The organism is Bradyrhizobium sp. 23 (assembly GCF_023073295.1).
Lineage (GTDB): Bacteria > Pseudomonadota > Alphaproteobacteria > Rhizobiales > Xanthobacteraceae > Bradyrhizobium > Bradyrhizobium canariense_D.
The window spans coordinates 259,805-316,511 of the sequence record NZ_JADPJF010000151.1 but is presented as its reverse complement, the minus strand read 5'-3'; the positions used below and the strand labels follow the sequence as shown (position 1 = coordinate 316,511).

Genomic DNA, 56,707 nt, shown 5'->3' with positions numbered 1-56,707 from the left:
GTCCAGCATTGGATGCGTCTTCGCCACCACGGCGGCCTCGCGCACGCCGGGGACCAGTGCGACCACCTGCTCGATCTCCGACGCGGCGACGTTCTCGCCGCCGACCTTCAGCATGTCCTTGCTGCGGTCTGCGAAGCGAATGTAGCCGTTCTCCAGCCGCCCCACGCGGTCACCGGTGAGAAAGAAGCCGTGCTCGTCGAAGCTCTCGCGCGTCGCCTTTTCGTTGTGCAGATATGCGGCGAACAGCGACAGGCCGACAATGCCCTTGATCGAGAGATTTCCGGTGCCGTCGATTTCGGTCGGCCGCCCGTCGTCGTCGGTGATGCGGATTTCATATTCCGGCGCGGCGCGGCCGATCGACATCGGGATGTTGGGCTGGTCGATCTCGCCGACGATGCCGTGGGTGATGGTCTCGGTCATGCCCCACCAGCCGATGATCTTGACGCCGAAGGCGGCGAAGGCCGGCGGCTCGTTGATCGCGGTGCCCCACAGACGGAATTTGTGATCGCTCGGGATCTCCTGCTCGAGCAGCGCCTTCATGCAGAACGGGATCGTCGAGGTCCAGGTCGAGCCGTGCTCGCGCGCAGCGCCCCAGAACCGGCTGGCGGAAAAGCGCGGCTGGATCACGCAGGTGGCGCCGACCCATAGCGTCGCCAGCATCGAATAGGCCAGCGCGTTGGTGTGGAACAGCGGCAGATAGGCCTGATGCACGTCGCTTGCGTGCAGGTCTTCGTGCGCGGCGTTGATCTTGGCGCCCCACAGCGCGTTGGCGTGGGTCCACAGCACCGCCTTGGGGCGCGATGTCGTGCCCGAGGTGTATTGCACGCTGCACGGCGCGAGCGGATCGATCGCGCGCCTGGGACGGTCGGCGCTATCGGCGAACAGCTCCTCAAAGCTGTCGCCGCGTGAGACCGGGTTCCCGGGCGGCGCGCCCGCATCGTGCGAAGTCACCGCCATCCAGCGGATGTTGCGGCAATTCTGCGCGACGATCTCGGCATAGGCCGGCTGTGTGATCGCGGCGACCGCGCCGCAATGATCGGCAAAATAGTCGAGTTCGGCCGGCGCCGAGCGCGTGTTGGTGGTCACCGCGATGGCGCCGAGTTCGACACAGGCGAACCAGGCCAGCAGCGCCTCGATGCAATTGTCGAGGTGAATGAGCACATATTCGCCCGGCTTCACGCCGCGCTTCGTCAGTCCCGCCGCGAGCGCGCCGACCCGCTCGTGAAACTCGCCATAGCTCCAGCGCCGCGCAGGCGCGTCGAACGGCGCCCAGATCAGGAACGGATGTGAGCTGCGCACGTCAGCCCGCATCTTCAGCAGCCAAGGCACATCGAGCCCGTCGAATGGGCCGACGATTCCGGCGGCGGCTTGCGAAGTCGGCATATGTCCTCCCGTGCAGCCTGCATCTTGCCGGCGGCCGCGTTTTGATGATTGCGTCTTCCTGCTCTCTCAGCCCTCATGCGACGGTGCGTGGGGCAGGCGGCTTGGCCTTACCGGCCGCCGTCCTCGTATGACGAAATCTCGATCAGGCTGCCATCCGGATCCCTGCAATAGACCGAGCGCAGCGTGCCGCGGGCGCCCTGCTTGGGAACCGGGCCCTCTTCGATCGCAACGCCATGTGCCTTCAAATGCGCCACCACCTCGTCGGGGCTGGCGGAGGTGAGGAAGCACAGATCCTCGCTGCCGGCGGTCTGGTGGTCCGCGGTGAACCACTCCACCTTGTCGGCATCGCGCGGCCGGACGTTGATCTTCTGGTTACCGAATTGTAGCGACGTCCGCGGCGCTTTGCCGCCGCCGGGGTCGAATACCTTGACTTCCATGCCGAGAATCTTGCCGTACCACTCGGCGGTCACTGCGACGTTCGCGACGTTGATCACGAGATGATCGAGGGCTTCGACCTTGACCGCCATGCCTTATCCTTTCGTCGTGATGCACCCCGTGTACTTTGCGCCTGCGGCAAGCTTTGTTACAACCGCGCCGACGCCATTTTCAAGCTATCTGGCTTCAAGAACAACACGTTGGGAGAACCCTTGAGATGATCACACGCCGTACCGCGCTGAGCCTGCTCGCCGCCAGTCCGCTTGCAGCCAGCCCGCTGTCGAAGGCCCTTGCCGCCGATTACCCGACCCATCCGGTGAAATGGGTGGTCGGCTATCCGCCGGGCGGAGCCACCGACATCCTGGCGCGCCTGATCGGCCAGCGGTTGTCGGAGAAGTTCGGCCAGCAATTCGTGATCGAAAACAAGCCGGGTGCCGGCAACAATATCGCCACCGAATCGGTCGTCAACGCCGAACCCGACGGCTACACGCTGCAACTGGTCAATCCGGCCAACTTCATCAACGCCTCGCTCTACACCAACCTGAAATTCAACTTCGTGCGCGATATCGCGCCGGTCGCCTCGTTCCAGCGCGTGCCGAACGTGATGACCGTCAACAAGGACGTGCCGGCCAAGACCGTCGCCGAGTTCATCGAATACGTGAAGGCCAACCCCGGCAAGGTCAACATGGCCTCCTCGGGCAACGGCACCTCGGTGCATCTGTCCGGCGAGATGTTCATGGCGCTGACGGGCTGCAAGATGCAGCACGTGCCCTATCGCGGCGCCGCACCCGCGATCACCGACATGCTCGGCGGCCAGGTGCAGGTGATCTTCGACAACATGCCCTCGATCATCCAGCACATCCGCTCCGGCTCGCTCCGCGCCATCGGCGTCACCACGGCGGAGCGCTCGCCGCAGCTGCCCGACGTGCCGGCGATCGGCGAGACCGTGAAGGGCTACGAGGCGAGCGCGCTGTTCGGCATGGGGGCGCCGAAGAACACGCCCAAGGAGATCATCGCCAAGCTCAACAGCGAGATCAACACGCTGATAAAGGAGCCGGACATGGCCAAGCGCCTGGTCGAACTCGGCGGCGAGCCGCGGGCGCAGACGCCCGAGGCGTTCGGCGACGAGATCAAGGCCGAGACCGAGAAATGGAAGAAGGTGGTCGAGTTCGCCGGCCTGAAGGTCGAGTAGCGATCTTGTGATGTCCGGGAATGGAGCCCTGCCGTTCGGCAGGGCTTTTTTCTTGGATGCCGTGCCATTGAGCTGGAATAAAGCGGCTTCGTGAAACCTGATGGGTATATGGCGCGTATGATGCGCTGTGAGGAGAGGAGTAGATCATGCGTAAGACGCAATTGGTGCTGGTGGCACTCGGCGTGACAGCCCTTGCCGGCTTCGCGACGGTTACGCCGGCAGCGGCGCGCGACTATCCTTGGTGTGCCCAGGGCGGTGAGTATGATTATCCGGGGGAATGCTCCTACAGCAGCTATGAACAATGCCAAGCCAGCGTGTCCGGCCGGCTGCTGTACTGCGATCGCAATCCCCGCTTTGCCTACAGCCAGGTTTCTCCGGCGCAACCGCGATCGCACCGGCGGCCGCGCCCCGTCGCGCCGTACTAGCGAGCTGGCTGACTTCAGCCCGGTTGGAGCGCCTCGTATAGGCTCGACGCCTCCAGCCGGCCCGCGTTGCCGCTACCGCTTCGCGTCGGCCTGCTCGATTCCGTTGCACGAGATCAGCATCGTGTAGGGCCGCGCATTGCCCGCGATGTCTGTGGTCTTGATCTCGCCTTTCGGTTCGGCAGTCTGGTAAGGCACCACGGAGTTTGTCGAGGAAGTCGCGCAACGCGCCGGTCTTGATCGCGAAGTTGATGTTTTCGGGGATGTTGCCGGTCGCAGCGGCCATCCGTAATCCGTCCAGCTTTCCCGTAACGACGCCAACGATCTGCCCGGTGGTGTCGAACAGCGGGCCGCCGCTATTGCCGGGCTGCACCGGCGCACTGATTTGCAGGAAACGCGAATCGTTGCGCATGCCGCTGAGCGAGCTGACGATGCCGGTCGTGACGGTGAAGTCCGAAGTCAGCAGCCCATGGAAGGGAAAGCCGATCGCGACGACGGAATCGCCGGAGCGGATCGAGCGGTCGCGGATCCGGGCGAACTCCTTGAACATGGTCGTCGACGGCGCCTGCAGCAAGGCGAGGTCGTTGTTGGCGTCGCTCGACACCACGCGCAAAACCATTCCGGCTTCGCCCGTGAGATTGCCCTTGATGTCGCCGACGCAGCCATTGATCACATGGTTATTGGTGACGACGTGTCCGCTGGCACTCACGACGAACCCGGTGCCGCTCTTGGCTCTGGCAGGTTTGCTGCCGTTGGCTGGCGGTCCCTGCTTGTCCGGCGCTGGCTGCGGCTTGGCGGCGATCTTGGTGAAGTCGCCGGCCTTGTCGAGCCCGTCGGCTTTCACCTTGGTGACGCAATTGGCCAGTGCCGCAATCACGGGCCCGGCCGAGGTCAGGTCGAAATTCAGCACGGTGCGGCCGCTCGTCGCGACCATCAGGCTTGCCTTCTGAAACGTTCGTACCACGTTGGCAGGCATGACGGAGCTGAGCATGTTCGTCTGGTTGGCCGTGGCGAACAATCTGGCTTGCTCCTGTCCGTCAAAGATGACGTCGATCGCGGCATTCTCGCCCTGCTTGAAGCGGTAGCTGGGACTGGCAAAGCTCAAGATCCACGAGCCCCCAGCATTCTGGCCGACGACGAGAATGACGCCGTTGGCATAAGGCGCCGTCGCGGCACAATGCGAGAAGGCTCCCGTTTCGTCATTGCTGAACGCGCCGCCGACCCAGTTGCCGATTTTGACGCTGCCGAATGGGCCGGCTGCCTGTGCTGCGGTGACGACGCTCACCTGCAATAATGACGCAACGATGAATGGCTTAAGCCACATACTCTCCCCCCAGCGCGTTCGCGCGCATCTTATCCGCGGGAGGACGTCTCGCGCAACCGGCAGTTGTCTGTTGAGGACGGATCCTCTCGGGCGACCTTCGGGACTTGCCTTTACTTTGCAATCCGATATACTTTGCGGTACAAAGTAACAGACGGATAGACCCGGCAGGGATAGGCGGAGCGAGGTTTTGGCGTTGCCAATGCGCGATCTCGACAAGGCACTGGCCGACATCGTGGCGATCCGCAGCCAGATTGCGGCAGGCACGGCATTTCGCGGTTACGGCCCGGCGACGATGGCCGCGACCGGCGCGGTCGCGCTTCTCACCGCGATCCTGGAATTCTGGCTGCTTGGTGATGCCACCAGCGAACCGCTCGGCTTCTTCTTCGGCTGGTTCATTGCCGCCGCGCTCTCCGGCCTGATCATCGGCATCGAGATGCGCGCGCGTTCGCGCCGCCATCATTCGGGCCTCGCTGATGCCATGATCCACCAGGCCGTCGAGCAATTCCTGCCCGCTGGCGTTGCCGGTGTGCTGCTTGCGGTGGTGATGTGGAAGTTCGCGGGCGAAACGCTGTGGCTGCTGCCGGGCCTGTGGCAGATCCTGGTGTCGCTCGGCATTTTTGCCTCCGTCCGTTCGCTGCCGCGCACCGTGGCGCTCGCCGGCGCCTGGTATTTCATATCCGGCTTTGCGGTGGTGGTGCTCGCGAGCCAGACCCATACGCTGTCGCCATGGACCATGGGCCTGCCCTTCGTGATCGGGCAATCGGTGATGGCGGGCATTCTGTATTTCGCATCGGGAGACCATGATGTCGAAGATTGACAGCGCACCCTTCTCTTATGAAGGACTGGACCGCGTGATCCACGAGAAGGCGAGGCTCGGACTTCTGACCTCGCTGATGGCGCATCCGAAAGGTCTGGCGTTCGCCGATCTCAAGCAGCTCTGCGGCCTCACCGACGGCAATCTCAGCCGGCATCTCGCCGTGCTCCAGGAAGCCGGCCTCGTCGAGGTGACCAAGGGCTATGAGGGCAATCGCCCGCACACGACCTGCCGCCTGACCAAGGCCGGCCGCCGCCGCTTCCTCGACTATCTCGCCGTGCTCGAACGCCTGGTGCGCGACGCAGCCAAGGCTGCCGGCCGCGAGGCGGCGCCGCTCGGCCGTCTCGGTATCGTCTCGACCTGATCCTCCCCCTTTTTTGACCGGAGACTTTGCAATGCAAAGTGACCTTGTGTCCCGCAACGACAAGCTTCACGTCGGCATCATCATGGATGGCAACGGCAGATGGGCGACGCGGCGCGGCCTGTCGCGCGTGCGCGGCCATGAGGCCGGCGTCGAGGCGATCCGCCGCATCGTCGAGGCCGCGCCCAAGCAGGGCATCGGCACGCTGACGCTCTACGCCTTCTCGACCGACAATTGGCGAAGGCCGAAGGCCGAGGTCGCCGCGCTGATGACGCTTCTGAGATTCTACCTCGGCAACGAGGTGCAGAGCCTGGTCAAGAACGGCGTGCGCCTCACCGTGATCGGCCGGCGAGACCGCCTGCCCGACGGTATCGCCAATGCGATCGCGCGCGCGGAAGACGCCACCGCGCACGGTGGCACGCTTCATCTGCGCATCGCCGTCGACTATTCCGCCCGCGACGCCATCCTCAACGCGGCGGCGAAGGCGGCGGCGCTGACGAGTCTCACCCGCGAGGCGTTCTCGCAGCTCGTCACCGGCGAGGCCGGTTTGCGCGACGTCGACCTCATCATCCGCACCTCGGGTGAGAAACGGCTGTCGGACTTCCTGCTCTGGGAAGGTGCCTATGCCGAGCTGCACTTCACCGAGCGGATGTGGCCCGAATTCGACGCAGGCGATCTCGCTGCGGCCCTGGCCTCCTTCCACGGCCGCGAGCGTCGCTTCGGCGGCCTCCAGGCGATCGTGCCGGAGGAGGTGCCTTCACTCTCTCGCGTGTGACGCCCGGCACCGAGCAACGAACTGTTCGTTTTCGGCCGCAAGATTGGCAGCACCGTCCAAGCGGTAAGCGCGCGGTCTCGGCTAGGTGTGCATTCGATGCAACCTGCCGAGAGCCGCGCGCATGTCACAGCCGTTGCTGGATGCCATTGTCGAGTCAGCCGAAGGCAACGCCACGCTTCGTATCAGGCCGGCCAGCGCGTCCGATGTCGAGATCCTCTCGATCTATTTCACGAGCCTCTCCACGACATCGCGCAACAAGCGCTTCATGGGCGCGCGGGCGGACTTTGCAATGATCGCGGCCGAATGCGTCGCCAAGACCAGCAATCCCGGTCATTTCACCCTGCTCGCCGAGATCAGGCACGAAGGGCAGGGCACGATCATCGGCGAAACCAGATACGCCTACGATGCGGCTGCACGGCATGGTGATTTCGCCATCTCTGTTGCCGATGGCTTTCAGCGCCAGGGCGTCGGCCTCCAGATGATGACGGCGATGGAGAGGCACGCGAGCGATCTCGGTCACGAGATGATTGCAGCCGAGACCGCGCGCGTGAACGCCGAGATGCGCGGTCTTGCGAAGAAAGCGGGGTTCGAGGACACCGGTCTCGGAGACTGGCAGTCGGTCCATCTCGCGAAGCGTCTGTCGCGATAACCGGGCTTGCCGCGAACCGAGCAAGCGCGACCGAAGTCGGCGGACGTGGCGGAGCTGGACCCGAGCGTCGAATTCTGGTGTCGTGGCACACCCTCAATCGCGTGTCTCCCAATGACCTCCTTCAAGACCATTCGTGCGCGCGCCGAAAAACGCAAGGGCGGGCCCAAGGCGCTCGAAAAGCTGATGCCGGAAAAGCCCGACCTGAAGGGCCTCGCCAAACGCGGCGACGACCGCATCCTCGCAGAGATGACGAAGCGTGTGTTTTGCGCGGGCTTTGCCTGGAGCGTGATCGAGACGAAATGGGACGGGTTTGAAGACGCCTTCCTGCGTTTCCAACCGGCCAAGCTCACCTTCCAGCCGGAGGATTATTGGGAGGACCTGCTGCGCGACGCGCGCATCGTGCGCAACGGTGCCAAGATCATGTCGGTGCGCGACAACGCGGCCTTCGTCCAGGAGATCGCAAGAGAGCACGGCAGCTTCGGCAGGTTTCTGACGAAGTGGCCGCCGTCCGACCAGATCGGCCTGCTCGAGCTTCTAAGCAAGCGCGGCAGCCGTTTGGGTGGCAATACCGGCCAGATGCTGCTGCGGTTCGTCGGCTGGGACGGCTTTGTGACGTCCAGGGACGTCGTGGCCTGCCTGCGCGATGCCGGTCTCGACATTGCCGAAGAGGTCAAGTCGAAGGGCGATCTCGCCAAGGTGCAGGCGCAGTTCAACGCCTGGGCCGAGGAGACCGGGTTGTCCTACACATATCTGTCACGCATCTGCGCGCTCTCTGTTGGCGAGAACAGAAGCGAGTAACGAATTCGGCTCTTGAAATCAGCTCTTAGAATTTGGCTCTTGGGATGTTGAATCATGTGCATCCTGTGGCGATCTGGTGCCGCAAGCGCGGCAGACGCGACGCGCGATCACGAAATGCATTTCTCCGGAACATTTGTGCGTAGCACCTGTTCGGAAGATTGGGCCAGGCGAACATCAGCGCAGGGAACGCCCGCTCTGGCTCAGCTCAGTGAAACCGACGTGACAGAAACGGAGCAGCTCATGAAGCTCACATCCGAACAGGTGAAGCAGACCGTCAACCAGCTCGGCGCTCAAGTGCTGCCCGACGAGCATCCCGCGATGCCGCAGCTCAACAGCATGTTCGGCGAGCACACTTTCTTCGTCGATGAGACGGGGCTGAAGGTCGTCGAGCCCACGGCGCCGCCCGGCACCGAGCGTCAGAGCGGCGAAGTCGTCAGCCTCGCCGATTGGGGCGATTCCGAGCTGACCCGCCTGATGGCACACGAGCCCGAACCGACGGGCGTGATCGTCGTGTTCGAGCACGTGAGGCATTGATCGGGCCCAGCGGATCGTCCTTCGGCGGCGAGTCTGAAAACCCGCCACCGTAGATTCGCGTTGCGAGCGCGCTCGACGTGGCTCTCTGCGTCCGCCGAAAGCCCGTCGGTTTGGTTCAGATGCCGAGAGTCAGCTGCGGCGGCTCCGCATCGTCCCCGGCCTGGAGGGAAGACAGCGAGACCCCCAGCAGCCTGACGCTCTTGGGCAGCGGAATCTCGACTTCGAGCAGGCCGCAAGCCAGCCGCTCAAGATCGTCCCGGCCTGCAACCGGCGAAAGAGCGGACCTGCTGCGCGTGATGATCTCGAAGTCGGCAAACTTGATCTTCAAGGTGACGGTGCGGCCACGGCTGCCCGTCGCCTCGCAATGGCGCCACACCTTGTCGACGAGCGGCTTGAGCTCGGCGACCAGCGCGTCGAATTCGGTGAGATCGCTTGAGAACGTGGTCTCCGCGCCGATGGACTTGCGGACCCGGTTGGCCCGGACCGGCCGTTCGTCGACACCGCGCGAAATCCAGTAGTAATAGGCGCCCGACTTGCCGAAATTCGCATTCATGAACTCCAGCGTCTGACGACGAATATCGAGACCGGTGAACATGCCGAGCGCGTTCATCTTCGCACCCGTGGCCGGGCCTATCCCATGGAACTTTCCGACCGGCAGGGTCTCGACGAAGGCGGGTCCCATCTCCGGTGAAATCACGAACTGACCGTTGGGCTTGCGATGATCGGAGGCGAGCTTGGCCAGGAACTTGTTGTAGGAGATGCCGGCCGAAGCGTTGAGGCCCGTCTCGGCCTTGATCCTCTCGCGGATCCTGAGCGCAACATCACGCGCCAGCGGGATGCCCTGCAGGTTTTCCGTCACGTCGAGATAGGCCTCGTCGAGCGACAACGGCTCGATGATGGGGGTATGCTCCGCGAAGATGTCGCGGATCTGCCTAGAGATCGCCTTGTAGACCTCGAAGCGCGGCTTGACGAAGATCAGATCGGGACATTGTCGCTTCGCCGTCACGGATGGCATGGCAGAGCGAACGCCGAACTCGCGGGCCTCATAACTGGCGGCCGCGACGACGCCACGTTCCGCGGAGCCTCCGACGGCGACTGGCTTTCCGCGCAGCTCCGGATGATCGCGTTGTTCCACGGACGCGTAGAAGGCATCCATGTCGATATGGATGATCTTGCGGACGGGCGAAGCTTCGCCGGTCGCCGTGTCGGATTCGCTCATGGCAAGATGATACAATCGAGCGATGAGAAGCGCGAGGTGGGTGTGGTTCAGCGCTCGAGACAGGCTGGCCGCCGCTCCGGGATGTCCCACTTCATCAAAAAACAATCTCAGGCTTGTGAGTGGCCAGCATGGCCACGCGCTCTAATATGAGGCTGCGGAGGACAGCCCATGCAATACAGCTCCGAACTCATTCGAACGATGCGTCAGGCGCTGGAGGCCGTGATGGCCAGCGTGCCGCCCGATCAGTCGGTGTTCGGCCTGAAGGCGGCGGTCGCCGAATGCATCCTGAAGGCGGCCGCACACGGTCAGACGTCCTACGACGGACTGGTCACGTCGGCTTCCGACCAGGTTCAGGCGATCATCTCGATGCTGAATTGAGGTGGGCTTGCGCCGAGCAGGCGATGACCTGAGCGGGCGGGGTAACAACGCAAATCGGGTGAGGGTGCCTCCAGCGCGCACTGGAGGAGACTGGCGCACCCGACACGATTCGAACGTGTGACCTTTGCCTTCGGAGGGCAACGCTCTATCCAGCTGAGCTACGGGTGCTAGTCGAGGTTCATTTAGCCGATTGGCGGAGGGTGGGCAACCGCTTCCGCCGGCTTCGTCCAGGCTGATTTGGGCTAGGCTGATTTACGAGTCGCGCGGTCAGGAACCGGCACGCCGTCCCGCCCGAGCTTGGCGAACTCGGCGAGCAGCCGTTCGGAGCACATGACGCGGTTGCGGCCGAGCCGTTTGGCCGCATAGAGCGCCTGGTCGGCCGCGCCCAGCAGCCGTTGGGGGCTGTCGTCGGTTTCGTCCGGAATGTGGCTGGCGACGCCGACACTCAGGGTGACGTGCTCGCCGGCACCGATGGCGCCGTGGGTGACCCGCAAGGCCATCACCGCGCAGCGGATTTCGTCGGCGATGGCGCAGGCGGCATCGCAACCCATGTCCGGCAGGATCAGCGCGAATTCCTCGCCGCCATAACGGCTGGCGAGATCGAGCGGGCGCACGGCATACCGGCTGACGACGGACGCGACCGCGCGCAGGCATTCGTCGCCGCTCTGGTGGCCGTGGCGGTCGTTGAACAGCTTGAAATGATCGACATCGACGAACAGCAGCGCCATGGGCTTCTGCGTCCGCTGGGCGCGGGCCCATTCACTCATCAGCATCTGGTCGAACGCGCGGCGGTTCGACAGGCCGGTCAGCCCGTCCTTGGTGGCAAGCTCCTTCAGGGCCATCTCGGCGCGCTTCTGGTCGGCAAGGTCGCGCAAAGTCTCCACCACCGCGATCAGATGGCCGGCCTCGTCGTGAATGGGGCCGGCGTCGATGGCGAGATAGAGCTGGCTGCCGAGCTTCGGCATCACGCACCAGTTTTCGGCGCTGAAGCCGAGCCCGTTATGACCGCGCGCGGCATATTCCGAATAGAACGCCGGCAGCTGTTCCGGGCGGTCGAGCGCGACGAGGTCAGCGAGGCAAGGGCGCCTGGTCTCGTAGAAGGCCTGCCAGTGCTTATTGGTGCCGATCACCTCGGAGGCGGCGACACCGGTCAGCCGCTCGCAGGCCCTGTTCCAGATCACGACGCGGCGCTTGGGGTCGATCACGAAGGTCGGCACCACCAGATGCTGCATCAGCCGCACGGCATAGGAATCCGCAACGTCGACCGTCTTGGCTGGCGTTTTCCCCGGCTTCGCCATCTCAGGCCACCGCCGCCACCGGCAAGGCATGGCTCGAACCGAACAGCTTTCGCACTTCGCTGGCCGGCTTCGGTCTGCTGAAGAGATAACCCTGCATCTCCGTGCAGCCGAGCGCACGCAGCATCTCGCGCTGCGCCTCGGTCTCGACGCCCTCCGCGACCGTGGTCATGTCGCTGGCGGCGGCGATGTTCACCACCGCCTGCACGATCACGGGCGCGCCGCTCGTCTCGGCGATATCAGCGACGAAACAGCGGTCGATCTTGATCTTGTCGAACGGAAAGCGCTTCAGATAGCTGAGCGAGGAGTAGCCGGTGCCGAAATCGTCGAGCGCGATGCGCACGCCGATGGCGCGGAGCTGGTGCAGGATCGAGAGCGCCGCCTCGTCGTCGCGGATCAGCACGGCCTCGGTGATCTCGAGCTCGAGCCGGGAGGGGGCAAGTCCGGAAGCGACGAGCGCGCCGGCGATCCGCAGTGCCAGCGTGTCGCATTTGAGCTGCACCGGCGAGACGTTGACCGCGACACGCACATGCGCCGGCCAGGTCGCGGCCTCGTTGCAGGCCATGCGCAGCACCCAGTCGCCGAGCTCGTTGATCAGGCCGGTGTCCTCGGCAATCGGAATGAACTCCGCCGGCGACACCATGCCGCGCTCGGGATGCCGCCAGCGCAGCAGCGCCTCGCAGCCTGTGACCTCATTGGTGCGCAAGTCGACCAGCGGCTGATAGTGGATCTCGAAACCGCCGTTCACCAGGGCCTGCCGCAGATCCTGCTCCAGGCTCAGGCGCGCCTTGGCGCTCGCATCCATCTCCGGCTCGAAGAAGCGGTGAGCGCGGCGTCCTCCGGCCTTGGCGCCGTACATCGCGAGATCGGCATTCTTGATGAGCTGGTCGAGATCGGTGCCGTCCTGCGGCGCCATCGCGATGCCGATGCTGGCGTCGGTGGAGAGCTGATGGCCGAAGCAGTGATAGGGCCGGCGGATCGCCTCGAAGATCCGCGTCACGAATGACACCACGTCGGCGGACGACTTGATGCCGGTCTGGATCACCGCGAATTCGTCGCCGCCGAGCCGCGCGATCAGGTCGTCCTGTCCGAGGCAGCCGCGGATGCGGGCGGCGATTCCCTTCAACAGCTCGTCGCCGACGTGATGGCCGAGCGAATCGTTGATGCCCTTGAACTCGTCGACGTCGATATAGAGCAGCGCGAACTGACTGCCGCCGCCGACCTTCTCAAGTTCGCGCTCGATCTGCTCGCGGAATAGCGTCCGGTTGGGCAGGTCGGTGAGCGCATCGTAATGCGCCATATGCGCGATCTTCTCGTCGGCGCGCCGTCGTTCGGTGACGTCCTCGACCACGTTGATGAGGTAACGCGGCTCGCCGGAATTGTCGCGGATCCCGATCCGGGTCGAGGTGATGTAGCGCATTCCCTTGGCCTGGCTCTGCCAGGCATGTTCGTCTTTGAACAATCCCTCGGTCATCTGCAGCGCCTTGCTGTCGTCGTCGGTGACGACTCTGGCGGAGGCATCCGGGTAAATGTCGAAGGGAGTCTTGCCAACGATGTTTTCACTCGATTGGCCGAATTGCTCTTCCGCGGTCCGGTTGACCAGCAGATATTGCCGCGTTTGAGCATCCTTCACCGTGATCTGCGATGGGATGTGGTCGATGATCTCGCGCAGGAACATGTAGTTGCGGTCGCGTTCCTGCTCCAGATTGCGGCGTTCGGTGATGTCTTCGATCGTGGCCACCCATCCGCCCTGCGCGAGTGGGGTGTTGATGACCTGGAAAGCGCGGCCGCTCGGCAAGTGATGGCTTCTGGTGGAGACCGTGCCCTCCGCGACGATCCTCATGACGTCGGCGCAAAATGCCTCGACATCGCCTTCGAACGCGCCGCGCTCCTTGCGATGATACATCGCCTCGCGGATGTGACAGCCGGGCTTGATGACGTCGTGGGAGAGGCCGAACATGTCGGCGTAGCGGCGGTTGCAGGTGACGATGTATCCGGCTGCATCGTACAGGATCAACCCTTGCGACATGTTGTTCAAGGCGGTGTCGAGCCGCCCTCGCTCCGCTTCCAGCCGCTGCTGCGCCTCCCGATTCTGACGGCTGATCTGGCGAACGATCAGGAACAGGATCAGCGCAATCACGGTCGCCGAAAGCGCGGCGGTGGTGACCATGAAACCGGTCTGCTGCCGCCAGTCGGCCAGCGCCGCGCTCGTGGTGTTGGTCGCGACGATGACCAGCGGGAAATGCGAAAGCGAGGCGCCGGAGCCGAGGCGCTCGTCGCCGTCGATCGGGCCCCTGACGCGCAGGGTGTGCCGGCCACCTTCGGCCAGCATCTTGCGCATCAGCGGCGCGTCCTTGAAGTCCCTGCCGATCAGCTCTTCGACATGCGGGTAGCGCGACAGCATCTTGCCATTGCGGTCGAACAGCGAGATCGCCGTGCCCTCCGCAAGCGCAACGGATGCGAAATAGTTCTGGTAGCTGTCCGGATCGATCCGGCGGACCATCGTGCCGAGGAAGCTGCCGTCCACGCCGCTCAGCCGACGTGCGACAATCGTGGTCCATTTGCCGATGATGAAACTGCGGACCGACTCCAGAATCACCGGTTCGGCCATCGGATCGGATTTGAAGGTCTGGAAGTAGGCGCGCGAGGAGATGTTGATCTTGGGCAGCGGCTGGGCTCGCGACCAGTTGATCAGCTCGCCGTCGGCATCGTAGATCGCGATGTCGCCGAGATAAGACACCGAGCTGATCTTGCTCCGCAGCATCTGGTTCGTCGCGGGTCCGGACATGCGCTCGCGGAAAGCCGTGGCGGAACTGATCTCCGGCAGATTCATCTGCCCGATCACATCGGCGGCGACGACGTCCGCATCTTCGAATTGTTGATCGAAGTGCCGCGCGATCAGCTGCACCGTGTTTTCCAGCTCGCGCTCGCGGTTGGTCAGGGTACGTTCGCGAAATTCGCCGACGGCCATGGCGGTCACCGCGAAGATCCCGGCGACCAGCAACACGCCGCACAAAGTAAGCCACAGCACCGGTCCGCGCCGGATGGCTGCCTCCCAGCCGTGCTTCGCGGCTAGGAACATTCGTGACGCAATCTCTGCAAAGACCTGGCGCATTCCCTCCCCCTGGAAGGACAGGAATACACCGCACAAATGGCGTAAAGCTTAGGAAAGCCAGTTACCTGGGGGTTAATCTCGTTGCACGAATACGGTTGCGCCGAGCGAGCCGCCGCGCTGCATCATGAATCACGCGTTAATGCGATCCGCTCGCGCTCTTGTCGCCGCCGAGATTGCGCAGCCGTCCGACCACGCCGGTCGGAAAGAAGTAGACGCTGGCGATGAAAAGCAGCCCGAGCCACAGCAGCCAGCGGTCTGGATGCAACAGCCCCGGCAGCAGTGGCAGGCCGGCTTCCGAGGCCGCCTTGGAGGCGACGCCCATCAGCGCCTGCAGATAGTTCTGGGCGAGGATGAAGATGGTGGCGCCGATGATCGCGCCGTAGATCGTGCCCATGCCGCCGATCACGACCATCAGCAGGATGTCCAGCATGATCGAGAAGCTGAGCGAGGTATCGGGACCGGCATAGCGCAGCCACAGTGCATTGAGAATGCCGGCGCCGGCGGCGACCAGTGCGGCGATGCAGTTGGCGTAGCTCAGGTGGAAAACGGTGCGGAAGCCGAGCGCCTCGGCGCGGAAGCGGTTTTCGCGGATCGCCTGCAGCACGCGCCCGAACGGCGAGTTCACCACCCGCAGCAAAGCGAGGATCATCAGGGCCGAGACGGCGAACACCAGATAGTAGGTCAGGAGGCGGCCGTTGACCTCGAATCCCAGCACGTTCTTCGAGATCAGCACCGTGCCGGGCCTGAGCAGCTCGGGCAGCTGAAAGCTGCGCCCGTCTTCGCCGCCGGTCAGCCAGGACAGCTGCGAGGCCAGCACCTGGAAGGCGGATGCGACCGCGAGCGTGATCATGGCAAAGAAGATCGCGGCAACCCGCAGCGAGAACAGTCCGATCGCAAGCGCAAGCAGCGCGGCAAGCGGCAGGCCGACCACGATGCCGGTTGCGACCGCGCCCCAATTCGGGCCCATCCCGTACAGCGCGATCGCGATCGCGTAGCTGCCGATCCCGTAGAACATGGTGTGTGCGAATGACACCGAGCCGGTATAGCCGAGCAGGAGGTCGTAGGAGGCGACCAGCGCGGCGAAGACGCAGATCTTGGCCGCGACGTTCAGCGCCTTCGCCCCGGGAGACAGGAACGGCGTCGCCACCAGCGCCAGGATGATGAGGACGAGAACGAGCGTGAGCACGCGGCTGCGCGGCGGATCGCCTGACAGGATCATCATCGGCTGGTCACCGCATAGAGGCCGCGCGGCCGCCACATCAGAATGGCGACCATCAGCAGGATATTGGAGACGAGGGCGAGCTTAGGCACCAGGAAGCCGCCGTAATTGGCAATCATCGCCACCAGGATCGCGCCGATGAAGCAGCCGCCGATCGAGCCGAGGCCGCCGATGATGACGACGATGAAGATCAGGACGGTGAGGTCGTCGCTCATGGAGGCGTGGACTTGCTCGCGATACAGCGCCCACATCACGCCGCCGAGGCCGGCGAGCGCCGATCCCGTCATGAACACGCCGAGGAACAGACGGCGAATGCGATAGCCGAGCGCCTCGACCATCTCGCGGTTCTCGACGCCGGCGCGGATCAGAAGGCCAAGCTTGGTTCGGTTGAGCACGAGCTGGATCGCGATGAAGACGGCGAGGCCGATCAGCGTCGCCAGCACGCGGTATTTCGCGATCGCGACGTCGCCGAGGATGAAGGAGCCGCGCAGCGACGTCGGCAGCGGCGTCGGGATGATCTGCGGCCCCCACACCGCATAGAGCGTCTGCTCGGCGACGATCAGGCCGCCCGTCGTCATCAGGATCTGCTTCAGATGCTGACCGTAGACGGGCAGGATCAGCACCCGCTCGACAACCAGCCCGAGCGCGCCGGATACCGCCATCGACAGCAGTGCCGCCGGCGCCAGCACCGCGAGGTTAGTCCACAGCGAATCCGCCTGGAGGGAAGCGGCGAACGGCGCCAGCACCAGGGTCGCGACATAGGCCCCGACCGCGATGAAGGCGCCATGGCCGAAATTGAGCACGTCCATCAGGCCGAACACGAGCGTCAGGCCGGAGGCCATGATGAAGATCATCATGCCCATCGCGAGGCTCGCGGCCGTCAGCGTCAGCCAGGTGCTGGGCGAGCCGATCAGCGGGATCATCACCAGGGCGACCGCGATCGGCAGCAGGATCGGCGCGATGTCGCGCTTCGGCTTCGGCAGCGGATCGGTTGCGGCGAGCTCGGTCATTGATGCGTCTCCAGGCTCAGGCCGAGCAGCCGCTCCTGCAGCGGCACGTCTGAGGCCAAGGCCGCCATCTCGCCGCGATGAACGATGGTGCCGTTGTCCATCACCAGCACGTTGTCGCCGAGCTCGCGGGCGGCAAAGAAATTCTGCTCGACCATCAGGATCGTGGCGCCCTTGCGCTTGATCTCCTTCAGGCACTCGATCAGCGCCATCACGATCGCCGGCGCCAACCCCTTGGTCGGCTCGTCGATCAGCAGGAGCTTGCGGGGTTCGATGATGGCGCGGGCAATCGACAGCATCTGCTTCTGTCCGCCCGAGAGACTTCCCGCGCGCGACAGCCAGAACCGGCGCAGCGCGGGGAAGAAGCCAAAAATCCAGTCCAGCTGGGCGTCGTCGAGTGGTCCGTCGCGCGCCGCCAGCACCAGATTTTCCTTCACCGTGAGGTCGGAGAACACCGCCATGCTCTCCGGCACGTAGCCGACGCCGAGCCGCGCGATGTCGGGCGTCGCACGGCTCTCGATGCGCTCGCCGGCGAGGCTGATCTCGCCGGAGGAGGCCTGCCAGAGGCCCATGATGGTGCGCAACGTCGTGGTCTTGCCGGCGCCGTTGCGGCCGAGCAGCATCGTGGTCTGCCCCTGCGCGACAGCGAGATCGATGCCCTGGAGGATGTGATAGCGGCCGATATGAGTGTGAACACCGGAGAGCCTCAACAGATCGGTCATGCTGCGCTCCCTGCAACTTTATTGGGCGCGACGCCGAGATAGGCTTCCTGCACGATCGGTGACGCAATCACCTCGGCAGGCCTGCCGTCCGCAACAAGCTGCCCGTTATGCAACACGATGATGCGGTCGGCGAGCGATCGCACCACGTCCATCTTGTGCTCGACCAGGAGAATGATCCTGCTTTTGTCCTGCTTGAGCTGCGCGATCAGGTTCAGCACGACCGGCACCTCGTCGATGCTCATGCCCGCGGTCGGCTCGTCGAACATGAACACCTTTGGCTCGAGCGCCATCATCAGCGCGACCTCGAGCTTGCGCTGATCGCCATGCGACAGTGCGGTCGCGGCGACGCCACGGCGGCCGCCGAGCGCGACCTGATCCAGGATAGCATCGGCGCGGGCGATCAGATCGCGGCGGACCATCCAGGGCCGCAACATGTCGTAGTGAGTGCCGTTGGCGGCCTGCACCGCGAGGCGGACGTTTTCCTCCACCGACAGATTCGGAAAGAGGTTGGTGAGCTGGAAGGCGCGCCCCAGGCCTGCGCGCGTCCGCATCGGCGCGGAATGCTGGGTGATGTCGGTGCCGTCGAACAGAATGCTGCCGCTCGATGCGCGGAGCTGGCCGGAGATCAGGTTGAAATAAGTGGTCTTGCCGGCGCCGTTCGGGCCGACGATCGCGGTGAGTTCGCCCGGGCGGAAGCTGCAAGTGACGCTGTTGACCGCGACAGGGCCGCCGAAGCGGATGGTGAGGTCGCGGGTTTCGAGGGTCAGCGTCATGGCGGATCTGGCAAATGATGAGAGGAGAATTTGTCCGCGATCAGGCTGCGCTCCCTCTCCCGCTTGCGGGAGAGGGTGGGAGAGGGTGTCTCCTCAGGCGAGAACCCCAAGAGGACAGAGCCTTCTCCCGGCCTCTCCCGCAAGCGGGAGAGGTGAAGGAAGAAAGATCAGCGCTTGTTCTTGACCGGAACGTCCATGTCCTCGATCTTCAGCTCGCGCACCGGCTCGAGCACGGCCCAGGCGACATTCGGATCGACCTTGACCTTGAAGTGATACATGCTCTGCAGCGCCTGATGGTCTTCCTTGCGGAACATCATCTTGCCCTTGGGCGTATCGAACTCCAGGCCTTCCATGACCGTGATCAGCTTCTCGGTGTCGGTCGACTTCGCCTTGGTGACGGCGGCGACGACGGACATCGCCGCGGCGAATCCGCCCGCGGTGAAGAAGTCCGGCGGCGCGTTGAAGCGCTTCTGGTGCTCGGCGACAAGCCAGTCATTTACCGGGTTCTTCGGGATCGCGTAGAAATAATAGGTCGCGCCTTCCATGCCGGGCAGGCCCTTGTAGGCGGCGAGCGCCGGCAGGATGTTGCCGCCGGTGGACAGTTCGATGCCGTAGCGCTTCGGATCCATGTCCTGGAGTTTCGCCAGCGGATTGCCGGCGCCGGCCCAGATCACCCAGATCACCTTGCGGCCCGGCTTGTCCTTCAGCGCGTCGAACAGGCGCTGGCCGACCGCGGTGAAGTCGGTGGTCGAGGTCGGGGCATATTCTTCGGCGGCGAGCGTCGCCCCGGTCTTGCCGAGCGCCTCCTTGAAGGCGGCGACGCCGTCGCGGCCGAAGGCGTAGTCCTGCGCCAGCGTCGCGACGGTGACGCCCTGCTTGCCGATCGCGACCGCGTTCGAGATCGCGTCCTGCGACGAGTTGCGCGCGGTGCGGAAGATGTAGCGATTCCACTTCTCGCCGGTAATCTGATCCGCGACCGCGGGCTCGACGATCAGGATCTTCTTGTTTTCCTCGGCGACAGGCAGGATCGCGAGTGCCGCGGCCGACGAGGTCGTGCCGATCGCGATGTCAACCTTGTCGTCCTGATAGGCTTCCGCGAGCGCGGCCTTGGAGAGATCCGGCTTGCCCTGGTCGTCCTTGGTGATGACGACGATCTTGCGCCCGTCGAGCGTCATGGTGCCCTTGGTGGCGTATTCGAACCCCATCTGCAGGCCGGTCTCGGTCTGCTTGGCATAGGCCTCGAGCGGGCCGGTCTTGCCATAGATCAGCGCGATCTTGAGATCGTCGGCCTGTGCGGAGGTGCCCGCGGCGAGGGCGAGGATGGTTGTTGTTAAGATGAGCGATCGGCGCACGATGGTCCCTCCTGATGAGTTCTTTGGCCATAGCGATTTGCACAACCGTGCGGACATTGCAATTCCACCTTCCGGCGGACCACGCGACGGGCATGTGTGATATTGTCCGGCCCGGCCGAGCCGGATCGCTTCTGCCGAAGAAATCGGCAGATGCAATTGTTGACCTCACCCGTGGAACGGGTTGCTCAGGCTTTGCAAAGTAACGACTCAGGCCCGGGGTTACCGCCGGTATCCGTTCGCGCGGGAATAGCCCTGCCGGTTCTGCTGCGTCGAGCGGTTTGTGACGCTGGCGCGTGCTTCGCTGGAAATGGGCGTTGCGAGCTTCAGCTCCTCCAGGAAGATCGGCCGGGAGAAGTAATAGCCCTGCGCGTAACGGATCTTGGTCGCAGCCTGGAGGTAGGCGAGCTCCTCGTAGGATTCGATGCCTTCGGCAATCACGGTCATGCCGAGCGCTTCGCTCAGGGATTCGATCGCGCGCAGGATGCCCTGGTTGCGTGGACGCTTATGGATATCGGTGATGAAGGAGCGGTCGATCTTGATCTCGTCCGCGGTGATGTCGGCCAGCGCCGAGAGCGAGGAATAGCCGGTGCCGAAATCGTCGATCGAGATGGCGACGCCGAGCTTGCGGAACATCGGCAGGATCTCGGCCTGGAAATGATTCTTGGCGACGAAGGCGTCTTCCGTCACCTCGATCATGAAGCGCTGCGGAAAGCCGGTGTCGTCGAGCGCCTGGGCAAAGCTGCGCATGAATTCCGGGTTGCCGGCCTGCTTGGCCGCGACGTTGATGCTGATGGTCGCTTCCGCACCGAACGTCTCGTTGATCAGGTCGATCGACTTGACGATCTCGGCGAGCACGAGATGGGTCAGCTCGTCGATCAGCCCGAGTTCGGTGGCAAGATTGATGAACGAGCCGGGCGCCTGGATCACGCCCTCGTCGTCGCGCAGCCGCACCAGGGCCTCGATGCCCTTCACGTCCTGCGTGCGGATGTCGACCTTGGACTGGAAGGCGCAGCAGAAGCGCTTCTCCAGGATGGCCTGCCGCAGCGACTGCTCGATCTTCATCCGCGCCAGCGCCTCGCGTTCCATGCTGGAATCGAAGAAGGCCGCCGATCCCTTGCCGTCATTCTTGATGCGGTACATCGCGATGTCGGCGTTCTGGCGCAGTGTCTCGAAGCTGCTTCCGTGATCGGGGTAGAGGCTGATGCCGACGGAGGTTGAGGCGAACACTTCCGAATTGTCGATGAAGAACGGCGCGGTCAGCCGCTCCAGCGTCGACTGCATGAATTCGGCGACTTCCTCCTGGTTCTGGATCGGCGATAGCAGCAGCAGGAATTCGTCGCCGGAGATGCGCGACAGCATGTCCGAGTCGCGCAAGCCGCGTCCAAGCCGCTTCGACAGTTCGACCAGCAGGGCGTCGCCCACGGCGTGCCCGTAATAGTCGTTGATGTGCTTGAAATTGTCGACGTCGAGAAAGGCGAGCGCAAAGCGATCGCCCGTGCGACCCTGCGCGAGCAGGCTGGTGGCGCGATGCTCGATCACGCGCCGCGAGGGCAGGCCGGTCAGATCGTCGAAATAGGCCGAGCGGAACAGCTGGTCTTCGAAATTCTTCTGCTCGGTGATGTCAGAGGAGGCCGAGATCAGCAGCTCGCGTCCGTCGAGGCGGACCGGACGATGGGTGGTCAGCAGCACCTGGCGTGCGGCTCCGTCGTGGAGCGCTTCCTCGGCGACGACCGCCTGGCCGGAGCTCAGGGCCTGCCGGCAGGCTTCGAGGCGCGACGCTAGATCGCGCGAGGGGCGGCTGCCGTCCATGCCGAGCTGGGCAGCCGCGACATCGTTGACCAGGAGAAGTTCGCCTTGCGCGTCCTGCACGGTCAGGCCGGCAGGCAGCATTCTAACGATTTCCTTGAGAAATCCGAGTTCGGCTTCGCTCGCGCCGGAATATTTGTTGTCGTTCATAGAAGTCATGAATCTTGTTGTTTCAGCGCGCCTTTGCAATGGCCGCGATCTTGCGCGGTTCCCTCTTAAGTTTGGTTAAGGGGCCCGGAGAATTACGGTGGTGTTTTGCGGCGATGCGACGCGCGCAGCCTATCGTCATTAACAGGGCGTCAACGCGTCCGGTGAAACCGCGAACGACGCGCGCGAACGGGTTTCGTTGGCGCCGCGTCTAACCGTCCTTGGGGATACGGCATTGCATGGTGCAATGAAGTCCGGTCCTGAGATAGGAAACCTCAGTCTTGCCGTCGAAGGCCGACAGCGCCGACTTCAACAGCTTGGTGCCGAAACCCGGCTCGGAGATCTTGTCGACGCTCGGACCCTCAGTTTCATCCCAGGTCACGGTCAGGCGATCGTCGCTGACGGTCCATGACACCTGCAACAACCCGCGCGGCGCGGAGAACGCGCCATATTTCCCCGCGTTGGTGGCGAGTTCGTGAAACATCAGGGACAGCGTGACCGCAAGTTTCGGCGGCAGGAACAGCCGGTCGCCGTTGAGCGTGAAGCGGACATGGCCGTAAGGGCCGAGCTCGGAGATCAGGAGGTCGCGAATGTCGCAGCCGGCCTTGTCGATCCGTGAGATCAAATCGTCGGTCGCGGCAAGCGACCGCAGCCGCGGATCGATCCGGGCCCAGATTTGCGGCTGATCGTGCAGCACCTGATGCAGCACGGCATGCACCGTCGACAGCTTGTTCTTCAGCCGGTGCTGGAGCTCGTCGACCAGCAGCTTGCGGTAGTCTTCTTCCTCGATCAGGCGTCTGGAAATCCGCCGCTGCTCGACGAGGAGCGAGCGATAGTGCTCGACGCCCCAGATGGTGAGCGCGCAGACCGCCCAATACAGCGCCAGCAGGGCGAATCGCGCGTTATCAAAGGCATCGCCGAAATTCACGACGACGCCGAGCACGCCGCCCACCAGCGCCGTGATGATGCCGATGCGGAAGCCGCCGAACGCGGCTGCAAAGAACACGGCCGGGAAATACGGCGTGAAATAGACGTCGGGCCGCACATGGGCGAGGGCCCAGCGCGCCAGCGTCGCAACCAGCAGGCAGGCGACCGCAAACGCAAGGCTCAGGCCGAGCGACGGCGGTGCCACGCCCTGCCAGCCCTTGCGGAATTCGTCGATCAGCTTCCCCATGCGCAGTCCGGTCGCGATATGCGTTCGACAATCGAGCGATCGCCAGGAATGTTACGCATGTCGCCGGCCCCAAGCAAAGCTTGCCTTGTCGGAAGCCGGCAGGAATAGTGCCTGCCGCGGCGCCGACCGTCGCGGCGCCGTCGTCGATCGGTGTCCGCCATTTGGCGTCAAGGGGTTCGAAAACAGGGACATTCCATGGGCAGGCTGGATGGCAAGGTCGCGGTGATCACGGGCGCGACGAGCGGGATCGGGTTGCGGACTGCAGAAGTCTTCGTTGCCGAAGGTGCCAAAATTGTGATCGCGGGCCGGCGCATACCGGAAGGCGAGGCGCTGGCGAAGCAGCTCGGGGCGAATTGCGTCTTCCGCCAGACGGATGTGACGGTCGAAGCGCAGATGCAGGCGGTGATCGCGCTCGCGGTGGACAAATTCGGCCGCATCGACTGCCTGTTCAACAATGCCGGCGGTCCGGCGCAGACCGGCGGCATCGAAGGCCTCGAGGTCGAGCGCTTTGACGCGGCGATGGCGACCCTGCTGCGCAGCGTCATGCTCGGCATGAAGCACGCCGCGCCGCACATGAAGAAGCAGGGATCTGGCAGCATCATCAACAATGGCAGCATCGCCGGCCGTCTTGCCGGCTTCTCGTCATCGATGGTCTATGGTGCAGCCAAAGCGGCGGTGATCCATCTCACCAAATGCGTGGCGATGGAGCTCGGCGAATCCAACGTCCGCGTCAACTCGATCTCGCCCGGCGCCATCGCGACCGGCATTTTCGGCAAGGCGCTCGGGCTTTCGACCGACGCGGCGGAGAAGACGCCGGCGGTGATGCGCGAGGTCTACAAGACCGCGCAGCCGATCCCGCGCGCCGGCCTTCCCGATGACATCGCCCATGCTGCGGTGTTCCTGGCCAGCGACGAATCCAGCTTCATCAACGGCCATGACCTCGTCATCGACGGCGCGATGACCGGCGGCCGCAACTGGAGCCAGCAGCAGCAGGGCTACGTGGCCCTGCGCAAGGCGTTCGATCAGGGGGGCGGATAGTTTCGTCATTGCGAGGAGCGAAGCGACGAAGCAGTCCAGGCCGCTTCCGCGGACGCAGTCTGGATTGCTTCGCTTCGCTCGCAATGACGACTGCGATGCTCAAACCGCCTTCACCCGCACCCGCAATCCGTCGCGCGGCTTCGGGATCGGCCACATCTGCCAGTCGGGCTTGTAGCCGGGCTCCAGCGACACCTCGATGTTCTGCAGGAAGTGCCGCGCGAAGCATTTGGCCTGCATGTAGGCGAAGTGCAGGCCGAGGCACATATGCGCGCCGCCGCCGAACGGCACCCAGGCGAAGCGGTGGCGGTTGCGCTGGGCCTCTTCGGTGAAGCGCAGCGGATCGAAGCGATCCGGCTCCGGCCAGATGTCCTTCATGTGGTGGGTGTAGAGCGGATTGACGCCGATCGCAGTGCCGGCCGGAATCGAAAAACCCTTGAAGCTGAAATCGCGCACGGCTCGGCGCGGCATCGAGGGCACCGGCGGCTTGATCCGCAGCGCTTCCTTGAACGCCATCTCCGACAGCGGCATCTTTTCGAGATCGTCGAAGCTGCTTGGCGCGTCAGGGGCGAGCCCCAGCGCCATGACTTCCGCGCGAAGCTTGTCCTGCCAGCCGGGATTTGCCGCGAGTTCGCCAATGAACGACGTCAGCGACGAGGTCAGCGTGTCGTGCGCCGCCATCATCAGGAAGCTCATGTGGTCGATGATGTCCTGTTCCGAGAGCAGCGCGCCGTCCTCGTGGGTTGCGCGGCAGAGCTGCGAGAACAGATCATCACCGCCGAGATTGCCGCGTCGCAGCGGAATCTGCTCGCGGAAATAAGCCACGATGCGCTTGCGTCCCCTGACGCCGGCCGCCATCTGCGTGCCGGGCAGCGGTCGGCGGATCGGGGCGACGGCAGCGGCGACCATGTCGACGAAGGCCCGGTTGATCTCGTCGACCTCCGGCCCGATATCGGCGCCGATAAAGGACGCGGCGGCGAGATCGAGCGTGAGCTGCTTCATCGCCGGATAAAGCTGCATCTCGCCGGGCTTGGCCTTCCACTGCGCGACGCGGGCGGCGATGCCGCGGTCGAGATCGCTCAGATACGACTTCATCGGGCCGGACTTGAATGCGACCGACAGCGCCTTGCGGTGCAGCCGGTGCTCCTCGAAATCCAACAGCATCAATCCCCGCGGAAACAACAGGCCGAGCACCTTGTTCCAGCCATGGGTCGAGGAGAACAGCTTTTGCTGGTCGAACAGCACGAGCTCGTTGGCCTCGGGGCCGAGCAGCACGATATTGGTCTCGCCGAAGAAATGCGTGCGATAGACGAGGCCGTATTTGGCGCCGTTCGCCTCGATATGCCCTTTGGGGTCCGCGAGCACCTGGAAGGTCTTGCCGATGATCGGCCAGCCTTCGTCGCCGGGGATGTGGGTCAGCTCGTTGCGCTTGGGCGGAGTGAAGCCGTGCGCAGGGGCGGCCACATTCTGCATCGACATGACGATTGCTCCGGTTGGCTAGACCCGGCCAACATAACACAATCCAGCTGCGATGACTCCGCGCTTACCGCTTCGCCGCTTCCTTCTGCAAATCCGGCGCATTGACGGCCGGAATCGCAACGCGGCCGGCGCCGGTCACCTTCAGCGCCTCGGCGGCCTTTTCGTTTTCCATGATCTTGGCCATCACGGCCTGTCCCGCGCGCTCGAAGATCGCGCGGTTCTCGATCACAAATTTTTGCGACTTGCGCAAGCCGTCGATGTAGCCGTTGATCTCGGGCACCACGTAGCGCGCGACCATGTCCCAGCTCCGGCGCGTGTTCTCCGGATTGGCCCAGTCGTGCACGAAGCCGATGACGGCGCCGATTCCGCCGGAGACCTGCATCACGTTCTTGATCATCTTGACGAGGTCGTCGGGCGTGCCGATGACGGAGGCCGCGCCGTCGACGAAAGCGGTCTTGTCCACGGCCTCGTCGGGTGAGGCGAACGCGGTGAGCCCGGGCCGTTGCAGCGTGCCGACATTATATTCATTGTGCCAGCGCATTAGGCCGGGGCCGGCCTCGCGGCGCGCCTGCTCGCGGGTCTCGGCGATGTGCCAGGTCAGCAGCACGCGCCAGTTCGCGCGATCGACTTTGGTGCCGTGCTTTTTCGCCGCGTCCTCGGCGAACTGCCATTGCTGCTGCAGCGACATCAGCCCCTGAGTCGTCATCGAACCCAGCGAAATGATGCCGATTCCGTATTTTCCGGCGAGCGTCATGCCGGAGGGCGAGATCTGCGAGGCCACGACGAAGGGCATTTCCTCCTGCAACGGCAGGAGCTGCAGCGCGGCGTCGTTCATGGTGAACCAGTCGCTCTTCGCCGTGACGCGCTCGCCGCTGAAGAGGCGGCGGATCACGCCGATCGCTTCGTCCTGGCGGTCGCGCTGCGTCATCGGATCGATGCCGAGCGTATGCGCGTCGGAGGCGAGCGCGCCGGGACCCGAGCCGAAGATGGCGCGGCCGCCGGTCATGTGGTCGAGCTGCACCATGCGCTGCGCGACGTTGTAGGGATGATGGTAGGGCAGCGACACCACGCCGGTGCCGAGCCTGATCCGCTTGGTGCGCTCGCCGGCGGCCGCCAGGAACATCTCGGGGGAGGCGATCATCTCCCAGCCGGAGGAATGATGCTCGCCGCACCAAAACTCGTCATAACCGAGGCTATCCAACTGCTCGACCAGGTCGAGATCGCGCCGGAACTGGAGCATCGGATGCTCCCCGATCGGATGATGCGGGGCAAGGAAGGCTCCGAACTTCAGGCGCGCCATGGCGTTCTCTCCGGCTTACATTTTTTTGTTTGTGGCGCGAAGCTACGTGCTGGAGACAGCGAACGCAATCGTGCGATGTCCCGCGCGGCGGAATGCAGCCATGCGTATGTCGTCTTCCTCTCCCGGCACGCTGAGAGAGGCGGAACGCGCGAGGATCCTACCTTCGAGGTAATCGCGGCGCCGCATGCGGTCTGAGATGATCGGCAAGGACATCCGAGGATCACGCGCCGATGCATCAAACCGTCACAAAGCAGGTCGACACGTCGCGTCGCTGGTGGGTGCTGGCGATCGTCGTGGCCGCCCAGTTCATGTTCGGCGTCGATGCCTTCGTGGTCAACGTCGCCATTCCCACCATCGCGGTCGAGTTGAAGGCGTCGCCGGCTCAGATCGAATCCGTCATCGCGATCTACCTGATCGCCTATGCCACGCTGGTCGTCACCGGCGGCCGGCTTGGCGACATTCACGGCACCAGGAACGTGTTCCTGGCAGGTCTGCTCGGCTTCACCCTGACGTCGCTGTGGTGCGGACTGGCGCGATCCGGTTCGGAGTTGATCGTCGCGCGATTGACGCAGGGTGCCTCCGCCGCGCTGATGGTGCCGCAGGTGCTGGCGACGCTGCATCTCCTGTTCACCGACGAACAGCGCAACCGCGCCTTCGCCATCTACGGCATCGTGCTGGGACTCGCGGGTGCCGCGGGCTTTCTGCTCGGTGGTCTCCTGGTCACGATCGATCTCGCCGGCACCGGCTGGCGCTCGGTGTTCTTCGTCAATGTGCCGTGCGGTCTCGTGATCGCGGTGGCGGCCTGGCGCATCATGCCCTCGGCACCGCATCGCGCCGGCACACGGCTTGACATCACGGGCAGCATCGTCCTGTTCGCCGGATTGCTGTGCATGATCGGTCCGCTGCTGCTGGGTCACGATGTCGGCTGGGCACCGTGGCTGTGGCTGGTGATGGCGGTCGGCGCCGCGATCCTCCTGGGGTTCCCGAAGCTGGAGCATGCGGTGACACGCGCCGGCGGCATGCCGCTGATTGATCTCTCGCTGCTGGCGGACGCCGCTTTCCTGCGCGGCCTTGGCGCGGCGTTCTTTTTCTTCTCCGCCAATCTCTCGTTCTATCTGGTCATGACGCTGTTCATGCAGCGAGGGCTGAAATCCCGCCGCTCGCGGCCGGCATGGCCTTCATTCCGCTCGCGCTCGCTTTCGTCGTGGCCTCGCGCCATAGTGGCGCACGGGCGCGCCATCGCGGCACCAGGGTCTTGATCGAAGGCTGCGCGCTTCAGATCGCGGGCCTCGCGGCCCTTGCGCTGGTCGCGTTCTCTGTCGACGCGCCGTCCGCGCTCCTGCTCGCGCTCACCATGATCGTGTTCGGCTACGGTCAGGGGCTGGTGATGGCGCCGCTCTCCGGCGCGGTGCTCTCGACGGTGAAGCCTGTGGCCGCCGGTTCTGCCTCCGGCATGTACGGCACCACGGCGCAAGTCGGAAATGCGGCCGGAGTGGCCGCAATCGGCGCCATGTTTTTCGCCGTCGAAGCGGTGCAATCAGCGCGCGCAGGATTTCTCGTCTCGCTCGCACTGTTCGCAACATTAATCATGATCTGCGCCGCATTCCTGGCGTGGATGCGCCGGGTATCTGCATGAAGTTGAGGCATTGCGGTTAATGCGTGCTGATTTCTGCAGGCTTTCCTGAGATTTAGCACCTCATCGACAGCACACGGTCTTTTTATTTTGCGCTGCAGCAACTATTTGGTTTGGGTGGACGTTGAACGTCGCCTGCTAGGAGCTGCCGTGTCGTTAACCAGAAATGTCGATCTCTTGAGACGTCTGCCAAAGCTGGACGGATTGCGCTTCGCCGAGTTTGGCCGGAGCGCCGATGCGTCCAGTCCGTTGCAAGAGGTCACGGGCTTCGGCGACAATCCCGGCAATCTGCGCCTGTTCGCGTTCGTGCCGCCGCAACTGCAGAAGCCGCGCGCGCTCGTCGTCGTGCTGCACGGCTGCGGCCAGACGGCGGCAAGCTACGACCTCGGTGCCGGATGGTCGACGCTCGCCGAGCACTACGGCTTCGCGCTGTTGATGCCCGAGCAGCAGCGCATCAACAACAGCAACACCTGCTTTAACTGGTTCCATCCGGAAGACACGGCGCGGGACAGTGGCGAGGCCTGTTCGATTCGCGAGATGATCGCGCATATGACGGAAACGCATCGCGTCGATCCCAAGCGCATCTTCATCACGGGCCTGTCGGCCGGCGGCGGCATGACGTCGGTGATGCTCGCGACCTACCCTGAAGTCTTCGCGGCCGGTGCGGTGATCGCGGGACTTCCCTACGGCATCGCGACCAATCTGCGCGAGGCGCTCGACGGCATGTTTCATTCCCCGGAGCGGCCGGCGCGTGAACTTGGCGATCTGGTGCGGCGGGCCTCGAATCATCGCGGGCCCTGGCCGAGGATCTCGGTGTGGCACGGCAGCGCCGATCGCACCGTCAATCCCGGCAATGCCAACGAGATCGTCAAGCAATGGCTCGACCTGCACGATCTGCCCGAGGCGCCGATGGCGGAAACTGACATCGACGGCTATCCGCGCCAGGCCTGGTGGAACAAGGACGGCGAGACGCTCGTCGAGTCCTACGCCATCACCGACATGGCCCACGGCACGCCGCTCGGCCTTGCCGACAACGACCAGCGCTATGGCGTGGAAGGCGCGTTCCTGATCGAGGCCGGCATCTCCTCGTCTTATCACATCGCCAAATTCTTCGGCCTCACCGGCTGGATTCCCGACGCTGCGAAGAAGGCGGAGGCAAAGCCGACGCCGGCCCGCTCGCCCGCGCCGCATCTGGCGCGCTCGATCCGCGCCGCGATCGCCGAAGAGCCGGCCGAGCCGAAGCGCGAGGAGGCCCGCGGCTTCGATCTCGGCCAGATCATTACGCGCGCGCTCACGGCCGCGGGATTGATGAAGTAACTCAGGCCGTCGCGCCGATAAGGCAGGAGTTTTGTGCCCGTCGTCGCTGCGATCCGCGAATGGGGTGACCGCAACCTGAGCCAGCCCGCGGCGTTCGCAGACGCCGCGGAATAGGCGCTCACATCTCGCCGGTGATGAACGGATTTGTCATCCGCTCCTGGCCGATGCTCGAGCCGGCGCCATGGCCGCAGATGAAGCCGACATCGTCGCCGAGCGGCAGCAGCTTGGTCTTGATCGAGTCGATCAGCGTCGCGTGACTGCCGCCGGGCAGATCGGTGCGACCGACCGAGCCCGCGAACAGGACGTCGCCGACATGGGCGAAGCGCAAGTCCTTGTTGAAGAACACCACGCTGCCGGGCGAGTGGCCGGGGCAATGATAGATCTCGAACTGGAGATCGCCGATGGCCACGCTGTCGCCTTCGTCGAGCCAGCGGTCCGGCTCGAAATTGCGCACCCCCGTCATGCCGAAGCGCGCGCCGCTCTCGACCACGTTGTCGAGCAGGAATTTGTCCGCGACGTGCGGGCCCTCGATCGGCACCTTCAGCTCGTCGCGCAGTTCGGCCGCGCCGCCGACATGGTCGATATGGCCGTGGGTGAGCCAGATCTTCTCCACGGTGACGCCGGTCTGCTTGATGGCGTCCAGGATCTTCGGCACGTCGCCGCCGGGATCGATCACCACGGCCTTCTTGGAAGGCTCGTCCCAGATGATGGTGCAATTCTGCTCGAACAGCGTCACGGGGACGATGATCGCGCCTGCCTTCGCGCTGGCCTCAGCTTGTGTCTCGTTTTGCTCGGTCATGGCGCCACAATGCCGATTTTTGCCATGCCGCCAAGCAAAAGATTTCTCCCCGGGGCCTGGGAACAACCGCAGACATCGTCACACGGCCGTCCCAATTCGCCTGCTGGTTTGAACCGGAGCGCTCCTTCCGCGTTCTCCCGCGCAACAAGCAGTTTTGGATGGATTTCCCGCATGGCTCAGGGCGGCAGCGATTGGTGGCGCGACGGCATCTTCTATCAGGTCTATCCGCGCTCCTTTCAGGATTCAAACGGCGACGGTGTCGGCGATCTCGCCGGCATTTTGCAGCGGCTACCTTATGTGAAATCGCTCGGCGTCGACGCGATCTGGCTGTCGCCGATCTTCCCCTCGCCGATGGCCGATTTCGGCTACGACATCTCCGACTACACGGGCATCGAGCCGCTGTTCGGCACGATGGCGGATCTCGATGCGCTTCTCGCCGCCGCGCACGACAACGGCCTTAAGCTGATCCTCGACCTCGTGCCGAACCACACCTCGGACCAGCATCCCTGGTTCGTCGAGAGCCGTTCCTCGCGCGACAATCCCAAACGCGACTGGTACATCTGGCGCGACCCGGACGAGGGTGGCGGCGTGCCGAATAATTGGCTGTCCGAGTTCGGCGGTAGCGCGTGGCAGTTCGACGAGACCACCGGCCAATACTACTATCACGCCTTCCTCGCCCAGCAGCCGGATCTCAACTGGCGCAATCCCGATGTCCGCGCGGCAATCTATGACGTGATGCGGTTCTGGCTGGAGAAAGGCGTCGACGGCTTTCGCGTCGACGTGATCTGGCATCTGATTAAGGACGCCGAGTTCCGCGACAACCCGCCCAATCCGCATTATGCCGAGGGCCGGCCGCCGAACGAAAAGATAATGACGCAATATTCCACCGACCAGCCGGAGGTGCACGACGTCATCGCCGAGATGCGCCGCGTCACGGATGCCTATGATGCCCGCGTCCTGATCGGCGAGATCTATCTGCCGCTGCATCGCCTCATGGCCTATTACGGCAACGATCTCACCGGCGCGCAGATGCCGTTCAACTTCGCGCTGCTCTCGACCTTCTGGAGCGCGCGCTCGATCGAGAAAATCGTCGAGGATTACGAGAAGGCGCTGCCGAAGGGCGCCTGGCCGAACTGGGTGCTCGGCAATCATGACCGTCCACGCGTCGCAAGCCGCGTCGGGCCGGAGCAGGCCCGCGTCGCCGCCATGCTGCTGCTGACGCTGCGTGGCACGCCGACGCTCTACTATGGCGACGAGATCGGCATGCATCAGCTCGCGATCGCGCCCGAGGACGTGCGCGACCCCTTCGAGAAGAACGTGCCCGGCATCGGTGTCGGCCGCGACGGCTGCCGCACACCGATGCAGTGGGATTCTTCCAACTTCGCCGGCTTCTCGGACGTCAGGCCATGGCTGCCGCTGCCGGAGGATCACATCCGCAACAACGTCGTCGATCTCGAGGCCGATTCACGTTCGATCCTGACGCTCTATAAGCGTCTGATCGCGTTGCGGCAGGGCTGTCCGCCGCTGGTCGCGGGCGACTATCATCCGCTTGCCGCGCAAGGCGATCTCCTGATCTATCGCCGCGAGGCCGAGGGCAGGGCGGTGACCGTGGTGCTCAATCTCGGCCCTGAGCCGATCGCGGTCACCACCAGCGCGATCAGGTTCGGCAGCGAGATTCTGCTGTCGACATTCCTGGATCGCGAGCGAGAGCGGATCGAAGGCGTGCTGGATCTGCGCGGCAACGAGGGCGTGATCATCACGCCACCCTGACCGTCGTCCTGGACAAGGCGAAGCGCAGATCCAGGACCCATTGCCCCAGGGAGTGGTTTGACGAAGATTCGTGGTGATAGCTTCGTACAACAATCACCTATTGGGGTAATGGGTCCTGGCTTTCGCCAGGACGACAACGGAGTGCGTGGTCGCACTGACTACCCCGGATGCTTGTTCCCTCGCACCGTCCCGTCGATATCGCTCCGCTTCAACAGATAGTCCAATCCGCCGACGCGGTACCAGCGATAGCCATAGGGCTCCAGCACGACGCGGTGCTGGCCGCGCTTGTCGGCGTGGCTGTGGTCCTCCGCGAGCAGATTGATCAGGTGCGCGCCGGCCTCGCCTGGCAGCCCCGCCGAGAACGCGATCTCGCGCGGCTTCTCGTCGAGATTGTGCACGAACAGCACGGAATTGTTGCGCCAGTCATAGCGCATGATGAACACGGCGGGATCGCGCGTCGCGATGATCGAAAAATCGCCCCAGCCGATCTCCGGCACCTCCTTGCGCATGCGGACGATGCGCTCGGTCCAGTTCAGCATCGAGTTGGGATCGCGCCGCTGCTTGGCGACGTTGACGTGCGGATAGCCGTACGGTCCTTCGTCGATGACGGGCAAGGCCGGCTTGTCGCTGGTGGTGAAGCCGCCATGCGGCTCCGTCGACCATTGCATCGGCGTGCGCGCGCAATTGCGCTCGGGGAGCGAAAGATCATCGCCCATCGCGATCTCGTCGCCGTAGCGGATCACGGGCGTTCCCGGCAGCGTGCACATCAGGCTGTAGGCGAGCTCGAGCCGCCGGCGGTCGCCACCGAGCATCGGTGCCAGGCGACGGCGAATGCCGCGGTCGTAGAGCTGCATGTCCTTGTCAGGACCGAAGCTTTTGAACACGGTGTCGCGCTGCGCCTTGGTCAATCGCCCGAGATCGAGCTCGTCATGATTGCGCAGGAACAGGCCCCATTGCGCCGAGGCGGGCCGCGGCTTGGTCGCCTTCAGCGCTTTCCCCAGCGGGCGGGAATCGGACGAGGCCAGCGCATAGAACAGATGCTGGTTGACCTGGAAATTGAACATCATATGCATGCGGTCGGCATCACGGCCGAAATATTCCATGTCCGTCTTCGGCAGCACGTTGGCCTCGGCGAGGATGATGGCATCGCCCTGCCGCCATTGCAGGAATTCACGGAACGTCCGCAGCATGTCGTATTGTTCGGCCGGCTTTTTCACTTTGGCGCCTTTGGTCGCGATGACGAAAGGCACGGCATCCATCCGAAAGCCCGAGACGCCGAGTTGGATCCAGAAGCCCATGATCTTCAAAATCTCGGCCTGCACGCGCGGGTTCGAGGTGTTGAGGTCGGGCTGGAAATCGTAGAAGCGGTGGAAGTACCAGGCGCCGGCTTCCTTGTCGCGCGTCCATGTCGATTTCTGAACGCCGGGAAAGACCATGCCCTGATTGGCGTTGGCCGGCTTCTTGTCGGACCAGACATACCAATCGCGGTAGGGCGAATTCCTGTCGCTCCGCGCCGCCTTGAACCAGGGATGCTGGTCGGAGGTGTGGTTGACGACGAGATCGATGATGACGCGAATGCCGCGTTGCTTGCAGCCATGAGTGAACTCGACGAAATCGCCGAGCGTGCCGTAGCGGGCATCGACGCTGTAATAATCCGCGACATCGTAGCCGTCGTCGCGGCCGGGCGAGGTCTGGAACGGCATCAGCCAGATCGTGGTGATGCCGAGGCCGTGCAGATAATCGAGCCGGCGCAACAGGCCCTTGAAATCGCCGATGCCATCGCCGTTGGCGTCCATATAGGTGCCGACGGACAGGCAATAGATGATGGCGTTCTTGTACCAGAGATCGTCGATCATGCGCGCGCAGCCTCGGTGGTTCCGCCGAGGTGCGGCGGCTGCGTGATAAGTGTTAAGAGCGAGAGCGGTTCCGTACCCCGCCGTCGTGCTGGACAAGCGAAGCGCAGATCCAGGACCGAATACCACAGGCCGAAATTTGACGAGGACTGGTGGTGATCCCCTCGTGCACCAACGATCCCTTGGGGTCATGGTCCTGGCTCCCGTGCGCAATTGCGCACTAGGCCAGGACGACGACGGAGGAATCGGCTATCCTCCCCCGATGGACAACACCGCCCGCATTGCCCTCGTACCGCCGCCGGACCGCCGACAATCCGAGACGGCGCTGGCGATCGCGCGCGGGACGGCGCGGTTGCTGCGCTCGCTCGGCTTCACCTGCATCAGCGAATTGCCGCTGCCCTCGGGGCGACGCGCCGATCTCGTCGCGCTGAACGAACGCGGCGAGGTCTGGATCGTCGAGATCAAATCGTCGGTGGAGGATTTGCGCGCCGATCAGAAATGGCACGAATACCGGGCGCATTGCGACCGGCTGTTCTTCGCCTTCACGCAGGACCTGCCTTGCGAGATCTTTCCGCAAGATACCGGCTTGATCATCGCGGATGCCTATGGTGCGCACCTGCAATGCGAGGCGCCCGAGCACAAGCTCGCTGCGGCCACGCGCAAGCAGATGACGGTGCGGTTCGCCATGGCGGCGGCGTTGCGGATCAACCGGCTGGTCGATCCGCAGGGGCATGCGGAGTTTTGGGAATAGCGGCGCCGCGAGCGCGATGCCGTAGGGTGGGCAAAGCGGAGCGTGCCCACCATCCAGGTCAAAGATTGAAGCAGACATGGTGGGCACGGCGCTTTGCGCCTTGCCCACCCTACGGCACCGTTATCGCGGCGCGCGCTTGGCCAAAATCCGCTGCAACGTGCGCCGATGCATGTTGAGCCTGCGTGCCGTCTCCGAGACGTTGCGGTTGCACATCTCGTAAATGCGCTGGATGTGTTCCCAGCGCACGCGGTCGGCCGACATCGGGTTCGCCGGCAACTCGGACTTGTCCGAGCCGGTCGATAGCAGCGCCGCGACGACGTCGTCGGCGTCCGCGGGTTTCGAGAGATAATCGACCGCGCCCATCTTCACCGCGGTGACGGCGGTGGCGATGTTGCCATAGCCGGTCAGCACGATCGCGCGGGCGTCGGGGCGCTTCTTCTTCAGCGCCGAGACCACGTCGAGACCGTTGCCATCACCGAGCCGCAGATCGACCACGGCGAATGCCGGCGCCGCCTTGCCGATCTGCGCCAGACCGTCCGAGACGGTGTCGCATGACGTCACCGCAAAGCCGCGCGTTTCCATGGCGCGCGACAGCCGCTCCAGAAACGGCTTGTCGTCCTCCACGATCAGCAGCGAGCGGTCGGTCTGTTCGTTCAGTTCGGCGATGGCGTTCAAGGTTTGGTCCTCTCTCCAGCGCGTCTACATATGGCGGCGCAATCGGGCGGTGCCAAGGGCGCCAATGGTCGATCGGCCCCGTTGTGCGACGCAAGGTCGCGGCCTATCCTATTGTTTCTTCGAAGGTCTCGATAGCCTCAAAACGGTCTCGCGGCCACGTGATCTGGACCACTGCGCCATGGTCCGGAAAGGTCCGGTTGGTAAACGAGACCTTGGCGCCGGTGCGCTCCAGCAAGGTGCGCGCGATGAACACGCCGAGCCCGAGGCCGCCGCCTTCGTCCTTGCTGCGCCGCCGCGACAAATAGGGCTCGCCGATCCGGTTCAGGATGTCAGGCGGAATGCCGGGACCATCGTCGGAGATCACGAGCTCGATTGTGTCCTTGTTCCACCACGCATTCACCTCGACGGTGGTGCGGGCGAAATCGACCGCGTTCTCGACGATATTGCCGACGCCGTAGAGGATCGCCGGATTGCGCGAGCCGACCGGTTCGGCCACGATGGCGACGGCGATGCGCACCTTGATATCGACGCCGAAATCGCGGTGCGGCGCCACCACCTCCTCGATCAGCTCCGACAGCTTCATGCGGTCGAACGGCGCGCCGGTGGAGGAGAGCTGGGTGATCTTGCTCAATATGTCGCGGCAACGCTGCGTCTGCTCGCGCAGGGTCTTCAGGTCGGCGGCAAAGTTCGGCTCCTTCACCGTCTTCTCCAGCTCGCGCGAGATCAGGAAGATCGTCGCGAGGGGCGTGCCGAGCTCGTGCGCTGCGGCTGCGGCCAGGCCGTCGAGCTGGGTCAGATGCTGCTCGCGCGTCAGCACCAGCTCGGTCGCGGCCAGCGCGTCGGCGAGCTTGCGCGCCTCCTCGGTGACCTGGAACGAGTAGAGGCTGGTCACGCCGATCGCGAGCGCGATCGAGAGCCAGACGCCGACGAGATAGATCGGCGGCAGCACCAGCGGATCATCAGAATCCCAGGGCAGCGGCAGATGGAAGAAGAACAGGACCGAGGCGCAGGCGACAGCCAGCACGCCGAGGCCGAAGGTGAAGCGGGCCGGCAGCGCCGTCGCGGAGATCAGCACGGGCGCGAGGAACAGGAACGAGAACGGGTTCTGGAGTCCGCCGGTGAAGAACAGGAGACCCGCCAGCTCCACGATGTTGAGCGCGAGCAGTCCGGCCGCCTGCATCGGCTCCAGCCGCTGCAGCGGATTGGACACGGTCTGGAGCGCCAGATTGAGCGCCGCCGACAGGGCGATGATGCTGACGCAGGGAACGATCTCGACATTGAATTCCAGCCCCTGCGCCACGATGAAGATCGCGGCGAGCTGGCCGAGCACCGCGAGCCAGCGCAGTCGCAGGATCGTATCCAGGCGGATATGCCGCTGCGCGGGGCGAAAGTCGGAAGCGGCAAGTTCGGTCATTTCGGCCAATGGGGCGGTGCCTTCTCGATCACAAGCGCGCGGCTCACGGAACCGCCGGATTACAAGCCTTGCGCTCTCCGCTGCAATAGCAGAAGAACGCCCAGCATGACGGAGAATGACAAGGCTTCAAGCTGGCCGACTGTCGCGGATCGCAGCCTCTCCGCGGCAATCGCGGTCGATCACCTGGTCAAGGTCTACAAGCAGACCCGCGCCGTCGACGACATCTCCTTTTCGCTTCCGCGCGGCAGCATCACCGGGCTGCTGGGCGGCAACGGCGCCGGCAAGACCACGACCATCGCGACGATCATGGGCCTCGTGCTGCCGACCTCCGGCCGCGTGCAGGTGCTCGGGCATCGGATGCCGGAGGACAGCGCGTCCGTGCTGGGTCGGATGAACTTCGAGAGCCCCTATGTCGACATGCCGATGCGGCTCACGGTGCGTCAGAACCTCACGGTGTTCGGCAAGCTCTATGCGGTGAAGAACCTCTCCGATCGCATCGCTGAGCTCGCCGACGATCTCGATCTCACCGAGTTCATCGACCGCGCCAACGGCAAGCTCTCCGCAGGACAAAAGACGCGCGTTGCGCTTGCCAAGGCGCTGATCAACCAGCCCGAGCTGCTGTTGCTGGACGAGCCGACCGCCTCGCTCGATCCCGACACCGCCGACTGGGTCCGGGGGCATCTGGAGCGTTATCGCATGGCGAACAACGCCACCATCCTCTTGGCGTCGCACAACATGCTCGAGGTCGAGCGGCTCTGCGATCGCGTCATCATCATGAAGCGCGGCCGTATCGAGGACGACGATACGCCCGAAGCCATCATGGCCCGCTACAACCGCACCACGCTGGAAGAGGTGTTTCTGGACGTCGCGCGCGGAAGGGTGAACGGCGCGCAGGAGGTGGCACGATGAGCCAGGCCGTATGTTGCGACCGTAGCCCGGGTGAGCGAAGCGATACCCGGGAACGCCGCCAGCAAGGTCCCGGATATCGCTTCGCTCATTCGGGCTACGCGGTGCCGCAATGACCGAACTCTCCCTCCACCGCGGCATCTCCGTCCACCGCATTGGCGCGATGATCCTGCGCTATTGGTACCTGTTGCTGTCGTCCTGGCCGCGGCTGCTCGAGCTGCTCTACTGGCCGGCGCTGCAGGTCATCACCTGGGGCTTTCTGCAGCTTTACATCGCGCAGAATGCCAACTTCTTCGCGCGTGCCGGCGGCACCCTGATCGGCGCCGTCATTCTCTGGGACATCCTGTTTCGCGGGCAGCTCGGCTTTTCGATCTCGTTCCTGGAAGAGATGTGGGCGCGCAACCTCGGCAATCTCATGATGAGCCCGTTGAAGCCGATCGAATTTCTGCTGTCCCTGATGATCATGAGCCTGATCCGGCTCGCGATCGGCGTCATCCCCATGACGCTGCTCGCGTTATTCCTGTTTCACTTCAATGTTTATGCGCTCGGCGTGCCGCTGATCGCGTTCTTCTGCAATCTGATCTTCACGAGCTGGTCGGTCGGCATTTTCGTCTCCGGACTGGTGCTGCGAAACGGCCTCGGCGCCGAGAGCATCGTCTGGACCTTGATGTTCGGCATCATGCCGCTCGCCTGCGTCTACTATCCCGTCAGCGTGCTGCCGGTCTGGTTGCAATACATCGCCTGGACGCTGCCGCCGACCTACGTGTTCGAAGGGATGCGCGCGCTGCTGATCGAAAACACCTTCAGGACCGATCTGATGCTGAGCGCGTTGGCCATCAACGCGGTGCTGTTGCTTGCATCTTTTGGGGCATTCCTTGCCCTTTTGCGCAGCGCCAGGATGCAGGGCTCGCTGCTGTCAGGCGGCGAATAACGTCACTTTCTCGTGGATTCTGCCCGGTTTGGGCACCTCGGCCACGTAGATGTACGGAACCATGCATTGACGCAATATTACGCATTCGGCAGTATGCTGCGATGCGAAGAGGAATATAGCGATGCCGATTGGTGAGTTTGGCGGGGCGCCGCCCCTGGTGGCCGAAGGCAGTCCTGTCCTGACGACGCCGATGTACTGGATGTACGAGATGGGGCAAGCCTCTCTCAATCCGGCGCGTGCGATCACGGACGCGACCAAGCTCCTGTTTCAGAATCCGCTGAACCCCTGGGCACGCACCGAGGTTGGCAAGTCGGTTGCCGCGGCCTGCGAATTGTTCGAACGCACCACCCGCCGCTACGGCAAGCCGGAATGGGGCCTCAACGACACCGAGGTCAACGGCATCCGCGTTCCCGTCGAGGTCCGCTCGGTCTGGGAAAAGCCGTTCTGCCGCCTGCTCTACTTCGATCGCAAGTTCGCCCGTCCACTGCGCAGTCCGCATCCACGCGTGCTGATCGTCGCTCCGATGTCCGGCCATTACGCGACGCTCCTCCGCGGTACCGTCGAGGCTTTCCTGCCGGCGCATGAGGTCTACATCACCGATTGGGCCGATGCCCGCATGGTGCCGCTCAGCGACGGCCGCTTCGATCTTGACGACTACATCGACTACGTCATCGAGATGCTGCATGTCCTCGGCGGCAACACGCATGTGCTGGCGGTGTGCCAGCCCTCGGTTCCCGTCGTCGCTGCCGTTTCGATTATGGAAGCGCTACGCGATCCCTTTGTGCCGACCTCGATGACGCTGATGGGCGGCCCGATCGACACCCGGCGCAATCCGACTGCGGTGAACAACCTGGCCCAGGAGCGCGGCATCGACTGGTTCCGCAACCACGTCATCACCAAGGTGCCGTTCCCGCATCCGGGTATGATGCGCGACGTCTATCCGGGCTTCTTGCAGCTCAACGGCTTCATCAGCATGAATCTCGACCGGCATATGGATGCCCACAAGCAGCTATTCGCCAACCTGGTAAAGGGCGACGGCGACCTCGTCGACAAGCATCGTGACTTCTACGACGAATATCTCGCGGTGATGGATCTCTCCGCCGAGTATTACCTGCAGACCGTCGACACCGTGTTCGTGAAGCATTCGCTGCCGAAGGGCGAGATGACCCATCGTGGAACACGCGTCGATCCCTCCAAGGTCACGCGCGTCGCGTTGATGACCGTCGAAGGCGAGAACGACGACATCTCCGGCATCGGTCAGACCGAAGCAACGCACACATTGTGCAGCTCGATTCCCGATCACCGCCGCGTTCATTACGTCCAGAAGGGCGTCGGACATTACGGCGTGTTCAATGGCTCGCGCTTCAAATCGGAAATCGTGCCGCGCATCCACGACTTCATGGTCTCGGCGGCGAATCCGAGCTCATTGCAGGCTCTCGCGGCCGAATAATCGCGTTTTTCGGCTTTCCCGCTGAAAATCGACGCCCTGTCGGAGGCTCCGACAGGGGCGAGTTCCCGCTAGATTCGCGGTATTTAGGTAGCTTTGTAGGAGTGAGTCCAACCTCACCCCTTGGGGGTGCCACATGCGCCGAACGGGGGCGAAAAAAGCCGGTTCCAACCCCAGTCTGTAGGGTCTCCCGGACGCCAGACCCCTGTATATTGGGCAAATGATTTGTTTTTGCGCCGAGCGCTTTCCCTGGCGGCGGTTATGGCAGAATCCGGGCGCTCTCCTGCCCCCCGGACTGACAGACATGGCCACTCGCGCACTCCTCTATCGGCGGCCCCACGAGCCGAAGACCCTCCTGATCACCCATGGATCGCAATATTTTGCGATTCGACTGCGCCGGCATCGCCGCGCGCGCCGTTACACGCTCAGAATTCATCCGAGCGATCGCGAAGCCATCCTCACCATGCCGCCGCGCGGCACGCTCGCCGAAGCAAAAGACTTCGCGCAGCGCCACGGCGCGTGGATCGCGGCACGTCTCGGCCGTTTGCCGAAGGCCGCGCCGTTCCAGCCTGGCACAGTGATACCACTTCGCGGCACGGCCCATCGCATCGTTCATCGCGCCGGCACGCGCGGTACGGTGTGGACGGAAGTGCGCGACAGCGGGGAGCGCATTCTCTGCGTCGCCGGCGGCGTCGAGCATGCGGACCGTCGCATCAGCGACTTCCTCAAGCGCGAGGCTCGCCGCGACCTTCAGCGTGCGGCGGAATCCTATGCCGCCGAGCTCGGCGTCAAGGTCAAGCGGCTCTCGATCCGCGATCAATCCAGTCGTTGGGGCTCCTGCACCTCGGCCGGCTCGCTGTCGTTCTCCTGGCGCCTGATCCTCGCGCCGCCCTACGTGCTCGACTATCTCGCCGCCCACGAGGTCGCCCATCTCGTTGAGATGAACCACTCGGCGCGGTTCTGGCGCGTCTGCGGCAAGGTCTGCCCGTCGATGGAGCGCGCCAAGAAGTGGCTCGATACGTACGGCAACGACCTGCACCGCTACGGGGTCGAGGATTAGGCCCTCGCTGCCAACCTCCATCTGACGCTGTCATCGCCCGGCTCGACCGGGCGATCCAGTGTTCCGAGGCGGTTGTTATTGAACCGAGAGGCCGCGGCGTACTGGATTCCCGCGTTCGCGGGAATGACAGTTGAGAATGCAGCGACGTCCGCGCGTACTCAATTCATCCCTCTGCTCAGGCGCTGACATCCGCGCTTGTCCCCGGCTGCGTGCGCGAGGCGAGATAGGATGACTGCAATTGCACGCCGGCCTTCTGGCCCTCGGCCAGCATCGCCTGGAAGGCTGCGTCGAGTTGATCGCGGCTATAGGTTGCGGAGCTGCTTTCACGCGGGGTCCATTGCGATTGCGTGATCGCGGTGGAAGCTTTTTCAACGGTGCCACCGAGCCGCTCGGCGTATCTGTCGGCCCGCCACTGCGCCAGATCCGGTCCACTCAGATCGGGTGGATCCTCCAGCTTGCCGATCTTTCCAGCCGCCTCGTTGGTCATCGTTGAGGACCCGCCATTGTACAGGGTGGCGACCACCTTGCCGTCGACCTTCACCTGAGCATAGGTGTTCTCAGGGGCATCGTCCGAGACGACCGACTGAGTTGCGCTCGTGTCATGGGTCATCAGCCAGTTCGATGCCATGAGGTCGCGCAGGTGAGGATTGTCCGCCGCCGATATCGACTTGGCGCCTGTCAGGGGCTTGACCTGCGAGACGTCAATCCGAAAGCCGTCGGTCGCAGCATCAGTCGCATCCGGTCCCGCCGGCTGAAGACTCGATGTCCTATTCGAAGCGGACGTTGATGCGGGTCGCAGATGAGGCAACGCCGCGCTGGATACACCCGACATCATGGAACGCTCTCCGATACTTGCTCAACCTGTGAGAGCAAATCCCGGGCCGCCGACCGGAGCTTGAAGAGACTGGTGTTTTTGCGTTCCGGGAGCTGCGGGGATCGGCCGATTTTGCCATGGTAGGCAGGACTTGCCGAAGACGACACCGGTGGCGAACCGGGAGAGCCGAGATAGCGGCCGCGTTCGGGATGATGGCGGAACGGTTCTGTTTTGCCCGAGGTGTCAAATGGCTTTGCTGTCAGAATCAGCCGTCTTGCGCCTCACGCAAGCCGTTGATTTCGTTATCCTCGGCTACTGTGCATGGGGTTGTTTTCGCTTGTTTTTGTTTTGAGGTCACCCGGACCTCAGGTCGGCGCTAGCGATTCCCGCCGAACAGCCGGTCCATCAGCCAGCCATCGAGTCCTGCGGCTGCCTCCGGTCGCGCATTGGCGCGCGTGGGGGGTGGGCGATAGCCGCCGTTGCTGGCCGGTGCGGGTCCGGGCGCTGCCGCTGTTGGCGGCGACACCTGCGACGTCGCCTGCGCCAGGTTCGACAGGCCCCAGCCACCTGGAGAGCTCGGCAAGGCTGCTACCGGCACGCCCTCGTGCGCTGTGCGCATGAAGCGCGACCAGACTTCGACCGGCAAGCCGCCGCCGGTGGCCTTCTTGGTCGGCGAGTTGTCGTCATTGCCGAGCCACACGCCGGTGACGAGGTTGGCGGTGTAGCCGATGAACCAGGCGTCGCGGTAGTCCTGGCTGGTGCCGGTCTTGCCGGCCGCTGGCCAGCCCGGGATCTCCGCCTTCTTGGCGGTGCCGCTGATCAGCGTTTCCCGCATCATCGCGTTCATCATGCCGACATAGCGCGGGTCGACCACCTGGTTGTGCTCGTCCGCCTGGCGCATGTAGAGCAGCTTGCCACTGAGCGTCCTGATCCGCGTGACGACATGCGGCGTCGCCGTGAAGCCGCCATTGGCGAAGGGTGCATAGGCGCCGACCAGCTCGACCATCGAGACTTCGGAGGTGCCGAGCGCGATCGAGGCGTTGGGCTCGAGTTTCGAGGAGATGCCGAGCCGGTGCGCGGTGCGCACCACGTTCTTCGGCCCGACCTCGAGGCCGAGGCGAATGGCGACCGTGTTGAGCGACATCGCGAGCGCCTGGGTCAGCGTCACCGCGCCGAAATATTCGTGGGTGTAGTTCTCAGGCCTCCAGCCCTTGACCTCGATCGGCGCGTCCTGGCGGACCGTGTCGGGCGTCAGCCCCTGCTCGAGCGCGGTCAGGTACACGAACGGCTTGAACGAGGAGCCCGGCTGGCGCCTGGCGGTGACCGCGCGGTTGTACTGGCTCTCGGAATAGTTCCGCCCGCCCACCATGGCGCGAACCGCGCCGTCGGGCGTCATCGCCACCAGTGCGCCCTGGCTGACATTGAATTTCACGCTCTTGGCCGCGAGCTCGTCGATGATGGCGGCTTCCGCCACGCTCTGGAGCTTCGGATCGATCGTGGTCTCGACCTTGATGCTCTCGTCGATCTGGCCGACCAGATCGTCCAGCACCTCGCCGATCCAGTCGGCGACGTAATTGACCGTGCCGGCGCCGACCGGCTTCACATTGTAGGAGGGTTGGCCGATCGAGGCCTGCGCCTGCGCTTCGGTGATGAATTTGGCATCCGCCATCGCCGTGAGCACGATTTTCGCGCGCGCTTCTGCGCCCTCGGGGTTGCGGTTAGGCGCGAGCCGCGAGGGCGATTTGACGAGACCGGCCAGCATCGCCGCTTCCGCGACGGTGACGTTCTTGGCCGATTTGCCGAAATAGCGCTGCGCGGCGGCCTCGACGCCGTAGGCGCCGGAGCCGAAATAGACGCGGTTGAGATAGAGCTCCAAGATCTCGTTCTTGGAATGCTTGCGCTCCAGCCAGATCGCGAGCTCCGCTTCCTGCAGCTTGCGCGCCATGGTGCGCTCCTGGGTCAGGAACAGGTTTTTCGCCAATTGCTGCGTCAGCGTCGAGCCGCCCTGCGACACGCCGCGATGGAGCACGTTGGTGACGAGCGCGCGGAGGATGCCCACGGGATCGATGCCGAAATGCGAATAGAAGCGGCGATCCTCGATGGCGATGAACGCCTTGGGCAGATATTGCGGCAGATCCTTCAGCGAGACGTTGGCGCCGGCCATCTCGCCGCGTTGCGCCAGCATGCTGCCGTCCATGCCGACGATCTGGATCGTCGGCGGCCGCTTGGGGATTTCCAGCGACTGGATCGGCGGCAGATGAGCGCCGACATAGATCACGACGCCGATCACGGCGATGGCGCCCCATAGGCCCAGCACCGCGCCCCAATAGACCAGGCGACCAAGGCTCGCGCCGATGCGTGACTTCGATCGCCGCTTGGGGCTGCCGCGGCCGGCTGGCGCCTTCCGCTCGCGCGGCGGCTCGTCGCCGGCATCCTCGCTCTTGCGCTTGGCAGATGACTTCGTTGATTTCTTCGGCTTCTCATCGCCGCCAGGAATGCGGTCGGCCGCGGTCAGGCGCAGATCGGCGAGTGCCGCAGGCAAGCCGAACAACGGCTCCTTCCGCCCACCCTTTTTCTTTCCCAACCCCATACGCAAACGCCCGGTCAGCCCGCCCCGCCGCACGCTAGCGGTCGCTGTTTAAGGCCCGGTTACCCAGAGCTTAACGCGCGATTAGGAGGTGCGGCATTCGCTGGCCGCAGTTCCGCTGGGAGGTCGGCAGAGCTAGGATCGCCGGCATAAAAGAAAAGGAAACTCAGATGGGCCACATCGATCCAACCAAGGAGATTTTCGCGCAGTTCCGGGACAACGACCGTCCCGGCCCGATCCACATGCTCAACCTGGTGCGCTTACGCAAGGAGGCAGCCTATCCAGATGGCCGCAAGGCGAGCGGCGCGGAAGCCTATGCGGCCTATGGCCGCGAGAGCGGCCCGGTGTTCGAACGCCTCGGCGGCCGCATCGTCTGGCAAGGCAAATTCGAGTTGATGCTGATCGGCCCCGAGACTGAGCGCTGGGACCATTGCTTCATCGCCGAATACCCAAGCGTCGCCGCGTTCGTCGAGATGATCCGCGATCCCGTCTATCGCGAAGCGGTTAAGCACAGGCAGGCCGCCGTGGAGGATTCACGGCTCATTCGGCACGCGGTGCTGCCGGTGGGCAAGAACTTTGGCGAGGTGCCGGCCTGAGCGGCGTCGGCGGAACTCCCTCCTCAAGGTGGATGGCCGGGCTTGACTCGGCCATCCACGCCTCACCTGCTTGCTCCGAGAAAACTAACCCGCCGGACCCGCATCTTCCAGGAGCGGGCCGAACAGCTCCCAGCGTTCGCCGTTGAACTTCATCATCTGAAGCTGCTTGTTGACGCGGTAGTCGGTCGCCGAGGTGTTGGCCTTGATGCCGGGCAGGGCGATATCGCTGGTCACGTCCTTCAGCGAAGCCGCCTGCTTCATGACGTTTTCGCGCGTCAGGTTGTCGCCGCACTGCTGCAGCACGTGGGCCAAAAGCTGGGCGGTACCGTAGCCGTAGGTATTGAAGTTCGAATCCTTGTCGCCGTCCGGATAGTACTTCGCCATGAAGTCGAAATACTTCTTCAGGCCGGCATCGTCCTTCCAGGTCGGATCGAGCGGATCCTTGCCGTAATTGACGCTGATCACGCCCTTGGCGGCGTCGAGACCGGCAGGCTTCATCACCGCGCCGACCGAGGTGGCGTTGATGTCGACGATCTGCACCGGCTTCCAGCCGATCTCGCCGATCTTCTTGATCGCCTGCGCCGCTTGCTTCGGCGTGCTGGCGCTGAAGAACAGATCGGCGCCGGCATCCTTGATCTTGAGGATCTGCGAATCGACGGTCGGGTCCGAGACTTCGTAGGAGGACTCGTTGACGATCATCTTGGCGGCCTTGTCGCCGAGCCCGGCCTTGATGCCGTTCAGATAGTCCTTGCCGAGATCATCGTTCTGATAGAGCACGCCGACTTTGGCGTTTGGATATTCCTTCAGGATGTACTGGCCGTAGATGCGGCCCTCGACGAAATAGTTAGGGTTGTAGCCCATCGTCCACGGAAAGTTCTTCGGGTCCGTGAACTTCGAGGCGCCGGTGGCCGCGAACAGCTGCGGCACTTTCTTGGAGTTGAGATATTTTTGCACGGCCGCATTCGATGGCGTGCCGATGATCTGGAAGGTCAAGAGCACCTCGTCGCTCTCGACCAGCTTGCGCACCTGCTCCACTGCTTTTGGCGGCGAGTAAGCGTCGTCATACTGGATCAGATTGATCTTGCGGCCGTTGATGCCGCCCTGGTCGTTGATCATTTTGAAATAGGCGGCCTGGGTCTTGCCGATCGACGCGTAGGCCGATGCCGGTCCCGAGAACGGCACGGTCTGGCCGACTTTGATCTCGGTATCGCTGGCCCCCGGATCATATTTCTTCTGGGCATTGGCCGCCGAGACCGATAGCGCCAGGGTCAGCGCCGTTGCCGTGGCCAGATGCAGCATTCCATTCCTCATTCGCATTTCCTCAATGTTTGTTGCCGGTGATCAATCAGGTGCGCCTGTGCGCACCTGATGTCACCGCTGACGGCGATAGTGGATGAGGCGTTGTTGCAACGCAAGTTTGGGCGTGCGCCCGCAGTTCGTAGCATGCGCGGCTGCGCAGCAGGTTTGTAAGGTGGGCAGCGCCGGCGGATGCGCGAAGTGCAGTCCGCCGGGCGTAACCCGCCCTATGAGATATCCGAGAGGCTAACCCGCTGGACCCGCATCCTCCATGATCGGGCCGAACAGCTCCCAGCGTTCGCCGTTGAACTTCATCATCTGCATCTGCTTGTTGACGCGGTAGTCGTTCGGCCCGGTGTTGATCTTGATGCCGGGTAGCGCGAAGCTCGGGGTGAAGTCCTTGATGTTAGCGACCTGCTTCATCACGTTCTCACGCGACAGGTCGTCGCCGCACTGTTTCAGCACCTGCGTCAGCAATTCGGCGACTGAATAAGCATAGGTGTTGACGGTATTGAGCTTGTCCCCTTCGGGGAAATACTTGTCCATGAAGGCAAAGAACGCTTTCACGCCCGGATCGTCCTTCCACTGCGGATCGCCGGGCTCCTTGCCGTATTGGGTGGAGATGATGCCCTTGGAGATGTCGAGACCGGCCGGCTTCAACGTCGCCGAGATCGGGCTCGCGTTGATGTCGAGAATGTGCACCGGCGTCCAGCCGAGCTCGGCGACCTTCTTGATCGCCTGCGCCGCGAATTTGGGTGTCGAGGCATCATAGAAAAGATCGGCGCCCAACGACTTCAGTTTGACCACCTGCGAGTCCACCGTCGGATCGGTGACCTCGTAGGACACCTCGCCGACGATCATGCTGGCGGCCTTGTCGCCGAGACCGCTCTTGAGGCCGGCGAGATAGTCGCGGCCCATGTCGTCGTTCTGGTAGAGCACGCCGATCTTGGCGTTCGGATGCTCCTTGAGGATGTACTTGGCGTAGATGCGTCCCTCGGACACGTAGTTGGGATTATAGGCGATGGTCCAGGGATAGTTCTGCGGATCGTTGAAGCGCGCGGCGCCGGTCGAGGCCAGCAGTTGCGGGATCTTCTTGCCGTTGAGATATTTTTGCACGGCAGCGTTCGCGGCCGTGCCGATGATCTGGAAGGTGAACAGCACCTCGTCGCCTTCGACGAGCTTGCGCACCTGCTCGACCGTCTTCGGCGGCGAATAGGCGTCGTCATACTGGATCAGATTGATCTTGCGGCCGTTGATGCCGCCCTGATCGTTGATCATCTTGAAGTAGGCGGCCTGGGTCTTGCCGATATTGGCGTAGACGGAATAGGGCCCGGAGAACGGCACGGTCTGGCCGATCTTGATCTCGGTGTCGCTCGCGCCGGTGTCGTATTTCTTCTGGGCGAGAGCTTGGTTGGCGGAGAACGCGAAGGCGAGCGCCGCCGTGGCGGTGATGAAGGCTCTGCGATTGCTCATGTGGGCTTGTTCCTCCTGACGGAATTTCCGACCGACGGTCTTGTCCCGTTGATTGCCAACGGTCGCCATCGCTGTCGGAGATTGTGGAGGAACGGCAGGCGCCGCGCAAGGATCGCGGTGCCGCGCTATGGCATCTCAGGTCAGGAACAAGGCCAACAGCGCGAGCGCCGCCGGCAGCGCCTGCACGATCAGGATCCGCGTGCTGACGGTCGCCGCGCCATAAGCGCCGGCCACGATCACGCAGAGCAGGAAGAACGCCTTGATCTGGAACGCGAAGGCCGGATTGCCGTGCACCAGCCCCCAGACCAGGCCGGCGGCCAGGAAACCGTTATAGAGTCCCTGGTTCGCGGCCAGCACCTTGGTGATCGCTGCCTTCTCCGGCGTGTTGCGGAAAACCTTCAAGCCCTGCGGCTTGTCCCAGAGCAACATCTCCAGGATCAGGAAGTAAGCGTGCAGTGCGGCGACCAGCGCCACCAGGATATTCGCGATCCAGATCAAGTTGAGCTCCCCCAGCGTCAGCTTTCGGGTGGACGCTAGCACGGCTGGCGTGGCAAGTGCGATGGCGTGTTTCGATGCAATGGTGCCGCAATGCCCGCGCGACCGACCAAACCGCCTGTAAGCTTCGGCCTCGATCGGCTGGCGACGCCGATCGGGATCGCGCTGCTGATCACCGACGCTGAGGGCGCCTTGCGCGCGCTCGACTGGGAGGATTACGAGCACCGCATGCGCGAGCTCTTGCGCCTGCATTACGGTCTGGTGGACCTGAGTGACCAGCCCGCGCCCGCGGCCATGCGGACTGCGCTGTCGGACTATTTCGACGGCGATCTCGGCCAGCTCTCAGACATCGCCTGGCGCATCGCCGGCACGCCGTTCCAGCAGAAGGTCTGGAATGCATTGGCGCAAATCCCTGCCGGCACCACAATGAGTTACGGCGCGCTCGCCGCAAGGATCGACACGCCCAAAGCCATTCGCGCCGTCGGCCATGCCAACGGCTCCAATCCGATCAGCGTGGTGCTGCCGTGCCACCGCCTGATCGGCGCCGATGGTTCTCTGGTGAAGTATGGCGGCGGCCTCGAGCGCAAGCGCTGGCTGCTGCGGCATGAAGGCGTGGCGGTCTAAGCGCCTGTTTGACAACGGTTGAGCGATTGGCGGCGGCCGGCGATGGGCCGTCGAGCGAGCCTTCGGCCGCTCTCCCCCGCCGTGACCGAATCCATCAGACGTTCGACGTCATTACTTTCTGCGCGATCTTCCAGGTCCCGTTCACCTTCAAGCACGACAACAGGTCTGTGAAGTAACGCGGCGGGATGCGCAATTTCACCTTCAAAAGCGCGAGCTCTCCTTCAACATCCGTCGACAGGATCTGATCGTCTCGCTCGAAGCCCTGTTGCTTTGGAGCTTTCATGTCGCGGACCGCTGCCAGCCAGGTCGCAATCGGCGTCACGCCCACGTTGCCGTCCTCGGCGACCTTCGTCACGGAACTCAAGGGGTGAAATATGGATGCAAATTTCTCGGCATCCATTTCATAGGCAGCATCGAAATAGGTTTGCGCAAGGGAGTGCAAGGCGGGAACGTCCGTATTCATTGTCATCCTCAAAGCCGTTACACCGGGCATTCATGCGGCCCGGCCCGGCCAGCCGTGCCGAGCGTCAGCCTGGCGCCCGTGCAGAAAAGCACCGTAGGTCGTCGAATTGCGGGTGGGAGCCTACGGCATAGTTGTTTATGAAGCCAGCCGACTTGCGCGGCATGGGCTTATGATCGATATTCATAGACGATGACAAACGAATTGAACGAGCTCGCGACGTTCGCAATCGTGGCCAGTGAACGAAGCTTTACGCGCGCTGCGATAAAGCTGGGTGTGTCTCAGTCTGCCTTGAGTCACACAATCCGGAGGCTTGAGCAACGGCTTGAGCTGCAGCTGCTCGCTCGAACAACCAAGAGCGTTGCGCCAACCGCTGCGGGGGCAGCTCTTTTGGAAGACTTGTCTCCGGCGCTTGAGCAAATTCGTCACGCCCTCGACAAGGCCCGAAGTGTTCGGCAGCGACCCGAAGGTCGTCTCCGAATCGTAATGTCACGATCAGCTGCCGTGATGGTGTTGTTGCCGCGGTTGAGAGCTTTCGCTGAGTCCTACCCGGACATCGTTCTGGACGTTGTTACCGTCACTGGCCCCGTGGACCTTGTTGCAGGCGAGTTCGATGCCGGTATCCAGCTTGGCGAGTACATTCAAAAGGATATGATCGCGGTTCGCCTCACGCCCGAACTGCGATTGGCGGTAGTGGGCTCGCCAAGCTATTTCGCTTCACGAAGCATCCCCAAGAAACCAAAGGATCTGAACGATCATCGGTGCGTTACGCTGCGTCTTGCGGGTGGACCATATCGGTGGGAGTTTCAGCAGGGACGAAAGTCGGTCACGATCAACGTGAACGGCCCACTCATCATTGACGATACCCACCTGGTGATCCAGGCGGCGCTCGCCGGGGTTGGTGTGGGACTCGCTTATGAAGAGCAGGTCGCCGAATATGTTGCGAAGCGCCGCCTTATCCGGGTGCTGGAGGATTGGACTCCGCCAATTCCGGGCTTCTTCATGTATTATCCCAGTCGTCGGCATCAACCGGGCGACGCTGTCTGCGCTGGTGAACGCGCTGCGATTCTCCGAACAAAAGTCGGCGCGATGATTCAGCGGGGAATGACGAGAGAAGTCAGGCCGCTGGCTGAACCGCCTTGTCGCCGGCCATCACGTGGGTCAGCGCGCTCTTGATCGCGGCCTGACGTGTCGGCGCGCTGATCTGTGCGCCCAGGAGATCGGTGACGTAGAACACGTCGCGCGCGCGCTCGCCGAAGGTCGCGACATGGGCCGAGGCGATGTTGAGGTTGAGCTTCGAGATCGCGGTGGTCAGCTCGTAGAGCAGCCCGGGGCGGTCGAGGCCGGACATTTCGATCACTGTGTAGCGGTCGGACCATTGGTTGTTGATGGTCACTTCCGGCTCGATCACGAACGGCCGCGCCTTGCCGCGCACGGTGCGCCGGGCCACCACTTCGGGCAGACGCAGCTTGCCTTCCAGCACGTCCTCGATCATCTCGCCGATGCGTGTGGCGCGCCGTCCCTCGTCCTCGTCGCGGTCGTATTCCCTGGAAATCGAGATGGTGTCGAGCGCGCGACCGTCGGTCGTGGTGTAGATCTGGGCATCGACGATGTTGGCACCGGCCGAGGCACAGGCGCCTGCGATGATCGACAGCAGCCAGGGATGGTCGGCGGCGAAGATGGTCAGCTCGGTGACGCCACGCACCTCGTCGAAGCCGACATTGATCGCGAGCTTGTGGCCCGCCTGCTCGCTGGCACGGACGAAGCGCGCGTGGCGGATCTTGCGCGGCAGCTCGACCTTGAGCCAATAGGCCGGATAGTGCCGGGCGATATAGGCGTCGAGCTCTTCCGCCGGCCATTCCGCGAAGGCGTTACGGAATTCGGCATACGCGGCCGTGAGCCGCTTGCCGCGGTCTACCTCCGAGAAGCCACCCGTCAGCACCGGTTCGGTCTCGTAGTACAGCGAGCGCAAGAGCTGCGCCTTCCAGCCGTTCCACACGCCTGGGCCGACGCCGCGGATGTCGGCGGTGGTCAGGATCGTCAAGAGCTTCATCTGCTCGACCGACTGCACCACGGCGGCGAAATTCTCGATGGTCTTGCGGTCGGAGAGATCGCGCGACTGTGCGACCGTGGACATCGTCAGATGCTCCTCGATCAGCCAGGCCACGAGCTCGGTGTCGGCCGGACTGAAGCCGAGCCGCGGGCAGAGCCGTCGCGCCACCTTGGCGCCGGCGATCGAGTGATCCTCGGGCCGGCCCTTGGCGACGTCGTGCAGCAGCGTCGCAATGTAGATCACGGAGCGATGCTCCGGCCGGATCTTGCGCATCAGGTCGCTCGCCACCGCGAATTCCTCGATGCCGCCGCGTTCGATGTCCTGGAGGAACCCGACGCAGCGGATCAAATGCTCGTCGACGGTGTAGTGATGATACATGTTGAACTGCATCATCGAGACGATCTTGCCGAAGGCACGGATGAAATGGCCGAGCACGCCGGTCTCGTTCATCCGCCGCAGCACGATTTCCGCGTTGTCGGATGTCAGGATCTCCATCAACAGCCGGTTGGCTTCGGGATTCTCGCGCATCTGCGCGTTGATCAGGCCGAGCGAACGCGTCACGTCGCGCATCGCGTCCGGGTGGAAGGCGAGATTGTTCTTCTGCGCCAGGCGGAAGATGCGGATCAAATTGACCGGATCATGCTTGAACACGTCGGGCGCGGCGACGTTGATGCGGTTGTTGTCGACGATGAAGTCGTCGCTGTCGGGCACTCGCCGCTTCACCGCGGTGGGGCGCAGCCGCGCCATCATCCGGCTCAGCACCGGCGCGGGCTTGGCCTGCTGGTCCTCGAGCTTGGCGCAGAGGATGGCGGTGAGGTTGCCGACTTCCTTGGCGACCAGGAAGTAGTGCTTCATGAAGCGTTCGACGTCCTGCATGCCGGGATGCGAGGTGTAGCCGAGCCGGACCGCGATCTCGCGCTGGAGGTCGAAGGAGAGGCGCTCTTCAGGGCGACCGGAGTAAAAGTGAAGATTGCAGCGCACCGACCAGAGGAAGTCGGCGCAGCGGCGGAAGGTGCGGTATTCCTGCGCGTCGAACACGCCGCGGTCGACCAGTTCGTCGGTGTCGCTCACGCGGTAGACGTACTTCGCGATCCAGAACAGCGTGTGCAGGTCGCGGAGCGCACCCTTGCCGTCCTTGACGTTGGGTTCGACCAGATAACGCGATTGGCCGCCGCGGCGATGCCGCTCCTCACGCTCGGCGAGTTTCGCGGTGACGAACTCGGACGCGGTGCCTTGCACGACCTCCTTGTCGAAGCGGGCAACCAGCTCGTCATAGAGCGGCCGGTCTCCGGTAAGGAAGCGCGTCTCCAGGATCGCGGTGCGGATGGTCATGTCGCCGCGCGCCTGCCGGATCGACTCGTCGACCGAGCGCGTGGCGTGACCGACCTTCAGCCCCATGTCCCAGAGGCAATAGAGAATGGCCTCGGCGACCTGCTCGCCCCAGGCGGTCTGCTTGTAGGGCAGGATGAAGAGCAGATCGATGTCGGACTCGGGGGCCATCAGGCCGCGGCCATAGCCGCCGGTCGCCACCACTGCCATGCGCTCGGCACCGCTCGGAATCGGCGAGCGGTAGAGATGGCGGGTCGCGGCCGAATACAGGATGCGGATGATCTCGTCCTGCACGTGGCACAGTCGCTCGGCGCAGCGCCGGCCATGACGGTCCTTCAGCAGGATCGTCTGTGCCGCAGCGCGCGAGGCAATCAGCTCGGCCTTGAGCAGTTGCGCCATGGCCGTGCGGAACGCGTCCTCGCGTCCCTGGTGCTTCTCGGCAAGCGCATCGACCGCGGCGGTGATCCGCGCGGTGTCGAAGCGATCGTCCACCTCGGCCTTGTGTTCAGTCGCGACGCTGTCCATGTCTCACCGGATATAAGAGGCGGCCGGCGCTGTCACCCGCCATTCTCTCGCAATAGTCGTTCCATGCTGGAAAGGTGCGGCTTTGGGCAAAGCTGTTCTCAGCCGGCGCGCTTTCGAGGGATGGATTTTCTCGTTGATTTCTAGATCTAACTCATTGAAAAACAATGAAGTTTTGAGGAGGTCGGGCATGACCAGGATTACACGACGCATACTGTTGGCGGGAGCGGTCGCTCTTGCCATGTCCCCCGCGGCGCGGGCGGCGGATCCGCTCAAGGAAATCCGTATCGACTGGGCGACCTATAATCCGGTGTCGATGGTCCTGAAGCAGAAGGGACTCCTGGAAAAGGAGTTCGCCAAGGACGGCATCACCGTCACCTGGGTGCAGTCGGCCGGCTCCAACAAGGCGCTCGAATTCCTCAATGCGGGCTCGATCGACTTCGGCTCGACCGCGGGCTCGGCGGCGCTGGTCGCGCGTATCAACGGCAACCCGATCAAGTCGATCTACGTCTATTCGCGTCCCGAATGGACGGCGTTGGTGACATCAAAGGATTCCAAGATTGCTAATGTCGCCGATCTCAAGGGCAAGCGGGTCGCGGTGACGCGCGGCACCGATCCGCACATCTTCCTGGTGCGCGCATTGCTTGGCGCAGGTCTCACCGAAAAGGACATCACGCCGGTGCTGCTCCAGCACGCCGACGGCAAGACCGCGCTGATCCGCGGCGACGTCGATGCGTGGGCCGGGCTCGATCCGATGATGGCGCAGGCCGAGGTCGAGGACGGCGCGAAACTGTTCTATCGCAAGGCCGACGCCAACACTTGGGGCATCCTCAATGTGCGCGAGCAGTTTTTGAAAGACTATCCGGACGCCGCCCGCCGCGTGCTCGCGGTGTACGAAGAGGCGCGCAAATATTCGCTCGCGAATTACGACGAGCTCAAGAAGACCTTCATCGCCGTGACCAAGCTGCCGGAGCCTGTCGTCGACAAGCAACTCAAGGAGCGCACCGAGCTGACCCACAGCCGCATCGGCGCGCCCCAGCGCGAATCGATCCTCGCCGCGGGCCTCGCCCTGCAACAGGCCGGCGTCGTCGACGCCAAGGTCGATGTGAAGGCGACGCTGGATGCGTTGATCGACGATCAGGTCCCGCTGCCGACGAATTAAAGGCAGGCGGGCGGCAAACTCGGTCGTCGTCCCGGGGCGCGAAGCGAGCCCGGGACCCATAACCACAGGAAGTGGTTTGGCGCCAAAGGGGCAACTCCGAGTCACCGTAGCCACGCCTTCCCGTGGTTAGGGGTCCCGGATCTGCGCTCCGCTTCGCTGCGCTTGTCCGGGACGACGCCGAGAATGCCGCGCGCCCTTGCAATCTCGCACAGGACGCGCTTCCTACCGGCCATGATCTCTGACGCGCCAGTCCTGCAACAGACTACGGAACCGGCCGAGAGCGCCGCGCCCTCGCGGCTGTCGCGCTATGCGGGGCCGACGCTGGGATTGCTGTTGCCACTGACCCTCGCGCTTGGCTGGGAACTCGTGGCCTGGTCCGGCTGGTCCAACGGCCGGCTGGTGCCGCCGCCCTCGCGCTTGTTCGCCACCGTCGTTGATCTTGCGCGCTCCGGCGAACTGTTCCGTCACATCGCCGCAACGCTGTGGCGTGTCGGCCTTGGCTTTGCGTTCGGCGTGGTCGCGGGGACCTTGCTCGGCGCCATATCCGGCTATTGGTCGCTGGCGCGGCGGCTGCTCGACCCGACCGTGCAGGCGCTGCGCGCGATCCCGTCGCTGGCCTGGGTGCCGCTGTTCATCCTCTGGCTCGGCATCTTCGAGACCTCGAAGATCGCGCTGATCGCAGTCGGCGTGTTCTTTCCGGTCTATCTCGGCGTGATGGGCGCGATCCTCATCGTCGATCGCAAGATCGTCGAGGTCGGTCGCACATTCCGTCTCTCCGGGCCTGCCATGATCCGCCGTATCCTGCTGCCCGCGGTGCTGCCGGCCTATGTCGTGTCCTTGCGCGTCGGTCTTGGTCTGGGCTGGATGTTCGTGGTGGCGGCCGAGCTGATCGGCGCGTCCGAAGGCCTCGGCTATCTCCTGCTCGACGGCCAGCAGCTCGGCAAGCCCGCGCAGATCCTCGCCGCCATCGTGATCTTCGCGATCCTCGGCAAGCTCACGGATTGGTTGATCGAGATCGCGGCTGCGCCCTTCCTGCGCTGGCAGGACGCCTTTGGGCGTACAACGGGAGCATAAGGCGATGCTGGCGCTCGACCGGGTCAGCAAGACCTATCCCAACGGCGTGCAGGCGCTGGCGCGCTTCTCCGCCGAGATCAGGCAAGGCGAGATCGTCGCCATCATTGGCGGCTCGGGCTGCGGCAAGTCCACGCTGCTGCGCGCCATCGCGGGCCTCGACCGCGCAAGCTCGGGCACGGTGACGCTGGACAACGAGGCGATCGCCGCGCCGCATGCCAAGATCGGCATCATCTTCCAGGAGCCGCGGCTGCTGCCCTGGCTCAGCGTCGCCGACAATATCGGCTTTGGTCTTGCCGATGGGCCCGCGACCGAGCGGCGTGAAAAGGTGGCGCGTGCGCTCGAGCGTGTCGGGCTCGCCGAGAAGGCGCAGGCCTGGCCGCGCGAGCTCTCGGGCGGGCAGGCACAGCGCGTCGCGATCGCCCGCGCGCTGGTGCCGCAGCCCGAGGTGCTCTTGCTCGACGAGCCGTTCTCGGCGCTCGACGCTTTCACCCGCAGGGACCTCCAGGATCATCTGCTCGATCTCTGGGCCGACACGCGGCCGACGCTCATCCTCGTCACCCATGACGTCGACGAGGCCGTGGTGCTGGCTGACCGCGTGCTGGTGATGCGGCCGCGGCCGGGCCGGCTGTTCGACCAGATCGAGATCAACCTGGGCAGGCCACGCGACCGCAATTCGCCGCTGTTCGAGAATTTCAAGCGAAGTGTGCTGACGTCACTCGATCGTTCGCTCGACCGCAGCGTGCCCGACCGTGACGCAACCCAGGGTCCCGGTCAGGCCATGTGGTGGTGACAATTTCGCTCCGAGCCGGTACATCGCAAGCCGGTACTTCGTAGAGACGATTTTCCCGGGAGAGACAAAATGGACGCCGCAGCACTGCGCCAGATGCAGGCCCCGATCAAGGAGCGCTACAAGACCGACCCCAAGACCGCGATGATCACGTTGAGGGCCAAGGGCTCG

The 56,707-nt window shown here is 63.8% G+C and carries 48 protein-coding genes, 1 tRNA gene and 3 pseudogenes (1 of these 52 only partly in view); 25 read left to right on the top strand and 27 right to left on the bottom strand.

Going from position 1 to position 56,707, the window contains the following annotated elements; genetic code table 11:
- Both IVB32_RS38540 and IVB32_RS38535 read right to left on the bottom strand, forming a co-directional pair.
- A protein-coding gene (locus tag IVB32_RS38540) for an AMP-binding protein (protein ID WP_018455850.1) crosses the window boundary here: on the bottom strand, positions 1-1,383 show its 5' portion. Its footprint begins 198 nt before the window's first position; only the first 1,383 of its 1,581 coding nucleotides appear in the window; its start codon is at positions 1,381-1,383; its stop codon lies beyond the left edge, outside the window.
- Between the two features lie 107 nt (positions 1,384-1,490).
- On the bottom strand, positions 1,491-1,910 hold the full coding sequence (locus tag IVB32_RS38535) for a VOC family protein (protein WP_018455851.1): 420 nt from the start codon (positions 1,908-1,910) through the stop codon (positions 1,491-1,493).
- A gap of 125 nt (positions 1,911-2,035) precedes the next feature.
- Between IVB32_RS38535 and IVB32_RS38530 the strand changes: the two genes are divergently transcribed.
- The gene (locus IVB32_RS38530; protein WP_018455852.1) at positions 2,036-3,010 is read left to right on the top strand and encodes a tripartite tricarboxylate transporter substrate binding protein; all 975 of its coding nucleotides are present in this window, start codon (positions 2,036-2,038) and stop codon (positions 3,008-3,010) included.
- Positions 3,011-3,156: 146 nt separating this feature from the next.
- Positions 3,157-3,435 (top strand): DUF3551 domain-containing protein, encoded by a 279-nt coding sequence (locus tag IVB32_RS38525; protein ID WP_083926408.1) that lies wholly within the window; start codon positions 3,157-3,159, stop codon positions 3,433-3,435.
- Between the two features lie 72 nt (positions 3,436-3,507).
- On the opposite strand, the pseudogene IVB32_RS38520 reads toward IVB32_RS38525, so the two are convergent.
- A pseudogene (locus IVB32_RS38520) lies at positions 3,508-4,756 on the bottom strand (serine protease).
- Between the two features lie 199 nt (positions 4,757-4,955).
- On the opposite strand from IVB32_RS38520, the gene IVB32_RS38515 reads away from it, so the two are divergent.
- From IVB32_RS38515 to IVB32_RS38490, 6 genes are all read left to right on the top strand, one after another.
- Positions 4,956-5,573 (top strand): hypothetical protein, encoded by a 618-nt coding sequence (locus IVB32_RS38515; protein WP_018455854.1) that lies wholly within the window; start codon positions 4,956-4,958, stop codon positions 5,571-5,573.
- A complete protein-coding gene (locus tag IVB32_RS38510) occupies positions 5,560-5,934 on the top strand; it encodes a transcriptional regulator (RefSeq protein WP_007616058.1) in 375 nt (124 codons plus the stop codon). The genes IVB32_RS38515 and IVB32_RS38510 overlap by 14 nt, the downstream gene beginning before the upstream one ends.
- Positions 5,935-5,965: 31 nt before the next feature.
- Positions 5,966-6,706, top strand: a complete 741-nt coding sequence (locus IVB32_RS38505) for a di-trans,poly-cis-decaprenylcistransferase (protein WP_018455855.1) — start codon at positions 5,966-5,968, stop codon at positions 6,704-6,706.
- 121 nt (positions 6,707-6,827) lie between these two features.
- On the top strand, positions 6,828-7,355 hold the full coding sequence (locus IVB32_RS38500; protein ID WP_085385541.1) for a GNAT family protein: 528 nt from the start codon (positions 6,828-6,830) through the stop codon (positions 7,353-7,355).
- Positions 7,356-7,466: 111 nt separating this feature from the next.
- A complete protein-coding gene (locus tag IVB32_RS38495) occupies positions 7,467-8,153 on the top strand; it encodes a DNA-3-methyladenine glycosylase I (protein WP_018455857.1) in 687 nt (228 codons plus the stop codon).
- Between the two features lie 240 nt (positions 8,154-8,393).
- Positions 8,394-8,687: a hypothetical protein gene (locus IVB32_RS38490; protein ID WP_007598221.1), complete on the top strand. Its 294-nt coding sequence runs from the start codon at positions 8,394-8,396 to the stop codon at positions 8,685-8,687.
- A gap of 115 nt (positions 8,688-8,802) precedes the next feature.
- Here the strand turns inward: IVB32_RS38490 and dinB are convergent, their stop codons facing one another.
- A complete protein-coding gene (gene dinB, locus IVB32_RS38485; RefSeq protein ID WP_018455858.1) occupies positions 8,803-9,906 on the bottom strand; it encodes a DNA polymerase IV in 1,104 nt (367 codons plus the stop codon).
- A gap of 168 nt (positions 9,907-10,074) precedes the next feature.
- Between dinB and IVB32_RS38480 the strand changes: the two genes are divergently transcribed.
- Positions 10,075-10,284, top strand: coding sequence for a hypothetical protein (locus IVB32_RS38480; protein WP_007598219.1), 210 nt, complete (start codon positions 10,075-10,077; stop codon positions 10,282-10,284).
- Positions 10,285-10,375: 91 nt separating this feature from the next.
- On the opposite strand, the gene IVB32_RS38475 is transcribed toward IVB32_RS38480, so the two are convergent.
- The 10 genes from IVB32_RS38475 to IVB32_RS38430 all read right to left on the bottom strand — a co-directional run bounded on the left by IVB32_RS38475 (position 10,376) and on the right by IVB32_RS38430 (position 22,894).
- Positions 10,376-10,452: transfer RNA gene (locus IVB32_RS38475), tRNA-Arg, on the bottom strand.
- Positions 10,453-10,526: 74 nt separating this feature from the next.
- Positions 10,527-11,582, bottom strand: coding sequence for a diguanylate cyclase (locus IVB32_RS38470; RefSeq protein WP_018455859.1), 1,056 nt, complete (start codon positions 11,580-11,582; stop codon positions 10,527-10,529).
- A gap of 1 nt (position 11,583) precedes the next feature.
- Entirely contained in the window at positions 11,584-14,694 is a 3,111-nt protein-coding gene (locus IVB32_RS38465) for an EAL domain-containing protein (protein WP_247295905.1), read from the bottom strand.
- Positions 14,695-14,830: 136 nt separating this feature from the next.
- Entirely contained in the window at positions 14,831-15,916 is a 1,086-nt protein-coding gene (locus IVB32_RS38460; protein WP_026233042.1) for a branched-chain amino acid ABC transporter permease, read from the bottom strand.
- On the bottom strand, positions 15,913-16,923 hold the full coding sequence (locus tag IVB32_RS38455; protein WP_247295907.1) for a branched-chain amino acid ABC transporter permease: 1,011 nt from the start codon (positions 16,921-16,923) through the stop codon (positions 15,913-15,915). Before IVB32_RS38455 ends, IVB32_RS38460 begins: the two co-directional genes overlap by 4 nt.
- Positions 16,920-17,642, bottom strand: a complete 723-nt coding sequence (locus IVB32_RS38450) for an ABC transporter ATP-binding protein (RefSeq protein ID WP_018455863.1) — start codon at positions 17,640-17,642, stop codon at positions 16,920-16,922. Before IVB32_RS38450 ends, IVB32_RS38455 begins: the two co-directional genes overlap by 4 nt.
- Positions 17,639-18,415: an ABC transporter ATP-binding protein gene (locus tag IVB32_RS38445; RefSeq protein WP_247413075.1), complete on the bottom strand. Its 777-nt coding sequence runs from the start codon at positions 18,413-18,415 to the stop codon at positions 17,639-17,641. The genes IVB32_RS38450 and IVB32_RS38445 overlap by 4 nt, the downstream gene beginning before the upstream one ends.
- A gap of 167 nt (positions 18,416-18,582) precedes the next feature.
- Complete coding sequence (locus IVB32_RS38440) at positions 18,583-19,767, bottom strand: substrate-binding domain-containing protein (RefSeq protein ID WP_018455865.1); 1,185 nt, start codon at positions 19,765-19,767, stop codon at positions 18,583-18,585.
- Between the two features lie 219 nt (positions 19,768-19,986).
- On the bottom strand, positions 19,987-21,723 hold the full coding sequence (locus IVB32_RS38435) for an EAL domain-containing protein (RefSeq protein WP_018455866.1): 1,737 nt from the start codon (positions 21,721-21,723) through the stop codon (positions 19,987-19,989).
- Positions 21,724-21,931: 208 nt separating this feature from the next.
- Positions 21,932-22,894, bottom strand: a complete 963-nt coding sequence (locus IVB32_RS38430) for a sensor histidine kinase (RefSeq protein WP_247370526.1) — start codon at positions 22,892-22,894, stop codon at positions 21,932-21,934.
- Positions 22,895-23,089: 195 nt separating this feature from the next.
- Between IVB32_RS38430 and IVB32_RS38425 the strand changes: the two genes are divergently transcribed.
- Positions 23,090-23,932: a glucose 1-dehydrogenase gene (locus IVB32_RS38425; RefSeq protein ID WP_018455868.1), complete on the top strand. Its 843-nt coding sequence runs from the start codon at positions 23,090-23,092 to the stop codon at positions 23,930-23,932.
- 99 nt (positions 23,933-24,031) lie between these two features.
- On the opposite strand, the gene IVB32_RS38420 is transcribed toward IVB32_RS38425, so the two are convergent.
- Together IVB32_RS38420 and IVB32_RS38415 are read right to left on the bottom strand one after the other, a co-directional pair.
- A complete protein-coding gene (locus tag IVB32_RS38420) occupies positions 24,032-25,408 on the bottom strand; it encodes a cytochrome P450 (protein ID WP_018455869.1) in 1,377 nt (458 codons plus the stop codon).
- Positions 25,409-25,472: 64 nt separating this feature from the next.
- Positions 25,473-26,708 carry an LLM class flavin-dependent oxidoreductase gene (locus tag IVB32_RS38415; protein WP_018455870.1) on the bottom strand — a complete coding sequence of 412 codons (1,236 nt, stop codon included), beginning with the start codon at positions 26,706-26,708 and terminating at the stop codon, positions 25,473-25,475.
- Between the two features lie 230 nt (positions 26,709-26,938).
- Here IVB32_RS38415 and IVB32_RS38410 point away from each other — a divergent pair.
- Together IVB32_RS38410 and IVB32_RS38405 are read left to right on the top strand one after the other, a co-directional pair.
- A pseudogene (locus tag IVB32_RS38410) lies at positions 26,939-28,344 on the top strand (MFS transporter).
- A 147-nt stretch (positions 28,345-28,491) separates the two neighbouring features.
- The gene (locus tag IVB32_RS38405; RefSeq protein ID WP_026233043.1) at positions 28,492-29,658 is read left to right on the top strand and encodes a PHB depolymerase family esterase; all 1,167 of its coding nucleotides are present in this window, start codon (positions 28,492-28,494) and stop codon (positions 29,656-29,658) included.
- 118 nt (positions 29,659-29,776) lie between these two features.
- Here IVB32_RS38405 and IVB32_RS38400 read toward each other — a convergent pair whose 3' ends face one another.
- Positions 29,777-30,457 (bottom strand): MBL fold metallo-hydrolase, encoded by a 681-nt coding sequence (locus IVB32_RS38400; RefSeq protein WP_018455873.1) that lies wholly within the window; start codon positions 30,455-30,457, stop codon positions 29,777-29,779.
- A gap of 171 nt (positions 30,458-30,628) precedes the next feature.
- Between IVB32_RS38400 and IVB32_RS38395 the strand changes: the two genes are divergently transcribed.
- Positions 30,629-32,227, top strand: coding sequence for an alpha-amylase family glycosyl hydrolase (locus IVB32_RS38395; protein WP_018455874.1), 1,599 nt, complete (start codon positions 30,629-30,631; stop codon positions 32,225-32,227).
- A 158-nt stretch (positions 32,228-32,385) separates the two neighbouring features.
- Here IVB32_RS38395 and IVB32_RS38390 read toward each other — a convergent pair whose 3' ends face one another.
- A complete protein-coding gene (locus tag IVB32_RS38390) occupies positions 32,386-34,083 on the bottom strand; it encodes an alpha-amylase family protein (RefSeq protein ID WP_018455875.1) in 1,698 nt (565 codons plus the stop codon).
- 259 nt (positions 34,084-34,342) lie between these two features.
- Here IVB32_RS38390 and IVB32_RS38385 point away from each other — a divergent pair, with 259 nt between their 5' ends.
- Positions 34,343-34,831, top strand: a complete 489-nt coding sequence (locus IVB32_RS38385) for an MmcB family DNA repair protein (protein ID WP_018455876.1) — start codon at positions 34,343-34,345, stop codon at positions 34,829-34,831.
- A gap of 120 nt (positions 34,832-34,951) precedes the next feature.
- Here IVB32_RS38385 and IVB32_RS38380 read toward each other — a convergent pair whose 3' ends face one another.
- Together IVB32_RS38380 and IVB32_RS38375 are read right to left on the bottom strand one after the other, a co-directional pair.
- Positions 34,952-35,506 (bottom strand): ActR/PrrA/RegA family redox response regulator transcription factor, encoded by a 555-nt coding sequence (locus IVB32_RS38380; protein WP_007598178.1) that lies wholly within the window; start codon positions 35,504-35,506, stop codon positions 34,952-34,954.
- A 103-nt stretch (positions 35,507-35,609) separates the two neighbouring features.
- Complete coding sequence (locus IVB32_RS38375) at positions 35,610-36,920, bottom strand: ActS/PrrB/RegB family redox-sensitive histidine kinase (RefSeq protein ID WP_018455877.1); 1,311 nt, start codon at positions 36,918-36,920, stop codon at positions 35,610-35,612.
- A 105-nt stretch (positions 36,921-37,025) separates the two neighbouring features.
- Between IVB32_RS38375 and IVB32_RS38370 the strand changes: the two genes are divergently transcribed.
- The 4 genes from IVB32_RS38370 to IVB32_RS38355 all read left to right on the top strand — a co-directional run bounded on the left by IVB32_RS38370 (position 37,026) and on the right by IVB32_RS38355 (position 41,264).
- On the top strand, positions 37,026-37,829 hold the full coding sequence (locus IVB32_RS38370; RefSeq protein ID WP_085349757.1) for an ABC transporter ATP-binding protein: 804 nt from the start codon (positions 37,026-37,028) through the stop codon (positions 37,827-37,829).
- A gap of 109 nt (positions 37,830-37,938) precedes the next feature.
- Entirely contained in the window at positions 37,939-38,757 is an 819-nt protein-coding gene (locus IVB32_RS38365) for an ABC transporter permease (RefSeq protein WP_018455879.1), read from the top strand.
- 121 nt (positions 38,758-38,878) lie between these two features.
- The gene (gene phaZ, locus IVB32_RS38360) at positions 38,879-40,207 is read left to right on the top strand and encodes a polyhydroxyalkanoate depolymerase (RefSeq protein WP_018455880.1); all 1,329 of its coding nucleotides are present in this window, start codon (positions 38,879-38,881) and stop codon (positions 40,205-40,207) included.
- 217 nt (positions 40,208-40,424) lie between these two features.
- Entirely contained in the window at positions 40,425-41,264 is an 840-nt protein-coding gene (locus IVB32_RS38355) for a SprT family zinc-dependent metalloprotease (RefSeq protein WP_026233044.1), read from the top strand.
- 175 nt (positions 41,265-41,439) lie between these two features.
- Here the strand turns inward: IVB32_RS38355 and IVB32_RS38350 are convergent, their stop codons facing one another.
- Together IVB32_RS38350 and IVB32_RS38345 are read right to left on the bottom strand one after the other, a co-directional pair.
- Positions 41,440-42,099 (bottom strand): hypothetical protein, encoded by a 660-nt coding sequence (locus IVB32_RS38350; protein WP_247295909.1) that lies wholly within the window; start codon positions 42,097-42,099, stop codon positions 41,440-41,442.
- Positions 42,100-42,454: 355 nt separating this feature from the next.
- Positions 42,455-44,668, bottom strand: a complete 2,214-nt coding sequence (locus IVB32_RS38345) for a penicillin-binding protein 1A (protein WP_018455883.1) — start codon at positions 44,666-44,668, stop codon at positions 42,455-42,457.
- A gap of 167 nt (positions 44,669-44,835) precedes the next feature.
- Between IVB32_RS38345 and IVB32_RS38340 the strand changes: the two genes are divergently transcribed.
- Complete coding sequence (locus tag IVB32_RS38340; protein ID WP_018455884.1) at positions 44,836-45,261, top strand: DUF1330 domain-containing protein; 426 nt, start codon at positions 44,836-44,838, stop codon at positions 45,259-45,261.
- Positions 45,262-45,345: 84 nt separating this feature from the next.
- Here the strand turns inward: IVB32_RS38340 and IVB32_RS38335 are convergent, their stop codons facing one another.
- From IVB32_RS38335 to IVB32_RS38325, 3 genes are all read right to left on the bottom strand, one after another.
- The gene (locus tag IVB32_RS38335) at positions 45,346-46,572 is read right to left on the bottom strand and encodes an ABC transporter substrate-binding protein (protein WP_085385519.1); all 1,227 of its coding nucleotides are present in this window, start codon (positions 46,570-46,572) and stop codon (positions 45,346-45,348) included.
- A 231-nt stretch (positions 46,573-46,803) separates the two neighbouring features.
- A complete protein-coding gene (locus tag IVB32_RS38330; RefSeq protein ID WP_026233046.1) occupies positions 46,804-48,030 on the bottom strand; it encodes an ABC transporter substrate-binding protein in 1,227 nt (408 codons plus the stop codon).
- Positions 48,031-48,165: 135 nt separating this feature from the next.
- Entirely contained in the window at positions 48,166-48,528 is a 363-nt protein-coding gene (locus IVB32_RS38325) for a DUF1304 domain-containing protein (protein WP_231189569.1), read from the bottom strand.
- Between the two features lie 90 nt (positions 48,529-48,618).
- Between IVB32_RS38325 and IVB32_RS38320 the strand changes: the two genes are divergently transcribed.
- Positions 48,619-49,149 carry a methylated-DNA--[protein]-cysteine S-methyltransferase gene (locus IVB32_RS38320; RefSeq protein WP_018455889.1) on the top strand — a complete coding sequence of 177 codons (531 nt, stop codon included), beginning with the start codon at positions 48,619-48,621 and terminating at the stop codon, positions 49,147-49,149.
- Positions 49,150-49,243: 94 nt separating this feature from the next.
- Here IVB32_RS38320 and IVB32_RS38315 read toward each other — a convergent pair whose 3' ends face one another.
- Positions 49,244-49,642, bottom strand: a complete 399-nt coding sequence (locus IVB32_RS38315) for a nuclear transport factor 2 family protein (RefSeq protein WP_247364288.1) — start codon at positions 49,640-49,642, stop codon at positions 49,244-49,246.
- Positions 49,643-49,801: 159 nt separating this feature from the next.
- On the opposite strand from IVB32_RS38315, the gene IVB32_RS38310 reads away from it, so the two are divergent.
- Positions 49,802-50,785, top strand: a complete 984-nt coding sequence (locus tag IVB32_RS38310) for a LysR substrate-binding domain-containing protein (RefSeq protein ID WP_346731131.1) — start codon at positions 49,802-49,804, stop codon at positions 50,783-50,785.
- Here IVB32_RS38310 and IVB32_RS38305 read toward each other — a convergent pair.
- Positions 50,727-53,516 (bottom strand): [protein-PII] uridylyltransferase, encoded by a 2,790-nt coding sequence (locus IVB32_RS38305; protein WP_085361945.1) that lies wholly within the window; start codon positions 53,514-53,516, stop codon positions 50,727-50,729. The two genes, IVB32_RS38310 and IVB32_RS38305, sit on opposite strands and share 59 nt — an antisense overlap.
- Positions 53,517-53,703: 187 nt before the next feature.
- Here IVB32_RS38305 and IVB32_RS38300 point away from each other — a divergent pair, with 187 nt between their 5' ends.
- The 4 genes and pseudogenes from IVB32_RS38300 to IVB32_RS38285 form a co-directional block, all read left to right on the top strand.
- A complete protein-coding gene (locus IVB32_RS38300) occupies positions 53,704-54,675 on the top strand; it encodes an aliphatic sulfonate ABC transporter substrate-binding protein (protein ID WP_247295914.1) in 972 nt (323 codons plus the stop codon).
- Between the two features lie 231 nt (positions 54,676-54,906).
- Positions 54,907-55,749, top strand: a complete 843-nt coding sequence (locus IVB32_RS38295) for an ABC transporter permease (protein WP_247370632.1) — start codon at positions 54,907-54,909, stop codon at positions 55,747-55,749.
- A gap of 4 nt (positions 55,750-55,753) precedes the next feature.
- Entirely contained in the window at positions 55,754-56,539 is a 786-nt protein-coding gene (locus tag IVB32_RS38290) for an ABC transporter ATP-binding protein (RefSeq protein ID WP_018455896.1), read from the top strand.
- Positions 56,540-56,608: 69 nt separating this feature from the next.
- A pseudogene (locus tag IVB32_RS38285) lies at positions 56,609-56,707 on the top strand (OsmC family peroxiredoxin); the annotation flags it as partial.

Excerpts from the sequence above, each read along its gene's own strand:
- IVB32_RS38535 (WP_018455851.1), bottom strand. The coding sequence starts at position 1,910 with ATGGCGGTCAAGGTCGAAGCCCTCGATCATCTCGTGATCAACGTCGCG.
- IVB32_RS38530 (WP_018455852.1), top strand. The coding sequence starts at position 2,036 with ATGATCACACGCCGTACCGCGCTGAGCCTGCTCGCCGCCAGTCCGCTT.
- IVB32_RS38525 (WP_083926408.1), top strand. The coding sequence starts at position 3,157 with ATGCGTAAGACGCAATTGGTGCTGGTGGCACTCGGCGTGACAGCCCTT.
- IVB32_RS38515 (WP_018455854.1), top strand. The coding sequence starts at position 4,956 with ATGCGCGATCTCGACAAGGCACTGGCCGACATCGTGGCGATCCGCAGC.
- IVB32_RS38510 (WP_007616058.1), top strand. The coding sequence starts at position 5,560 with ATGTCGAAGATTGACAGCGCACCCTTCTCTTATGAAGGACTGGACCGC.
- IVB32_RS38505 (WP_018455855.1), top strand. The coding sequence starts at position 5,966 with ATGCAAAGTGACCTTGTGTCCCGCAACGACAAGCTTCACGTCGGCATC.
- IVB32_RS38500 (WP_085385541.1), top strand. The coding sequence starts at position 6,828 with ATGTCACAGCCGTTGCTGGATGCCATTGTCGAGTCAGCCGAAGGCAAC.
- IVB32_RS38495 (WP_018455857.1), top strand. The coding sequence starts at position 7,467 with ATGACCTCCTTCAAGACCATTCGTGCGCGCGCCGAAAAACGCAAGGGC.
- IVB32_RS38490 (WP_007598221.1), top strand. The coding sequence starts at position 8,394 with ATGAAGCTCACATCCGAACAGGTGAAGCAGACCGTCAACCAGCTCGGC.
- dinB (WP_018455858.1), bottom strand. The coding sequence starts at position 9,906 with ATGAGCGAATCCGACACGGCGACCGGCGAAGCTTCGCCCGTCCGCAAG.
- IVB32_RS38480 (WP_007598219.1), top strand. The coding sequence starts at position 10,075 with ATGCAATACAGCTCCGAACTCATTCGAACGATGCGTCAGGCGCTGGAG.
- IVB32_RS38470 (WP_018455859.1), bottom strand. The coding sequence starts at position 11,582 with ATGGCGAAGCCGGGGAAAACGCCAGCCAAGACGGTCGACGTTGCGGAT.
- IVB32_RS38465 (WP_247295905.1), bottom strand. The coding sequence starts at position 14,694 with ATGCGCCAGGTCTTTGCAGAGATTGCGTCACGAATGTTCCTAGCCGCG.
- IVB32_RS38460 (WP_026233042.1), bottom strand. The coding sequence starts at position 15,916 with ATGATGATCCTGTCAGGCGATCCGCCGCGCAGCCGCGTGCTCACGCTC.
- IVB32_RS38455 (WP_247295907.1), bottom strand. The coding sequence starts at position 16,923 with ATGACCGAGCTCGCCGCAACCGATCCGCTGCCGAAGCCGAAGCGCGAC.
- IVB32_RS38450 (WP_018455863.1), bottom strand. The coding sequence starts at position 17,642 with ATGACCGATCTGTTGAGGCTCTCCGGTGTTCACACTCATATCGGCCGC.
- IVB32_RS38445 (WP_247413075.1), bottom strand. The coding sequence starts at position 18,415 with ATGACGCTGACCCTCGAAACCCGCGACCTCACCATCCGCTTCGGCGGC.
- IVB32_RS38435 (WP_018455866.1), bottom strand. The coding sequence starts at position 21,723 with ATGAACGACAACAAATATTCCGGCGCGAGCGAAGCCGAACTCGGATTT.
- IVB32_RS38430 (WP_247370526.1), bottom strand. The coding sequence starts at position 22,894 with ATGGGGAAGCTGATCGACGAATTCCGCAAGGGCTGGCAGGGCGTGGCA.
- IVB32_RS38425 (WP_018455868.1), top strand. The coding sequence starts at position 23,090 with ATGGGCAGGCTGGATGGCAAGGTCGCGGTGATCACGGGCGCGACGAGC.
- IVB32_RS38420 (WP_018455869.1), bottom strand. The coding sequence starts at position 25,408 with ATGTCGATGCAGAATGTGGCCGCCCCTGCGCACGGCTTCACTCCGCCC.
- IVB32_RS38415 (WP_018455870.1), bottom strand. The coding sequence starts at position 26,708 with ATGGCGCGCCTGAAGTTCGGAGCCTTCCTTGCCCCGCATCATCCGATC.
- IVB32_RS38400 (WP_018455873.1), bottom strand. The coding sequence starts at position 30,457 with ATGACCGAGCAAAACGAGACACAAGCTGAGGCCAGCGCGAAGGCAGGC.
- IVB32_RS38395 (WP_018455874.1), top strand. The coding sequence starts at position 30,629 with ATGGCTCAGGGCGGCAGCGATTGGTGGCGCGACGGCATCTTCTATCAG.
- IVB32_RS38390 (WP_018455875.1), bottom strand. The coding sequence starts at position 34,083 with ATGATCGACGATCTCTGGTACAAGAACGCCATCATCTATTGCCTGTCC.
- IVB32_RS38385 (WP_018455876.1), top strand. The coding sequence starts at position 34,343 with ATGGACAACACCGCCCGCATTGCCCTCGTACCGCCGCCGGACCGCCGA.
- IVB32_RS38375 (WP_018455877.1), bottom strand. The coding sequence starts at position 36,920 with ATGACCGAACTTGCCGCTTCCGACTTTCGCCCCGCGCAGCGGCATATC.
- IVB32_RS38370 (WP_085349757.1), top strand. The coding sequence starts at position 37,026 with ATGACGGAGAATGACAAGGCTTCAAGCTGGCCGACTGTCGCGGATCGC.
- IVB32_RS38365 (WP_018455879.1), top strand. The coding sequence starts at position 37,939 with ATGACCGAACTCTCCCTCCACCGCGGCATCTCCGTCCACCGCATTGGC.
- phaZ (WP_018455880.1), top strand. The coding sequence starts at position 38,879 with ATGCCGATTGGTGAGTTTGGCGGGGCGCCGCCCCTGGTGGCCGAAGGC.
- IVB32_RS38355 (WP_026233044.1), top strand. The coding sequence starts at position 40,425 with ATGATTTGTTTTTGCGCCGAGCGCTTTCCCTGGCGGCGGTTATGGCAG.
- IVB32_RS38350 (WP_247295909.1), bottom strand. The coding sequence starts at position 42,099 with ATGATGTCGGGTGTATCCAGCGCGGCGTTGCCTCATCTGCGACCCGCA.
- IVB32_RS38345 (WP_018455883.1), bottom strand. The coding sequence starts at position 44,668 with ATGGGGTTGGGAAAGAAAAAGGGTGGGCGGAAGGAGCCGTTGTTCGGC.
- IVB32_RS38340 (WP_018455884.1), top strand. The coding sequence starts at position 44,836 with ATGGGCCACATCGATCCAACCAAGGAGATTTTCGCGCAGTTCCGGGAC.
- IVB32_RS38335 (WP_085385519.1), bottom strand. The coding sequence starts at position 46,572 with ATGAGGAATGGAATGCTGCATCTGGCCACGGCAACGGCGCTGACCCTG.
- IVB32_RS38330 (WP_026233046.1), bottom strand. The coding sequence starts at position 48,030 with ATGAGCAATCGCAGAGCCTTCATCACCGCCACGGCGGCGCTCGCCTTC.
- IVB32_RS38320 (WP_018455889.1), top strand. The coding sequence starts at position 48,619 with ATGCCCGCGCGACCGACCAAACCGCCTGTAAGCTTCGGCCTCGATCGG.
- IVB32_RS38315 (WP_247364288.1), bottom strand. The coding sequence starts at position 49,642 with ATGCCCGGTGTAACGGCTTTGAGGATGACAATGAATACGGACGTTCCC.
- IVB32_RS38310 (WP_346731131.1), top strand. The coding sequence starts at position 49,802 with ATGACAAACGAATTGAACGAGCTCGCGACGTTCGCAATCGTGGCCAGT.
- IVB32_RS38305 (WP_085361945.1), bottom strand. The coding sequence starts at position 53,516 with ATGGACAGCGTCGCGACTGAACACAAGGCCGAGGTGGACGATCGCTTC.
- IVB32_RS38300 (WP_247295914.1), top strand. The coding sequence starts at position 53,704 with ATGACCAGGATTACACGACGCATACTGTTGGCGGGAGCGGTCGCTCTT.
- IVB32_RS38295 (WP_247370632.1), top strand. The coding sequence starts at position 54,907 with ATGATCTCTGACGCGCCAGTCCTGCAACAGACTACGGAACCGGCCGAG.
- IVB32_RS38290 (WP_018455896.1), top strand. The coding sequence starts at position 55,754 with ATGCTGGCGCTCGACCGGGTCAGCAAGACCTATCCCAACGGCGTGCAG.